At 70.6% G+C, this 52,980-nt stretch carries 52 protein-coding genes and 1 pseudogene; 31 read left to right on the top strand and 22 right to left on the bottom strand.

What is annotated here, in order from left to right; all coding sequences use genetic code 11:
* Positions 1-33 precede the first annotated feature (33 nt).
* Both ACZ6TV_RS52475 and ACZ6TV_RS52470 read left to right on the top strand, forming a co-directional pair.
* A complete protein-coding gene (locus ACZ6TV_RS52475) occupies positions 34-720 on the top strand; it encodes a nucleotidyl transferase AbiEii/AbiGii toxin family protein (protein WP_465308779.1) in 687 nt (228 codons plus the stop codon).
* A 421-nt stretch (positions 721-1,141) separates the two neighbouring features.
* Positions 1,142-1,660 (top strand): DUF4240 domain-containing protein, encoded by a 519-nt coding sequence (locus ACZ6TV_RS52470; protein ID WP_465308774.1) that lies wholly within the window; start codon positions 1,142-1,144, stop codon positions 1,658-1,660.
* 367 nt (positions 1,661-2,027) lie between these two features.
* Here ACZ6TV_RS52470 and ACZ6TV_RS52465 read toward each other — a convergent pair whose 3' ends face one another.
* The 3 genes from ACZ6TV_RS52465 to ACZ6TV_RS52455 all read right to left on the bottom strand — a co-directional run bounded on the left by ACZ6TV_RS52465 (position 2,028) and on the right by ACZ6TV_RS52455 (position 6,663).
* The gene (locus tag ACZ6TV_RS52465) at positions 2,028-4,742 is read right to left on the bottom strand and encodes an AfsR/SARP family transcriptional regulator (RefSeq protein WP_465308772.1); all 2,715 of its coding nucleotides are present in this window, start codon (positions 4,740-4,742) and stop codon (positions 2,028-2,030) included.
* A gap of 124 nt (positions 4,743-4,866) precedes the next feature.
* Complete coding sequence (locus ACZ6TV_RS52460) at positions 4,867-6,495, bottom strand: glycosyltransferase family 4 protein (protein WP_465308770.1); 1,629 nt, start codon at positions 6,493-6,495, stop codon at positions 4,867-4,869.
* Between the two features lie 3 nt (positions 6,496-6,498).
* Positions 6,499-6,663 (bottom strand): hypothetical protein, encoded by a 165-nt coding sequence (locus tag ACZ6TV_RS52455; protein WP_465308768.1) that lies wholly within the window; start codon positions 6,661-6,663, stop codon positions 6,499-6,501.
* A gap of 95 nt (positions 6,664-6,758) precedes the next feature.
* Here ACZ6TV_RS52455 and ACZ6TV_RS52450 point away from each other — a divergent pair, with 95 nt between their 5' ends.
* The 6 genes from ACZ6TV_RS52450 (at position 6,759) to ACZ6TV_RS52425 (ending at position 14,570) form a co-directional block, all read left to right on the top strand.
* Complete coding sequence (locus ACZ6TV_RS52450) at positions 6,759-7,277, top strand: SigE family RNA polymerase sigma factor (RefSeq protein ID WP_465308766.1); 519 nt, start codon at positions 6,759-6,761, stop codon at positions 7,275-7,277.
* A gap of 20 nt (positions 7,278-7,297) precedes the next feature.
* Complete coding sequence (locus ACZ6TV_RS52445; RefSeq protein ID WP_465308764.1) at positions 7,298-8,464, top strand: hypothetical protein; 1,167 nt, start codon at positions 7,298-7,300, stop codon at positions 8,462-8,464.
* 100 nt (positions 8,465-8,564) lie between these two features.
* The gene (locus ACZ6TV_RS52440) at positions 8,565-10,337 is read left to right on the top strand and encodes a proline--tRNA ligase (protein ID WP_465308762.1); all 1,773 of its coding nucleotides are present in this window, start codon (positions 8,565-8,567) and stop codon (positions 10,335-10,337) included.
* A gap of 171 nt (positions 10,338-10,508) precedes the next feature.
* Entirely contained in the window at positions 10,509-11,129 is a 621-nt protein-coding gene (locus ACZ6TV_RS52435) for a septal ring lytic transglycosylase RlpA family protein (protein ID WP_465308760.1), read from the top strand.
* A 66-nt stretch (positions 11,130-11,195) separates the two neighbouring features.
* Complete coding sequence (locus ACZ6TV_RS52430) at positions 11,196-12,305, top strand: PP2C family protein-serine/threonine phosphatase (protein ID WP_465308758.1); 1,110 nt, start codon at positions 11,196-11,198, stop codon at positions 12,303-12,305.
* Between the two features lie 417 nt (positions 12,306-12,722).
* On the top strand, positions 12,723-14,570 hold the full coding sequence (locus ACZ6TV_RS52425; RefSeq protein WP_465308756.1) for an acyl-CoA dehydrogenase: 1,848 nt from the start codon (positions 12,723-12,725) through the stop codon (positions 14,568-14,570).
* Between the two features lie 60 nt (positions 14,571-14,630).
* Here the strand turns inward: ACZ6TV_RS52425 and ACZ6TV_RS52420 are convergent, their stop codons facing one another.
* The gene (locus ACZ6TV_RS52420) at positions 14,631-15,107 is read right to left on the bottom strand and encodes a SixA phosphatase family protein (protein ID WP_465308754.1); all 477 of its coding nucleotides are present in this window, start codon (positions 15,105-15,107) and stop codon (positions 14,631-14,633) included.
* Positions 15,108-15,195: 88 nt separating this feature from the next.
* On the opposite strand from ACZ6TV_RS52420, the gene ACZ6TV_RS52415 reads away from it, so the two are divergent.
* Positions 15,196-15,465, top strand: a complete 270-nt coding sequence (locus ACZ6TV_RS52415; protein ID WP_465308752.1) for a DUF6458 family protein — start codon at positions 15,196-15,198, stop codon at positions 15,463-15,465.
* Positions 15,466-15,485: 20 nt separating this feature from the next.
* On the opposite strand, the gene trhA is transcribed toward ACZ6TV_RS52415, so the two are convergent.
* Complete coding sequence (gene trhA / locus ACZ6TV_RS52410; protein WP_465308778.1) at positions 15,486-16,112, bottom strand: PAQR family membrane homeostasis protein TrhA; 627 nt, start codon at positions 16,110-16,112, stop codon at positions 15,486-15,488.
* Positions 16,113-16,234: 122 nt separating this feature from the next.
* Between trhA and ACZ6TV_RS52405 the strand changes: the two genes are divergently transcribed.
* The 3 genes from ACZ6TV_RS52405 (at position 16,235) to ACZ6TV_RS52395 (ending at position 18,776) form a co-directional block, all read left to right on the top strand.
* Positions 16,235-16,828: a 5-oxoprolinase subunit B family protein gene (locus tag ACZ6TV_RS52405; protein WP_465308750.1), complete on the top strand. Its 594-nt coding sequence runs from the start codon at positions 16,235-16,237 to the stop codon at positions 16,826-16,828.
* The gene (locus tag ACZ6TV_RS52400; protein ID WP_465308748.1) at positions 16,825-17,679 is read left to right on the top strand and encodes a 5-oxoprolinase subunit C family protein; all 855 of its coding nucleotides are present in this window, start codon (positions 16,825-16,827) and stop codon (positions 17,677-17,679) included. Before ACZ6TV_RS52405 ends, ACZ6TV_RS52400 begins: the two co-directional genes overlap by 4 nt.
* Before the next feature lie 95 nt (positions 17,680-17,774).
* Complete coding sequence (locus ACZ6TV_RS52395) at positions 17,775-18,776, top strand: LamB/YcsF family protein (RefSeq protein ID WP_465308746.1); 1,002 nt, start codon at positions 17,775-17,777, stop codon at positions 18,774-18,776.
* A 1,352-nt stretch (positions 18,777-20,128) separates the two neighbouring features.
* Here the strand turns inward: ACZ6TV_RS52395 and ACZ6TV_RS52390 are convergent.
* The 6 genes from ACZ6TV_RS52390 to pdhA all read right to left on the bottom strand — a co-directional run bounded on the left by ACZ6TV_RS52390 (position 20,129) and on the right by pdhA (position 28,138).
* Complete coding sequence (locus tag ACZ6TV_RS52390; protein WP_465308744.1) at positions 20,129-21,967, bottom strand: NHL domain-containing thioredoxin family protein; 1,839 nt, start codon at positions 21,965-21,967, stop codon at positions 20,129-20,131.
* 63 nt (positions 21,968-22,030) lie between these two features.
* Positions 22,031-23,389 carry an LppU/SCO3897 family protein gene (locus tag ACZ6TV_RS52385; protein WP_465308742.1) on the bottom strand — a complete coding sequence of 453 codons (1,359 nt, stop codon included), beginning with the start codon at positions 23,387-23,389 and terminating at the stop codon, positions 22,031-22,033.
* Between the two features lie 845 nt (positions 23,390-24,234).
* A complete protein-coding gene (locus ACZ6TV_RS52380; RefSeq protein ID WP_465308740.1) occupies positions 24,235-24,369 on the bottom strand; it encodes a hypothetical protein in 135 nt (44 codons plus the stop codon).
* 204 nt (positions 24,370-24,573) lie between these two features.
* A complete protein-coding gene (locus tag ACZ6TV_RS52375; RefSeq protein ID WP_465308738.1) occupies positions 24,574-26,016 on the bottom strand; it encodes a dihydrolipoamide acetyltransferase family protein in 1,443 nt (480 codons plus the stop codon).
* 11 nt (positions 26,017-26,027) lie between these two features.
* Positions 26,028-27,008: an alpha-ketoacid dehydrogenase subunit beta gene (locus ACZ6TV_RS52370; RefSeq protein WP_465308776.1), complete on the bottom strand. Its 981-nt coding sequence runs from the start codon at positions 27,006-27,008 to the stop codon at positions 26,028-26,030.
* Positions 27,005-28,138 (bottom strand): pyruvate dehydrogenase (acetyl-transferring) E1 component subunit alpha, encoded by a 1,134-nt coding sequence (gene pdhA, locus ACZ6TV_RS52365; RefSeq protein ID WP_465308736.1) that lies wholly within the window; start codon positions 28,136-28,138, stop codon positions 27,005-27,007. The genes ACZ6TV_RS52370 and pdhA overlap by 4 nt, the downstream gene beginning before the upstream one ends.
* Before the next feature lie 351 nt (positions 28,139-28,489).
* On the opposite strand from pdhA, the gene ACZ6TV_RS52360 reads away from it, so the two are divergent.
* Positions 28,490-29,074 (top strand): hypothetical protein, encoded by a 585-nt coding sequence (locus ACZ6TV_RS52360; protein ID WP_465308734.1) that lies wholly within the window; start codon positions 28,490-28,492, stop codon positions 29,072-29,074.
* A 49-nt stretch (positions 29,075-29,123) separates the two neighbouring features.
* Here ACZ6TV_RS52360 and ACZ6TV_RS52355 read toward each other — a convergent pair whose 3' ends face one another.
* Both ACZ6TV_RS52355 and ACZ6TV_RS52350 read right to left on the bottom strand, forming a co-directional pair.
* Entirely contained in the window at positions 29,124-29,303 is a 180-nt protein-coding gene (locus tag ACZ6TV_RS52355) for a hypothetical protein (RefSeq protein WP_465308732.1), read from the bottom strand.
* Complete coding sequence (locus tag ACZ6TV_RS52350) at positions 29,303-29,560, bottom strand: hypothetical protein (RefSeq protein ID WP_465308730.1); 258 nt, start codon at positions 29,558-29,560, stop codon at positions 29,303-29,305. Before ACZ6TV_RS52350 ends, ACZ6TV_RS52355 begins: the two co-directional genes overlap by 1 nt.
* Positions 29,561-29,737: 177 nt before the next feature.
* Here ACZ6TV_RS52350 and ACZ6TV_RS52345 point away from each other — a divergent pair, with 177 nt between their 5' ends.
* The 4 genes from ACZ6TV_RS52345 to ACZ6TV_RS52330 all read left to right on the top strand — a co-directional run bounded on the left by ACZ6TV_RS52345 (position 29,738) and on the right by ACZ6TV_RS52330 (position 32,739).
* Positions 29,738-30,592, top strand: coding sequence for a helix-turn-helix domain-containing protein (locus ACZ6TV_RS52345; protein ID WP_465308728.1), 855 nt, complete (start codon positions 29,738-29,740; stop codon positions 30,590-30,592).
* A gap of 18 nt (positions 30,593-30,610) precedes the next feature.
* Positions 30,611-30,811 (top strand): DUF397 domain-containing protein, encoded by a 201-nt coding sequence (locus ACZ6TV_RS52340; RefSeq protein ID WP_354785459.1) that lies wholly within the window; start codon positions 30,611-30,613, stop codon positions 30,809-30,811.
* Between the two features lie 260 nt (positions 30,812-31,071).
* Positions 31,072-31,599 (top strand): GNAT family N-acetyltransferase, encoded by a 528-nt coding sequence (locus ACZ6TV_RS52335; protein ID WP_465308725.1) that lies wholly within the window; start codon positions 31,072-31,074, stop codon positions 31,597-31,599.
* Positions 31,600-31,701: 102 nt separating this feature from the next.
* The gene (locus ACZ6TV_RS52330) at positions 31,702-32,739 is read left to right on the top strand and encodes a DUF4192 domain-containing protein (RefSeq protein ID WP_465308723.1); all 1,038 of its coding nucleotides are present in this window, start codon (positions 31,702-31,704) and stop codon (positions 32,737-32,739) included.
* On the opposite strand, the pseudogene fdhD reads toward ACZ6TV_RS52330, so the two are convergent.
* Positions 32,711-33,487 (bottom strand): annotated as a pseudogene (fdhD, locus tag ACZ6TV_RS52325) (formate dehydrogenase accessory sulfurtransferase FdhD); the annotation flags it as partial. The gene ACZ6TV_RS52330 and the pseudogene fdhD overlap by 29 nt on opposite strands.
* A gap of 589 nt (positions 33,488-34,076) precedes the next feature.
* Between fdhD and mobA the strand changes: the two are divergent.
* From mobA to ACZ6TV_RS52310, 3 genes are all read left to right on the top strand, one after another.
* Positions 34,077-34,682 carry a molybdenum cofactor guanylyltransferase gene (mobA, locus tag ACZ6TV_RS52320; RefSeq protein WP_465308721.1) on the top strand — a complete coding sequence of 202 codons (606 nt, stop codon included), beginning with the start codon at positions 34,077-34,079 and terminating at the stop codon, positions 34,680-34,682.
* Complete coding sequence (locus ACZ6TV_RS52315; protein ID WP_465308719.1) at positions 34,679-34,924, top strand: DUF6457 domain-containing protein; 246 nt, start codon at positions 34,679-34,681, stop codon at positions 34,922-34,924. Before mobA ends, ACZ6TV_RS52315 begins: the two co-directional genes overlap by 4 nt.
* A 66-nt stretch (positions 34,925-34,990) precedes the next feature.
* On the top strand, positions 34,991-36,055 hold the full coding sequence (locus tag ACZ6TV_RS52310; protein ID WP_465308717.1) for a T3SS (YopN, CesT) and YbjN peptide-binding chaperone 1: 1,065 nt from the start codon (positions 34,991-34,993) through the stop codon (positions 36,053-36,055).
* Between the two features lie 12 nt (positions 36,056-36,067).
* Here ACZ6TV_RS52310 and ACZ6TV_RS52305 read toward each other — a convergent pair whose 3' ends face one another.
* Positions 36,068-36,481 (bottom strand): DUF6232 family protein, encoded by a 414-nt coding sequence (locus ACZ6TV_RS52305; protein ID WP_465308715.1) that lies wholly within the window; start codon positions 36,479-36,481, stop codon positions 36,068-36,070.
* A gap of 255 nt (positions 36,482-36,736) precedes the next feature.
* On the opposite strand from ACZ6TV_RS52305, the gene ACZ6TV_RS52300 reads away from it, so the two are divergent.
* Both ACZ6TV_RS52300 and ACZ6TV_RS52295 read left to right on the top strand, forming a co-directional pair.
* Positions 36,737-37,594 carry a helix-turn-helix domain-containing protein gene (locus tag ACZ6TV_RS52300; protein ID WP_465308713.1) on the top strand — a complete coding sequence of 286 codons (858 nt, stop codon included), beginning with the start codon at positions 36,737-36,739 and terminating at the stop codon, positions 37,592-37,594.
* Between the two features lie 34 nt (positions 37,595-37,628).
* A complete protein-coding gene (locus ACZ6TV_RS52295) occupies positions 37,629-37,808 on the top strand; it encodes a DUF397 domain-containing protein (RefSeq protein WP_465308711.1) in 180 nt (59 codons plus the stop codon).
* 36 nt (positions 37,809-37,844) lie between these two features.
* On the opposite strand, the gene ACZ6TV_RS52290 is transcribed toward ACZ6TV_RS52295, so the two are convergent.
* Both ACZ6TV_RS52290 and ACZ6TV_RS52285 read right to left on the bottom strand, forming a co-directional pair.
* On the bottom strand, positions 37,845-39,635 hold the full coding sequence (locus ACZ6TV_RS52290; RefSeq protein WP_465308709.1) for a beta-propeller domain-containing protein: 1,791 nt from the start codon (positions 39,633-39,635) through the stop codon (positions 37,845-37,847).
* 98 nt (positions 39,636-39,733) lie between these two features.
* On the bottom strand, positions 39,734-40,222 hold the full coding sequence (locus tag ACZ6TV_RS52285; protein WP_465308707.1) for an Lrp/AsnC family transcriptional regulator: 489 nt from the start codon (positions 40,220-40,222) through the stop codon (positions 39,734-39,736).
* Between the two features lie 68 nt (positions 40,223-40,290).
* Here ACZ6TV_RS52285 and ddaH point away from each other — a divergent pair, with 68 nt between their 5' ends.
* Positions 40,291-41,121, top strand: a complete 831-nt coding sequence (ddaH, locus tag ACZ6TV_RS52280; protein WP_465308705.1) for a dimethylargininase — start codon at positions 40,291-40,293, stop codon at positions 41,119-41,121.
* On the opposite strand, the gene ACZ6TV_RS52275 is transcribed toward ddaH, so the two are convergent.
* The 5 genes from ACZ6TV_RS52275 to ACZ6TV_RS52255 form a co-directional block, all read right to left on the bottom strand.
* Positions 41,118-41,573 carry a hypothetical protein gene (locus ACZ6TV_RS52275; RefSeq protein WP_465308703.1) on the bottom strand — a complete coding sequence of 152 codons (456 nt, stop codon included), beginning with the start codon at positions 41,571-41,573 and terminating at the stop codon, positions 41,118-41,120. The two genes, ddaH and ACZ6TV_RS52275, sit on opposite strands and share 4 nt — an antisense overlap.
* Before the next feature lie 102 nt (positions 41,574-41,675).
* On the bottom strand, positions 41,676-43,037 hold the full coding sequence (locus ACZ6TV_RS52270) for a sensor histidine kinase (RefSeq protein WP_465308701.1): 1,362 nt from the start codon (positions 43,035-43,037) through the stop codon (positions 41,676-41,678).
* Entirely contained in the window at positions 43,012-43,695 is a 684-nt protein-coding gene (locus ACZ6TV_RS52265) for a response regulator transcription factor (protein ID WP_465308699.1), read from the bottom strand. The genes ACZ6TV_RS52270 and ACZ6TV_RS52265 overlap by 26 nt, the downstream gene beginning before the upstream one ends.
* 143 nt (positions 43,696-43,838) lie before the next feature.
* Positions 43,839-44,330: a hypothetical protein gene (locus ACZ6TV_RS52260; RefSeq protein ID WP_465308697.1), complete on the bottom strand. Its 492-nt coding sequence runs from the start codon at positions 44,328-44,330 to the stop codon at positions 43,839-43,841.
* Between the two features lie 146 nt (positions 44,331-44,476).
* Positions 44,477-45,046: a hypothetical protein gene (locus ACZ6TV_RS52255; RefSeq protein ID WP_465308695.1), complete on the bottom strand. Its 570-nt coding sequence runs from the start codon at positions 45,044-45,046 to the stop codon at positions 44,477-44,479.
* Positions 45,047-45,179: 133 nt separating this feature from the next.
* On the opposite strand from ACZ6TV_RS52255, the gene ACZ6TV_RS52250 reads away from it, so the two are divergent.
* From ACZ6TV_RS52250 to ACZ6TV_RS52215, 8 genes are all read left to right on the top strand, one after another.
* Positions 45,180-46,238: an efflux RND transporter periplasmic adaptor subunit gene (locus ACZ6TV_RS52250; RefSeq protein ID WP_465308693.1), complete on the top strand. Its 1,059-nt coding sequence runs from the start codon at positions 45,180-45,182 to the stop codon at positions 46,236-46,238.
* Between the two features lie 11 nt (positions 46,239-46,249).
* The gene (locus ACZ6TV_RS52245; protein ID WP_465308691.1) at positions 46,250-46,972 is read left to right on the top strand and encodes a response regulator transcription factor; all 723 of its coding nucleotides are present in this window, start codon (positions 46,250-46,252) and stop codon (positions 46,970-46,972) included.
* Positions 46,969-48,561, top strand: a complete 1,593-nt coding sequence (locus tag ACZ6TV_RS52240) for a sensor histidine kinase (RefSeq protein ID WP_465308690.1) — start codon at positions 46,969-46,971, stop codon at positions 48,559-48,561. The genes ACZ6TV_RS52245 and ACZ6TV_RS52240 overlap by 4 nt, the downstream gene beginning before the upstream one ends.
* Before the next feature lie 36 nt (positions 48,562-48,597).
* Positions 48,598-49,797 (top strand): efflux RND transporter periplasmic adaptor subunit, encoded by a 1,200-nt coding sequence (locus ACZ6TV_RS52235; protein WP_465308688.1) that lies wholly within the window; start codon positions 48,598-48,600, stop codon positions 49,795-49,797.
* Between the two features lie 14 nt (positions 49,798-49,811).
* Complete coding sequence (locus tag ACZ6TV_RS52230; protein ID WP_465308686.1) at positions 49,812-50,498, top strand: ABC transporter ATP-binding protein; 687 nt, start codon at positions 49,812-49,814, stop codon at positions 50,496-50,498.
* Positions 50,495-51,697 carry an ABC transporter permease gene (locus ACZ6TV_RS52225; RefSeq protein WP_465308684.1) on the top strand — a complete coding sequence of 401 codons (1,203 nt, stop codon included), beginning with the start codon at positions 50,495-50,497 and terminating at the stop codon, positions 51,695-51,697. Before ACZ6TV_RS52230 ends, ACZ6TV_RS52225 begins: the two co-directional genes overlap by 4 nt.
* Positions 51,698-51,808: 111 nt before the next feature.
* Positions 51,809-52,411: a hypothetical protein gene (locus tag ACZ6TV_RS52220; protein ID WP_465308682.1), complete on the top strand. Its 603-nt coding sequence runs from the start codon at positions 51,809-51,811 to the stop codon at positions 52,409-52,411.
* A 14-nt stretch (positions 52,412-52,425) separates the two neighbouring features.
* Positions 52,426-52,890 (top strand): PH domain-containing protein, encoded by a 465-nt coding sequence (locus ACZ6TV_RS52215; protein ID WP_465308680.1) that lies wholly within the window; start codon positions 52,426-52,428, stop codon positions 52,888-52,890.
* Positions 52,891-52,980 lie beyond the last annotated feature (90 nt).

The raw sequence follows: 52,980 nt of genomic DNA, 5'->3' as shown, positions 1-52,980 counted from the left end.
TCCTCAAGGACAACCGCGCCAACCACAACTGACCTGCCCTGGAGGGGTCAAAATTCCCGAACCCAAAAGGGGTCAAATTTCAAAAATCGGCGACAACCGCATGGGTTTGCGTTGGCCGGCGGTCACGCCGTTGCCGCCCACGGCATCCTGCAGCGTCCGAGCGAGGACGTCGATCTCTTTGCTGACTGGCAACAGCGAGCCGATTTTCCTGCCGCAGTTGAAGTCGTTATCGCTGCTTACGTGGTGGCTGGCTACGATGTGGAGATCGACCACCGTACGGAGACCTTTGCCCGGCTTTATCTCACGGACCCGACGGAGCGAAGCGAACACCATCGCGTTGAGCTGGTCGCAAACTGGCGCTTACAGCCGCCGGTGCAGATGGACATCGGGCCGGTATTGCATGCAGACGACGTCATGGCTGGCAAGGTGGATGCCCTGTATAACCGCGCTGCCGCGCGGGACTTTCTGGACATCGACGCTGCGATCGGCGCGGGCCGTTACACGCTGGAGCGCTTGTGCCAGCTCGCAGAGGCGATTGACGCGGGGTTCGACCGTTCGATGTTCGAGCAGATGCTGCGGTCTATCCGACGTTTTGACGACGAGGAATTCGCTGAATACGGCGTCAGTTCGGAGCAGGTCGCGGCGCTGCGCCTCCGGGTCGACGAGTGGCGCGCCCAACTGGTCGCCAGCAACGATTCCGGGCCATTAGCAGGCCATTAGCCCGGGCGAAAGCTGGCCGCTCCAGGCCGCTTGCCGCATGTGTGACCTGCATGTGCGCGCGTCTGGTGAGGGTGACTTGTACGGTTCCCAAGCTGGCAGTGAGGGTTCGATTCCCTTCACCCGCTCGGACCTGGGGACCCTCTGTTCGTGGAAATGCGCGAACCGGGGGTCCTTCGCCATTCCAGCCTGGGGTCCAAGCCCCAGACCCATGATCTGTGGTGCTCGCCGTCGGGGTTGCTGCGCACCACGTACCTTCACTCGCCGCCGGCTGACGCTTCGGCTTCGGCGAGCCGCTGGCTGAGCCCAGCGTGCCATGAGCGGCTTTGCGTGACTGTCAGCTGTCGGCGTTGGCCTCGCTCTCTATGGTTATCCGTCTGTGCCGTGCCACAGACTCCTCACGGACACCGATCGGAGAAGGTTCATGACTACAGCCGAGGACCGTTGGTGGGAGTTCGTTGACCGCGCCCGCCGAGACGCAGGCGGCGAGCGGCCGGCAGCGCGGGCTGCGCTATTGGTCGACTGGTTGTCGCGGCTTGAGGTGGACGAGCTCGTCGCGTTCGACAGGTTCTTTCTGGAGCGGGTCAACCAGGCGTACCGCACCGATCTATGGGAGGTCGCCTACCTCATGAACGACGGCTGTTCTGATGATGGGTTCGACTATTTTCTGGGCTGGCTCATCAGTGAGGGCAAGCAGCGCTTTGTCGCCGGGCTGGCCGACCCGCGGGCGGCCGCGGACGGTGTCGACCCCGGTGACGGGCCGTTCGAGTGTGAGGGAATGTGGGGGGTCGCGTCCCGGGCATTCGTGGCGAAGACCGGCGAGAACGACGAGACGTACTACCAGCAGCATGCTCCGATGGTGCTGCGAAGCGACATCGGTGAACCGTTCGACGAGGACACCGTGGAGGACCGCTATCCCGAGGTGGCGGCGCGCTTCTCCTGAGCTTCAACCCATGAAACCGACCGTTGGATCGTCTCGGTGTGGCGAGACGCGTTCGGGCCATTAGCGTGCCATCGGCCCGACGGTCAGGCTGTCCTGATGCGACTCAGGCGGCAGCGTCGCGGTGGGGTTTGAAGGTGATGTCGAGTGCTGCTGCGAGTCTGGCAAGTAGGGGCACGGTGGGCGTGGCGCCGCCCGATTCGCTCTTCCGTTGTGTTTCATTGCCATTTTCGCTCGAATATTTCGAGTCTGCGGTGCGAGCCAGTAGCTGACGCGGACGGCCGACCTGTCGAGGCGGAACCGCAGCTCACGTCTGGATGCCTCAGGTGGCGACGTATCAGTGAGCGCTACCTAGTAAAGGGCAGAGGCGTCATCTGCTGAGTTTGGCGCGGACCTCGGCGGCGTCGGGGTGGTCGAGGTCGGCGAAGATTTCCAGGGAGCGGCGCCATGTGTCGCGGGCGGCTTTCGCGTCGCCTGCGGCCTGTTGGGTGTCGCCGAGGTGGTGCAGGGTGTCGGCCTCGAAGCCGCGGTCGCCGGTTTCCCTGAACAGCTCCAGGGCCCGTTCGAAGCAGGCCATGGCCTCCGTGTGTTCGCCGAGGTGGTGGTGGGCGAAGCCGAGGCTGTCCCACGTTTCCGCCTCGCCCTGGCGGTTGTCGAGTTCCTGGTGCAGGGCGAGTGCCTGGCGGCAGCTTGCCACCGCTTCACGGTGGTTGCCGAGTTGGGCGTGCAGCCAGCCCATCGCGTTGAGGGCGTTCGCCTCGCCGCTGCGGCTGCCGGCGGTGTGGAACAGGGTGCGGGCCTGGGCCGCCTGCCGGAAGCCTTCGTCGTGCCGGCCCTGGTGGACGGCGATCTCGGCGAGGCCCATGTGACCCTGCGCCTGCCGGCCGGGGTCGCCGAGTTCCTCGTACAACGCCAGGGCCTGGGTCGAATGCGCGTGGGCGTCGTCGGTACGGCTGAGTTTGAGGTAGGCGAGGGCGAGGAGGCGGTGCAGGTGTGCGGCGCCCTGGCGGTCGGCGGCGCGTTCGGCGGCGGCGAGGCCGAGCAGCGACGTGTGCAGCCATTCCCGCCACAGGCCCTGCCGGTCGAGGAACGTCGCCAGTGACCATGCCAGCTGCCAGGTGTGCGTGTCGAAGCCGAGCCGCGCGGCCTGGTCGACCGCGGCGAGCAGCACGGACCGCTCCGCGATGAACCAACCGAGGGCCTGCCCAGAGTCCATCAAGGGCAAAGCCAAGGACGGGGACAGGTCCAGGGTCTCCCGGTGCGGGCTCATCAGTCGCGCACCTGCGTAGGCGGTGTGCAGGTAGTGGTCCAGCATCCGCTCCTGCACGGCCCGCCGGTCCGCGGGCGGGTCGACCGCTTCGGCCAGTTCGCCGGCATACGCGCGGAGCAGGTCGTGGAAGGTGTACCGGCCGGCGACGGGCGAGGTCAGCAGGTGCGCCCGGGTGAGCTCGAGCAGCAGCTCCTCCACGTCACCCGAGTCGACGACATCGATGGCCGCCGCGGTGAAGTCGGGGCCCGGGTGCAGGCCGAGCAGCCGGAACAGCCGGGCCGCCGACGGGCTCAGCGCCGCGTAGGACCAGGACAGCACCGCCCGCGCGTTGACGTCCTGCTCGGCGCCGGTGAACGCGTCGAGCTGCCGTGCCGCGCCCCGTAGCGACGCCGCGATCTCGGCGAGACCGGAGGCGACGGCGGCGCGGGCCGCGACGATCGCCAGGGCCAGGGGGAGCCCGGCGCACGCCTCGACGATCTCGTCGGCCGCGGCGGGTTCGGCCGCGACCCGGGCCGCGCCGAGCCTGGCGACCAGGAGCTGCCGGGCGGCGGCGCCGGGCAGCAGGTCCAGCGGCAGCGGCTCGGCGCCCTCCGCGGTGTGCAGGCCGGACAGCTCGTTGCGGCTGGTCACCAGCACCAGGCTGCCGCCGGCGCCGGGCAGCAGCGGACGGACCTGTTCGGAGTCGCGGGCGTTGTCGAGCACGACCAGCATGCGGCGGCCGGCGAGCCGGCTGCGGAAGAGCGCGACCTGCGCGTCGAAGCCCGCCGGCACCCGCTGCGGCGGCACGTCGAGCGCGTCGAGGAACCCGCGGACGGCCTCGGCCGGGTCGGTCGGGGGTGCGGCACGGTCGAAGCCGCGCAGGTTCACGTACAGCTGACCGTCCGGGAACTGCTCGGCGACCTGATGCGCCCAGTGCACGACGAGCGTGGTCTTGCCCACACCCGCGGTGCCGGCGACGGTGCAGATCACGGTCTGCCGTCCGGTCTGCGCGACGAGCGCGTCGAGGCGGGCGAGCTCGTCGCCGCGGCCGACGAACCCGCGTACGGCCGGCGGCAGCTGCGCGGGCACCAGCCGCGGCGCGGTGGCCGGCGGCTGGCCCCGCAGCACCGCCAGGTGCAGGCTTTGGAGCTCGGGGCCGGGATCGAGGCCGAACTCGTCCGCCAGTCGCTGTTGATGCCGCCGGTACGCCGCGAGCGCCTCGATGCTGCGTCCGGTGGCGTGCAGCGCGCGCATCGACAGGCCGAGAAGCCCTTCCCGGGTGGGGTGCGCGGCGGTCAGCCGGGTCAGTTCGGGCAGCGCCTCGGTGTGCCGGCCGACGGCGATCTCGCAGGCCAGCCACTCCTCGGTCACGACCAGCCGCAGCTCGTCGAGGTCGCCGACGAGCCGGGGTCGCAACCACGGCGACACGGTGTCGTCGAGCGCGTCGCCGCGCCACAGTGCGAGGGCGTCCCGCAGCAGCGTGCCGCGTTCCGCCGGGTCCGTCACGCCGCGGGCCGCCGCGACCATCGCGCTGAAGCGCCGGGCGTCGATCTCGTCGTCGTCGACGTCGATCTGGTACGAGGTGCCGGTGCTGCTCAACGTCACCACCGGGTCCCGCAGGGCGCCCCGGACGCGGGAGACATGACTGTGCAGCTGCTGACGGGCGGTCGGCACCGGTTCGCCGTCCCACAACAGGTACACCAGCCGCTCCACGGGAACGGGGGCGTGGTTGTGCAGCAGGAGCACCGCGAGAAGGCACCGCTCGCGGCGGCGGCGAAGCACGACCGGGCCGTCGGACGAGTCGATCGTCAACGGACCCAGCAGCCGGAACCTCACAGCGGCAAACCGTAGCCGGTCGTCGGGGCGGGTCCGGCGCGGGCGTGTCAAGCGTGGCGCAAGCGACTGCCTCCATATTCGTGATGGTCAACGGCGACCGACGGGGACGTGCGGTGGTCGGCGGTCAAGGGCCGGCCACCGTACGCGGTGCGGCACCGGCGAGCAGCCGCTCCCGGATGAGCGCGTCCGGCGCCTCGAACCATTCGTCGGAGTGTGTGGCCGGGCCAAGGGTCTCGACGGCGGTGACGTACGCCGCACCGTCGACCTCCTCCCCGCTGCTCAGGCCGGCCAGCGCCCGCAGGTAGTGGAAGTCGCTGTTGCCCGGGTAGGTCTCGACCCCGGACGCGGCGACCGGGGCCGCCTGCTCGCCGAGGCCGAGTTCCAGCAGCGTGAGGACGATCCACCGGCTCACCGACGGGCGGATCGTGTGGTCGCCGCCCCGGTACACGGCGAGGAACCCCTCCAGCGCGGCGTCGGGGCGGCCCTCGGCGAGGTCCCGCAGCGCGGCCGAATGCGGCAGCCCCTGCGGCGGGGCGTCGGTGTGGGTTGGCAGGTAGGCGCGGGCGACGCCGGTGCCACCTGAGCGACGCCCGACGATCCGCCACCGTACGGCCCGGTGCCCCTTGACGGCGGGGAACGCCACCGGCACGGCGATGGCACCGGCGGACGTCGCCGCGGCCCGCTCCCTGAGCCGGAGCTCGAAGGACGCTTCGGGAAGGTGCAGGCCGGCAAGGTCGAATCGCCAGTCGCCGGACTGCGGAGGCGCCCAGGCGGCGCGGGTCGCCCGGTAGGCGCTCTCGATCCGGGTGATGATCGTGTCCCAGGAGTAGCCGGCCGCGGTCCGCAGGCCGCCGTCACGCAGCCGCGCCGCCAGCCGCGGCTCGTCGAGGACCCGCCGCACCTGGGTGAGCAGCCCGCCGGCGTCGCGGACGGCGGCGAGCAGCACGTTGTCGCCGTCGCGCGCGTACTCACCGACGCCGGTGTTGCTCGTCGACACGACCGGGGTGCCCGACGCCATCGCCTCCAGGCACGGCAGCGAGAACGACTCGTAGTGCGAGCAGCACATGTAGACGGTGGCGTTTCTGTACAGCTCGCCGAGCAGCTTCTGTTCGGGGGCGACGACGACCCGGCAGCGCGGCTCCAGCGGCTCCAGCGGCGGCTTCGGCGTGACCCAGACGAGCTCCAGCTCGGGCCGCTCAGCGCTGAGCACCGCCCAGACCTGCCGCATCTCGGCCATGCCTTTGAAGTCCTTGCCGTCCCACCCGACGAACAACACGTACGGCGTCCCGCCGGAGGGGCCCGGCCCGGTGGGGCGAAACACCGACGGGTCGATCGCGTTGCCGACGACCTTCGCCGCGACGCCGTACCGGTCGCGGATCACGTCGGCGACCGTGCCGCTCACGGTGAGCGTCAGGTCGGCGGCCTCGAGATGCCGGGCCACGATCGCGTGCGTCGGCGGCTCGATCTCCTCGAACAGATGGAAGTAGCCCTGCTCGAAGTGCGCGACCGGGGCGATGCCCAGGGCTCGGGCGGCCATGATCTGGTCCCAGTAGCCCGCGACGATCATGTCGCACGCCGGCACCGCCTCCGCGAGCTCCACACCGAAGGGCACCCGCACGAACGGCGCTCGCAGGTCGTACCAACGCGGCGGCTGATAATGGCTGAGCACCGTCACCTCGTGCCCGCGCCCGAGGAGCCGGTTCGCGTGCTCGAACAGGACCCGCGCCCCGCCGCCGACGTCGGTGCGGGGCATGAGTTAGCACAGCCGCATCGGGCCGGCGCCGGCGCTTTTGGGCTTGTTGCGGCGCTCCCGGCGGCTCGGCCGCGGCGCGAGGTCCGGCATGTCGCGCCTGGTCACGAACTCGGCGTTGCGAGCGGCAGCGATCGCCGCGGACAGGTCGGGCCGCAGCGGAGAGCTCACATCCGCCCATCGGCCACGGGCCTGACCGCCTGAGGAATTCGCCTCGGCAAACGTGCAGCAGATCGGTGGAGGCAGGTCTCTACATGGGGGAGGCGATGCGAGTGAGCGACACGGCCGATGAGGCGTTCGTGCAGTTCGTGCGGATGCGCGGGGCGAGCTTGATGCGGTATGGGTTCCTGCTCAGCGGCAATGAGGCCGACGCGGCGGACCTGCTGCAGGAGGCGCTCATCGGGCTGCGCGCGAAGTGGGCGAAGATCCGCAGGCAGGAGGCCGTCGAGGCCTATGTGCGGCGGTCCATGGCCCGGCAGTACATCAGGATCTGGCGCAGACGGAAGCGGGAGCAGCTGGTCGAGGTGCCACCCGATCGCGCCGCGCCCGACGACCCGTTCGCGCGGGTTGAGGCCGACGACACGCTGTGGGTGGCGCTGCGGGACCTCGGCCGGCGCCAGCGGGCGGTGCTGGTGCTGCGTTACTACGAGGACCTCGACGACGACGAGATCGCGGTGCTGCTCGGCATCGCGAAGAGCACGGTGCGCAGCCAGGCGGCGCGCGGGTTGGAGACGCTGCGGGCGCGGCTGGACGCGCACCGCCCGGCCGAGGTCAGGAGCCGATGATGGTGGAAGAGCAGCTCAGGATGACGTTGGAGCGGGCCGCGACCGACGGGCCGCCGCCCCCGCTCGACCTGCTGGAGCGGGTGGAGGTCGGGCACCGCCGCCGGCGGCGGACCCGGCAGGCGGGCTGGAGCGCTCTCGCCGGTGTCGCGGCGCTCGCGGTCGCCGGCGCCGCGGTGCTGCTACCCCGGCCCACGACGGACCCCGTGGTGACCGCGACCCCGACCCCGACCCCACCGCCGGCGGCGAAGGAGCCGGCCGCGAAGGACGCGCCACGGGCCGATCTGGTGTGGCCGCAGGCGGTGATCGAGATCCCGGCGAAGTTCGGCGCGGGGTCCAACGAGCCGATCACGATGCTCGACGAGCATCGGATGCTGCTGGCGATCCGGGTCAGCGACGACAAGGTGGTGTCGCTCGCGGTGTATGACACCCGCAGCAACACGGAGAAGGTCCTCACCGACCTGCCGGACCCGCCGGGGGTGCGCGGCTACTGGCCCGGTGAGTTCACCGCCGGCGACGGGTTGATCGTCTGGACGGCGTATGCCTTCGGCAAGGACGGCTCGCAGACGACCGAGTATTGGACGATGCGCGACGACGGCACCGACAAGCAGCGATCCACGCGGCCGGGCGTCGGCGAGCGGCTCATCATCGTCGACGGCACGCTGTATGGGTCGAATCTGAATCGGGAGGGCATCGTGCGGATGCCGGTCGCCGGCGGCGCACCGCAGGAGATCCCCGACTCGGAGGGCTTCGAGATCACGAGGTGGCCGTGGGCGGTCTCCGCCGCGGCGACGGGCACCGACGATCCGGTGGCGTGGAATCTGCTCACGGGCGAGCGGCGCACCCCGAAGCAGCGCGCGCAGCCGACGCGCTGGTGGACGGCCGCGGACCAGGACGTGTGGCTCGGGCTCGACCACAACGGACTCACGTTCGCCCAGGCCACGGACGGCTCGTGGCAGGTGACCACCAGTTCGTTCGACGCGAGGGGCATCACCGGCGGCCGGTTCGTCGTCGGCAACGTCAAAGACCGGCTGCATCCGAACGATCCGAAACCGCGGGCGATCTGGGACCTGCGCACCGGACTCGTCGGGACATTCGACGGTGACTCCTTCCGCCAGCAGGTGGCCCGCCCGCTGGCGTGGGCGACCGACGGCGACCGGCTGAGGGTGATCGACCCGGCAAAGATCTAGGTCTGGTGGCGTGGCTGCCGGAGAAAACCCGATAGTCACGCACCGGAGTCATACGGGTATCGTCGCCGAAGGCCTGTTTGAGAAGTAAGGCGGAAACCCGATGGTGCTGAAGATGTCCACGCTGTTCCTACGGACGCTCCGTGAGGATCCCGCGGATGCCGAGGTGACTAGCCACCGGCTGCTCGTGCGCGCCGGCTATGTCCGCCGCGTCGCCCCGGGCATCTTCACGCTGCTGCCGATGGGTCTCCGCCTGCTGCGCAACGTCGAGCGGATCATCCGCGACGAGATGGACGCCATCGGCGGGCAGGAGCTGACCTTCCCCGCGCTGCTGCCCCGCGAGCCCTATGAGGCGACCGGCCGCTGGACCGAGTATGGCGCGAATCTCTTCCGCCTGAAGGACCGCCGCGGCAACGACTACCTCCTCGGCCCCACCCACGAGGAGATGTTCACGCTCGCCGTGAAGGACTTCTACTCCTCCTACAAGGACCTGCCGCTCACGCTGTACCAGGTCCAGACGAAGTACCGCGACGAGGCGCGTCCCCGGGCCGGCATCCTGCGCGGCCGCGAGTTCGTGATGAAGGACTCCTACTCCTTCGACGTCGACGACGAGGGCCTGAGCGCCGCCTACCAGCGGCACCGGGTGGCGTATGGCAAGATCTTCGACCGGTTCGGCCTGGACTACGTCATCTGCTCGGCGACGAGCGGCGCGATGGGCGGCAGCGCGTCGGAGGAGTTCCTCGCGGTGTGCGACATCGGCGAGGACACGTTCGTCCGCTGCACGAACGGCGACTACGCCGCCAACGTCGAGGCGGTCACCACGCCCGCGCCCGAGGCGGTCGCGATCGAGGGCCAGCCCGCCGCCCAGGTCGTCGACACCCCGGAGACGCCCACGATCGAGACGCTCGTCGACCTGTTCAACGCGCGCGACGACCTGCGCCGCGACGACCGCGCCTGGACGGCCGGCGACACGCTGAAGAACGTCATGCTGATGCTGACGCTGCCCGACGGCAAGCGCGAGCCCCTCGCCGTCGGCGTCCCCGGCGACCGCGAGGTCGACCTGCGCCGGCTCGAGGCCCAGGTCGCGCCCGCCGAGGTCGCCCCCATGTCGGAGGCGGAGTTCCAGCAGCATCCCGCGCTGGTCAAGGGCTACATCGGTCCCGGCGTCCTCGGTGAGAAGGCATCGTCGGGCATCCGGTATCTCGTCGACCCCCGGGTGGTGGACGGCACCAGCTGGATCACCGGTGCCGACCAGCCCGGCAAGCACGTGATGCACCTCGTCGCCGGACGGGACTTCACCCCCGACGGCACCGTCGAGGCGGTCCGCATCCAGGACGGCGACCGCTGCCCCGTCGACGGTGGCGCCCTCGCCCTGGAGCGCGGCATCGAGATCGGCCACATCTTCCAGCTCGGCCGCAAGTACGCGAAGGCGCTCGGCCTGACCGTGCTCGACCAGAACGGCAAGGCCGTCACGGTCACCATGGGCTCCTACGGCGTCGGCGTGTCCCGCGCCATCGCGGTCATCGCCGAGCAGACCGCCGATGACCGCGGCCTGTGCTGGCCCCGCGAGCTCGCGCCCGCGGACGTGCACGTGGTCGCCGCCGGCAAGACCGAGGAGATCAAGGCCGGCGCCGCCCAGCTCGCCGACGCGCTCGCCGCGACCGGCCTGGAGGTGCTGCTCGACGACCGCAAGGACGTCTCGCCCGGGGTGAAGTTCAACGACTCGGAGCTGCTCGGCGTCCCGACGATCGTCGTGGTCGGCAAGCGGCTGGCCGACGGCATGGTGGAGATCCGCGACCGCAAGACCGGCGAGAAAGAGGAGATCCCGGTCGAAGGCGCTGCGGAGCGTATCGCCGGGATCATTCGCGCAGCGTGACAAAGCGGTGACAGCGCTGGGAGGGTCGGCCGTTCGGCTCCTTGTCGGATCAGCCGTTCGGCCGGACCTATCCCGTCAAATCCCCGCACGTAAGGCACTTCGGTTTGACTGGCGCCAGGGAGAGACCGATACGTTCGGTCACGGCCTTGCTGTCGACGAAGGGTGCTGACGTTGTCCGGCCGACACATCGCAATGAGCCGACGTCACCTCGTTCCATTGATCGCCGGCACCGTCGTGGTGGTCGCCCTGATCGGCGGCGCAGTCGCGACCGTCAATATGGGTTCCGATGACGCGAAGCAGACCTCGGCGAGCGACCTGATCGACGGCAGCCGCAGCGCCGACACCCGCGCGGACCGCGGCGACCGGCCGTCCCCCTCGGACTCGGCCGAGCCGTCGGCGTCCCCGTCCGCATCGCCGCAGGTCAGCAAGTCGCCCGAGGCGACCAAGACGCCGACGAAGAAGCCGTCGACATCGACGACGAGCAAGGCGCCGGCGCCGACCACCGTGACGAGCACCGGCACCTGCAAGGCGTCCTACTACGCCACCGGGTCGCGCACCGCCAACGGCGAGAGCTACAACCCGGACGGGATCACCGCCGCGCACAAGACGCTGCCGTTCAACACGAAGGTCAAGGTCACCAACACGGCCAATGGCAAATCGGTCGTCGTGCGGATCAACGACCGCGGGCCGTTCGTCGCCGGGCGCTGCCTCGACCTGTCCCGCGGCGCGTTCGTCACGATCGCTTCGGTGAGTGCCGGTGTGATCAACGCCCGGTATGAGGTACTCAAGTAACCGAGAGACCGGCCGTTTGTTTGAGCGGTTCAGCGGCCGGTTGGTGGCATGCTGTCGATCGGACCTATGAAACGACCGTTGCTTCCCGAAGCCCGCGCCGGAGTCGGCGCGGCCTTCGTGCTGCTCTGCCTGGTCTTTGCCGCTGAGGTCGCCGACGGCGTCGACGCCAACTACGTCGGCCTGCTCGCCGCCGCGCCGTTCCTCGCCGCCGCGTTCGCGTCCTGGCCCGAGGTCCTCGCCGTCGGCAGCGCCTCCACGGTGCTCGCGGTCGTGTTCTGCAGCATCGAGCTCATGCACACCCGGGAGCGGACCCTGGTGATGCTGCTCAACCTCGGCGCGGTCATCCTCGCCGCCGGCATCGCCTCCGCCGTCGGCGCCATCAGGCAGCGGCAGATCGCCCGCTACGCCGAGCTGTCCAAGCTCGCCTCCGTAGCGCAGCAGGCCGTCCTGCGCCCACTGGGGCCGCAGCTGGGACCGCTGACGATCGCCGCCCGCTACATCTCGGCCAGCGCGGCCGCGGACATCGGCGGCGACCTGTACGAGGCGCTCGACACCCCGTACGGCGTCCGCATGATCATCGGTGACGTGCGCGGCAAGGGCCTCGACGCGGTCCGGCTCGCCAGCATCGTCCTCGGCTCCTACCGGCACGTGGCCTTCGAGCGGGCGGACCTGCGGGCGATCGTCGCCGACCTCGACCGGGCCGTGGCGCGCTCCGTGGGCGACGAGGACTTCGTCACCGCGGCACTGATCGAGGAGCGCGGCGGCACCCTCACGATCGTCAACTGCGGGCACCCGGCGCCGCTGCTGCTGCGCCGCGGGCAGGTCATCCCGCTCGACCCGCCGTCCAACGCGCCGCCGCTGGGCTTCATGCCGGTGGTCAAGCCGCGCGTCGAGCGCCTGGAGCCGGGCGACCGGCTGCTGTTCTTCACCGACGGCCTGGCGGAGGCGCGGCGCGACGGGCAGTTCTTCCCGACGGCGGAGCGGGCGCAGCGGCTGCTGGGGCACGGCACCGTCGGCGACGGGCTGGCCTCGCTGGAGAGCGCGCTGCTGGAGTGGGTGCGCGGCCGCCTCGACGACGACATCGCGCTGGTCCTGGTCGAATACCAGGGTGTCAAAGCTCCGGCGACGGTCCCCAGCTGGGAGATCGGCGGCGCCGGAGCGACAGCCGTCGGCTGACTAGTCCGTCACGACCCGGGGGCGTGGGACGAAGCGCCGCATCGGGGCCCGGTGCCGGCCCGTGTAGAAGCGTGGGTACTTGGGTGCGAACAGGGAGCCCATCATCCTGACGATCATCGCGCTGCCCTCCCGTTGACTGCGAGTAACCGCTCAACGATCACGTCACCCGCGGGTGACGGCGTGTCGTGCGCACGTCACCCCCTTTCGCTACTCATCTGCCACCCTCCGCTACTCATGGATCACCCTGACCTGCCGAGATAGGTGACACCTCGACTCAGGAGGGTGTGACCGCTGTCACCCGCCGGTGCGGGTTGCCGGAGGTTACTCGCAAGTAATAAGATTCCTGTTACCGACTGGTAACCTCGGTCGTCCATGCTCGATCTACAAAAGCGACCCAGAGACGGGGGCCACTCCGCGATGAGCCATTACAAGAGCAACCTGCGGGACCTCGAGTTCAACCTCTTCGAGGTCTTCGGCGTCGACAAGGTCCTGGGCCAGGGTCCCTATGGCGACATCGATGTCGACACCGCCCGCAGCATCCTCGCTGAGGTCGACCGGCTCGCCCGCGAAGACCTCGCCGCCAGCTACACCGACGCCGACCGCAACCCGCCCGTCTACGACCCCGCGACCTACTCGGTGAAGATGCCCGAGTCGTTCCGCAAGTCGTATGAGGCGTTCATGGCTTCCGAGTTCTGGCGCCTCGACCTGCCGGCCGAGCTCGACGGCACCGCCGCGCCGCGCGCCCTGTGGTGGTCGCTCGCCGAGATGGTGCTGGGCTCCAACGCCCCCATCTGGATGTATGCGTCCGGCCCCTCCTTCGCCAACACGCTGCGCGTCGAGGGCACCGAGGAGCAGAAGCGCTGGGCGAAGATCCTCGTCGACCGGCAGTGGGGCTCCACCATGGTGCTCACCGAGCCCGACGCCGGCTCCGACGTCGGCGCCGGCCGCACCAAGGCGATCCCGCAGCCCGACGGCACCTGGCACATCGAGGGCGTCAAGCGCTTCATCACCAGCGCCGAGCACGACCTGTCGGAGAACATCGTCCACTACGTCCTGGCCCGCCCGGTCGACACGCCCGGCGCCGGCGGCCCCGGCACGAAGGGCCTCTCGCTCTTCGTCGTGCCGAAGTTCCACTTCGACGGCGAGACCGGTGAGCTCAAGGACCGCAACGGCGCCTTCGTCACCAACGTCGAGCACAAGATGGGCCTCAAGGTCTCCACGACCTGCGAGGTCACCTTCGGCGGGCACGGCGTCCCGGCCAAGGGCTGGCTGCTCGGTGACGTGCACGAGGGCATCCGCCAGATGTTCCTCATCATCGAATACGCGCGGATGATGGTCGGCACGAAGGCCATCGCCACCCTGTCCACCGGCTACCTCAACGCGCTGGACTACGCCAAGAGCCGCGTCCAGGGCGCCGACCTCGCCAGCACCGACAAGGCCGCGCCGCGCGTCACGATCACCCACCACCCCGACGTGCGCCGGTCGCTGCTGCTGCAGAAGTCCTACGCGGAAGGCCTGCGCGCGCTGGTCCTCTACACCGCGTCCTGGCAGGACAAGGTCGCCCTGGCCGAGGCTGCCGGCGACGAGAAGGCGGCGAAGATCGCGAAGCGGGTCAATGACCTGCTGCTGCCCCTGGTCAAGGGCGTCGGCTCCGAGCGGGCGTATGAGCTGCTCGGCCACGAGTCGCTGCAGACCTTCGGCGGCTCGGGCTTCCTGCAGGACTACCCGCTCGAGCAATACATCCGCGACTCGAAGATCGACACCCTCTACGAGGGCACAACCGCGATCCAGAGCCTCGACCTCGTCTTCCGCAAGATCGTGAAGGACCAGGGCAAGGCGCTGCTCACCGTCGCCGCCGAGATCCAGCAGTTCCTGGAAGCCGAGGGCGGCAACGGCCAGCTCAAGGTCGAGCGGGTCGCGCTGGGCAAGGCGCTCGCCGAGGTGCAGACCATGCTGGGCATCTTCACCGGCTGGCTCGGCGAGGCCCAGGCCGGCGACCCGCAGGCGCTGTACAAGGTCGGCCTCAACAGCCGCCGCTTCCTGCTCGCCCTCGGTGACGTCGTCGTTGGCTGGCTGCTGCAGCGGCAGGCCGAGGTCGCGCTGAAGGCGCTGGCCGGCGAGACCACGGAGACCGCCTTCTACGAGGGCAAGGTCGCCGCGGCGAAGTTCTTCGCCCGTGAGGTCCTGCCGCGGATCGGCTCGGACCGCCGCATCATCGAGGCCACCACCCTCGACGCGATGGACCTCTCCGAGGACGCGTTCTAGAGTTCGCCGGCAAACAGAAGAGCTGGCGGGAGGGCAATGGCGCCCTCCCGCTTTTCTGTTTCAGCCACGGGCCGTGTGGTGCGCCTTCAGCGGTGCGGCCTCCAGGTCGCGCCACTCGCCCGGGATCGTGTGGACCGCGATCCCGCTGGTGGCCAGGCCCTCGTCCGGCAGCGCGTCGGGAGCGAGCTGGTCCGACAGCAGCGACAGCGTCGGGTTGTGGCCGATCAGCAGCAGCGTCGCCACGTCCGGCGAGCCCTGCAGCAGGTCGAGCGTGTCGTGCGCGGGTCCCAGGTACACCCGGTGCTCGAAGACGACGGGGATGTCCCCGAGCTTGAGCCCCTCCAGGGTCTCCCGGGTGCGCACCGCGGTCGAGCACACGATCAGGTCGGGCAGGAGGCCCTGCTCGCGCAGCCAGTCGCCGGCCGCGACGGCGTCCCGGCGGCCGCGCGGGCTCAGCGGTCGTTCGAGGTCGGTGGGATACGGGTCCGGGTCGACGGACTTCGCGTGCCGGAGCAGTATCAGCGTGCGGTCAGCCATGTGCTCAAGCGTGCCCGATTGAGCGGCGTCGTAGGTGGGTAACCCGGTCATACAGACGGTTACCTACCCAACGCCCTGGAGGCCCTCGATGGGTATCGGCGGCAGCATCCTTCTCATCGTCGTCGGCGCGATCATGACATTCGGCCTGGACGACACAGATCTCGGGCCGTTCAATCTGGACACGATCGGCTGGATCTTCCAGCTGGCGGGCCTTTTCGGACTGCTCCTGACGCTCTACTTCTGGAACACCCGCCGGCGCACCACCGTGGTGCGGCAGGTCCCGCCGCCGCCCCCGACCGGCGGCACCGTGATCCCGCCGTCCGCGGACGAGGTCATCGAGCAGCGCCGCAACTACTGACGTCAGGATCCTGTCGCCATCTACTTCGCATACAACGCGAAGTAGATGGCGATGTGGTGCAGGATCGCCGCGACCAGCGTGCACGCGTGGAAGAACTCGTGATGGCCGAACACCGTCGGCCACGGGTTGGGCCGGCGCAGCGCGTAGAAGACCGCGCCGATCGTGTAGAACGCGCCGCCCACGATCGTCAGCACCAACGCGGTCACGCCGCCCGAGTGCAGGATGTCCGGCAGGACCACGACGGCGACCCAGCCCAGCGCGATGTACAGCGGCGCCGACAGCCACCGCGGCGCGTTCGGCCAGATCAGCTTCATGCCGACGCCGAGCAGCGCCCCGCCCCAGACCACCGCCAGGATCACGTCGCCGGTGTGCCCCGACAGCAGCAGGACGCTGAACGGCGTATACGTGCCCGCGATGAACACGAAGATCATCGAGTGGTCGAGGCGGCGCATCAGCTTGTAGCCCTTGGGTGACCAGACCCGGCGGTGATACAGCGCGCTCGTGCCGAACAGTGCGCACACCGTGAGGCTGTACACCAGACAACTCACGAACGGCGACCAGCCCGGACGAGCGGCGGCCAGCGAACACAGCACGATGCCGCAGATGATCGCGACGCCGAACGCATAGGTGTGCAGCCAACCGCGCATCCTGGGTTTGCCGAGGTCGACCGGGCGCAGGCGGGTCTCGGTGTTCACTGTCACGCCCTCCAGGTTACGGTACCGTAGGTTACTGGCAAGTATAGAAGCGGCGACCAACTATGGTGTCGGTCATGGAGATCCGCCCTGTCGGGAGATCTGCCCTGTTGATCGAGGTCGACGATCCGCTCGCATGGTTCGCCGCGCTGGACGCCGAGCGGGTCGCCGGGCGCCTCGCGGTCACCGATATCGTCCCCGGTGCGCGGACCGTCCTGCTCGACGGGGTGTCCTCGGCCGCCGCCGTCGCCGCGACGCTGCGCTCCTGGCCCCCGCCGCCCCGCACCTCGCAGGCCGCGGCCACGATCAACATCCCGGTCACGTTCGACGGCCCGGACCTCGCGACGGTGGCCAGGTGCGCCGGCCTTTCGGTGGCCGCCTTGATCGCGGCCCTGACCGAGACCACGTTCACCGTCGCGTTCGGCGGGTTCGCGCCCGGGTTCGCGTATCTCAGCGGCCTACCGTGGTCGGTGCCGCGGCTCGACAACCCACGCCCCCGGGTCCCCGCCGGGTCGGTGGCGCTCGCCGCTGAGTTCGCCGGCATCTATCCGACCGCGTCCCCCGGCGGCTGGCAGCTCGTCGGCCGCACCGACACCGTCCTGTTCGGCATCGACCGCGACCCGCCCGCCCTGCTGACCCCCGGGCTCTCCGTGCGGTTCGTCGCACCATGAGAACGCTCGCCGTGGACGTCGCCGGCCCGCTGACCACCGTGCAGGACCTGGGCCGGCCCGGGTTCGCGCACCTCGGCGTCCCACGCTCCGGCGCCCTCGACCAGCCCGCACTGCTCCTCGGCAACCGCCTCGTCGGCAACCCACCCTCCAGCGCCGCCCTGGAGATCACGCTCGGCCCGTTCACCGCGACGACGTCCTTCGCCGGCACCCTCGCCCTCACCGGCGCCGCCGCCCCGCTGCGCGTCGGAGGCCGCCCCGCACCGCTCAACGCCCCCGTCGCCTTCCGCCCCGGCGACCGCATCGAGATCGGCCGCGCCGTCGCGGGGCTGCGCGGATATCTGGCGGTCTCAGGAGGTTTTTGCGCGGCGTCGGTACTGGGTAGCCGCTCCACCGACACCCTTTCGGCGCTCGGTCCTGCGGTCGTGCGGCCGACCGCCTCCCTCGCTGTCGGCCCACCCGCCGACGAACCATCCACTGTGGACGTGGCCCCACGCCCCGCCCTCGGCGGCCCGATCTCGCTCGGCCTCTCCTGGGGCCCACGCGACGACTACTTCACCGCGCCGACTGCGTTGCTGACCAGCACGTACACCATCGGCAACGACAGCAACCGGGTCGGCGCGCGGCTCACCGGCCCCACCCTCACCCGCGCCCACCACCGCGAACTCCCGAGCGAAGGCATCGTCCTCGGCGCCGTGCAGGTCCCGGCCTCCGGCCAGCCGCTCGTCTTCCTCGCCGACCACCCCACCACCGGCGGCTACCCGGTCGTCGCCATCGTCGACCCCGCGGACCTGCCGCTCCTCGCCCAGGCCCGCCCTGGCGACACCGTCCGATTCCGCGGCCCCTGTTCCTAGCCCCGGGTTTCTGGCTCCGGGTTTCTGGTTCCGGGTTTCTGGTCCCGGGTTTCTAGCCCCCGGGCTTCTAGCCCCAGGCGATACCGTTCGTTTCCGTGGACCTCAACAGTGACCTCGGCGAAGGCTTCGGCGTCTGGACGCTGGGCGACGACGACGCCCTCCTGGAACTCGTCACCAGCGCCAACGTGGCCTGCGGCTTCCACGCCGGCGACCCCACCACGATGCGCCGGGTCTGCACCCGCGCCCTCGCCCTCGGCGTCCGCATCGGCGCCCAGGTCGGCTACCACGACCTGGCCGGGTTCGGCCGCCGCCGCATCGACGTGGACCCCCAGACCCTGACCGACGAGCTCCGCTACCAGATCGGCGCCCTGTCAGCCTTCGCCCCGATCTCCTACATCAAGCCGCACGGCGCCCTCTACAACACCGCCGCCGTCGACCCAGCCCACGCCTCCGCCGTGGTAGCCGCCGCCCTCGCCGCCGGCCCTTTGACGAGCGCCAACGGCTTCGCCGCCCACCTTGCCAGTCTCGACGGCGTCGCCGTCACCGCAGGTCCAGCCCGCGCCGGCACCGAGACCCCTGCTGGCATCGATAGTGTTGGCCTCGTCCCCAGAGCCGACGGCGTTGGAGCCTCAGCAAGCGTCGGCACCGGGAGCGTCTGGGGCACTGAGGACGTCCGGTTCACCGCGGGCGTTGGGAGTGCCGTGGACGTTGGCGATGCGAGAGCCGTTGCGGGAGTTGGCGACGCGAGGGGCGGTCTTCCGGTGCTGTGCCAGCCAGGTTCGGTGCTGGCCCGCCTCGCGGCCGAAGCCGGTCTCCGAGTCGTCGGCGAGGGCTTCGTCGACCGCGGCTACCTCCCAGACGGCCGCCTCGTCCCCCGCGGCACCGACGGCGCGATACTGACCGACATCGCCACCGTCGCCGAACGCGCCGTCCGCATGGCCCGGGACGGCGAGGTCGTCGCGATCGACGGCTCGGTGCTGCGCTTGCCGTTCGAATCCTTGTGCGTCCACGGCGACACCCCAGGCGCGGTCACCATGGCCGCCGCAGTCCGCACCGCCCTCATCGCCGCAGGCCTCCCGCCGACCCCCTTCGCCTGACCGACAACCCCACCCGTGGCCGGCCCGCATCGCCACAAGTCCCCCATGATCCGGAAGACCTTGTGCACCCATAGCAACACAAACTCTTCCGGATCATGAGTTGCCCGGGGCCGCGCATTGGCAAGGACGACGGCGGCAGGCGGACCAGGCACCATCGCCGGGCGCGCGAGCCGGGGCGTGCCAGCACCGCGGGCAACCCCGCGAAGAAGGCGGCTCCGACCGGGCCGCGCGTGAGATGCGGACCGCCGCCGGCTCCGAACAGGCACATGAGCTGCTCAGCGCAGGCCGCCGCCTTACCAGCGCAGCCGTGATCCGGAAGACCTTGTGCACTCAGGGCTGCACAAAGTCTTCCGGATCATGAGCGGTTCAGGCCGCGCAGCCTCAGGGCGACGGCGGTGGTCGCAGGCGGACCGGGCAGCATCGGTGGGAGCTGCGCGAGGCGTGGGACGTCGTGTGCGAGACGCCCAGCGCCGCGTGCGACATGCGCGCCGCTGCCTTGCAGTTGCGGCAGTGATCCGGAAGACCTTGTGCACCTTGGACTGCGCAAAGTCTTCCGGATCATGGGTTTGTTCGGGCCGCGCAGTGTCAACGCGATGGCGGTGGTGGCAGGCGGGCCGAGCAGTATCGGCGGGCGCCGCGCGTGAGATGCGGAGCGCGGCTGGCTACGTGCGGGCAGATGAGCTGCTCGGCGCGGGCCGCCTCCTTGCCGGCGTAGCCGTGATCCGGAAGACCTTGTGCACCCTGGACTGCACAAAGTCTTCCGGATCATGAGTTTGTTTGGGCCGCTCAGCCTCAGGCGCGATGGCGGTGGTGGCAGGCGGGCCGAGCAGTATCGGCGGGCGCCGCGCGAGATGCCGGGGAGCTGTGCGCGAGATGCCGGGGCGCTGTGCGTGACCTGCGCAGCGCTGTGCGCGACATGCGCAGCGGCACACGCGAGATGTGCGGCGGGAGGTGCGGGGCGTCGCGTGGGAGATTCGCGGTGTGAGATGCGGGCGCCGTGCGCGACCTGCGCAGTGCCGTGCGCGAGATGTGCGGCGAGGTGCGGGGGGCGTCGCGTGGGAGATTCACGGTGTGAGATGCGGACGCCGTGCGCGACCTGCGCAGCGCCGTGCGCGAGATGTGCGGCGCGAGATGCACGGCGTCGAGCGGGAGATGTGCGGCGCGGGATGCGCGGCGGCGTGGGCGAGATGCGGACTGCCGGCTTAGCGGTGCGGTGGTGATCCGGAAGACCTTGTGTGCTCAGGGCTGCACAAAGTCTTCCGGATCATGGTGAGCGGCGGCATGCTGCTGGGCACCCTCAGGGCTGGGTGTGGTGGGGAAGTCGGATGCGGAGTGCTGGGGGTCAGAGGGCGTCAGGCGTCCAGGCCTCGCAGGACCAAGGGGAGGCGCTCGGCGCCGTCCTTTGTCACGCGGATCGGGACGCCCCAGTCCTGGCGGGTGAGGTGGCAGGCGGGGAACTCCGCGTCGATGTCGCACGTTGCGGCCTGGGCGACGACCTGCAGGACCCCCTCGGCGACGTCAGGGGAGAGGACCAGGCGGCGGCGCAAGGACTGGGTCACGCCGGCGCCTTCCAGGAGCAGCTCCGGTGGTGAGGCTGACACCTCCAGGCGGGTCGACGGGCCGAACGACTCGTCGAGCTTCTGGCCCGGGGCCGGCTCGAAGATCAGGTCGAGCTCGACCTCGCCGGGGGCGAGCATGGTCGAGGGGCGTTCGGTGCGGTGGCGGACGCCGGCGACGTCGATGCCCGCCGCGGTCAGGGTGCCCGGGGCGAGGCGGACGAGGCGGTGGGCGCCCGACTCGACGACCACGATGTCGCCGGTCGCGCTCAGCACCAGATCGCTCGGCTCCTTCAGGCCCTCGGCGACCGTGGTGACGGTGTCGCCGGCGATGCTGCGGATGGCGCCGTTGTATGTGTCTGCGACCAGCACGCTGCCGTCGGCGAGGGCGAGCACGCCGAGCGGGTGCTGCAGCAGCGCCTGTGCGGCGGGGCCGTCGACGTGCCCGAAGTCGAACAGGCCCTGACCGGTGACCGTGTGCATCTGGCCGCCTTCGACATACCGCACGGCGCTGGACTCGCTGTCGGCGATCCACAGCTTCGTGCCGTCGGGGGACGGGGACAGGCCGGACGGCTGTGCCATCCACACCTCGTGCAGGGGGCCGTCGCGGAGCGCCTCGACGGTGGTGCCCGCATAGACGCCGGCGGTGCGCTGCACGGGGTTGAACCACCACAGCTGGTGGATGCCCGCCATCGCGATCACGACCTTGTCGTCGAACCACGCCACGTCCCACGGTGACGACAGGTCGACGGCGAGGGAGTCGTGGGCGTCGAAGTCGACGCTGCCGCGCCACTGGCGGCCGCTGCCGGCGACGGTGGTGACCTCGCCCGTGGCCAGCTTCAGTCCGCGCAGCAGGTGATTGACGGTGTCGGCGATGACGACGTCATAGCCCGCGATGTCGGCCACGTGCGGGGGCAGCAGGCACAACCCGCTCGGCTCGGAGAACTCGGGCTCCGTGCCGTCCTTGCGGCCCCGCTGACCCGTGCCGATCCGGCGGACCAGGGTCTCGTTGTCGGCGTCGAGCTCCACGAGGGACTGGTGCGTCGAGTCGGAAACCAGGAAGTGCCCGTCGGCGAGTGCCAGCGCCTTGCCGGGGAACCGCAGCACCGTCTGCTCCGTGCTGGGCGCGGCGTGCGGTGCCGAGCCCCGGCGCAGGGTGCCCCGCGCGTCGTGGACGCGGACGAGCTCCTCGACCAGCCGGGCCAGCCCCTCGGCGTGACCTTCGCCGGCCATCGTCGCCACGACGTAACCCTCGGGGTCGATGACGGTCAGTGTGGGCCAGGCCTTCGACGCATACTGCTGCCACATGTCCATCTCGGGGTCGTCCAGCACGGGGTGGTCGACCCCGTATCTCTCGACGGCCGCCGCGAGCGCTGCCGCGTCCTTCTCGTGCTCGAACTTCGGTGAGTGCACGCCGATGGTCACCAGCACGTCGGCGAAGCGCTCCTCGAGAGGGCGCAGCTCATCCAGCACGTGCAGGCAGTTGATGCAGCAGAAGGTCCAGAAATCGAGCACGACGATTTTTCCCCGCAGATCGGACAGGGTGAGTCCGTCTGTGTTGAGCCATCCGCGGCCCCGCAGTTCGGGAGCGCGGACGCGGGCCTTGAGCAGTGGCGACTGCGCCGGGTCGGTCATGCTCCAAGTTTGCCCGAACACCCCGGTCCGATGCTGGACCAGGGCGCTCGCGTCACGATCTGTCTACTTCGCGGATGCGGGGCGTAGGCAGAGGACCTCGTCCTTCTGCCCCTTGTGCTGCAGCACGACGTACGGCTGGCTGGCGTCCGAGCAGCTCTCCGGCTTCTCCACCTTCTGCACGATGGTGAACGCGTCCTTGTCCGAGCAGCTGGCCTTCTTCGCCGAGTCGCCGTCCTGCTTGACGCACGAGTTGACCGCGAAACTGGTGCTGTCGGCGTTGTTCAGCGCCACCACGATTCCGGTGCCGGCGACCGCGAGCAGGAACACGACCACGACCACGACGAGGCCGAGCACGAGTCCTCGCTTGCTCTTCGTTGCCGGCGGCGGCGTCGGTACTGCCGGATCCCCGCCCACCGGCTGCGCTGCCTGCGGCGGCGGTGGGTCACCGGGCATGGTGACGAGGTCGCTGTAGTGCGGTCCGGCCGGCGCGGTCGGCACCGAGGCCTGGTAAACGCCGGTCGCCGGGGGAGGGGCGGCCTGGTAGATGCCGGTCGCTGGCGGTGCCGACGTCGGAGGCGTGCCCGCGGGCGGGACCGAAACCTGGGCCCGGGCAGCGTACGCCGCCGGCGGGATCTTGCCGAGGTTCGGCGGCGCGGGCACCGCTCCGGCGGACTCGTCACCGGCGCCGTAGGACGCGGGCGGCGCGGAGGTCGGCGAACCATACGTGGCCGGCGGTGCCGACGACGGAGCACCGTACGTCGCGGGCGGTGCGGAGGTCGGCGAGCCGTAGGCGGCGGGCGGTGCGGAGGTCGGCGTGCCGGCCTGATTGCCATACGTGGCAGGCGGGGCGGACGTCGGCGGGGCTGCGACGGGCGGCGCGCCATACGCGGCCGCGGCGGCAGGGGTCGGCGTGCCGTACGTGGCCGGCGGCGCCGACGACGGAGCACCGTACGTCGCGGGCGGAGCGGACGACGGAGCGCCATAGGTCGCGGGCGGAGCGGACGACGGAGCACCGTAAGTCGCGGGCGGCGCCGACGACGGAGCACCGTAAGTCGCAGGCGGTGCGGAAGTCGGCGAGCCGTAGGCGGCGGGCGGTGCGGAGGTCGGCGGGGTGGCGGCGCCGGGGACCTGGGCGGTGCCGTACGACGACGGCTGGCCCGGGGACTGCGGCGTGCCGGACGTCGGCGGCTGGATGGCGCCCGGGACCTGAGCGCTGCCGGAGACCTGGGCGGTGCCGTAGGTCCGGGCGCTGCCGGAGACCGGGGCGGCGGAGACGGGGGCGTTGCCTTGCTGCGCGCCGGGCACCTGGGCGGAGCCCGCCGGCCCGCCTGACGCGGGGCCGCCGGCGACCGGGTGGCCGGGGACCTGGGCGTAGCCGCCGGACGGGCCGCCGGCCACCTGGGCGGAACCGGCCGCAGGCACCTGCGCACCGCCGGAAGCACCACCAAAAGCCGGACCGGAAGCACCACCGGAAACCGGACCGGAAGCACCACCGAAAGCCGGACCGGAAGCAGCACCGGAAACCGGACCGGAAGCATCGCCGGAAACCGGACCGGAAGCATCGCCGGAAACCGGACCGGAAGCAGCGGCAGGAGCAGTAGGGGCGGCAGGAGCAGTAGGGGCGGCGGTGGCCGAGGGGCCGAACGACGGGCCGGAGGCCGGGCTGCTCAGCGCGGTTCCAGCCGGTGCGCCCGGAGCCTGAACATCGGCCGGCGGCGGCGGAGTGTCAGAGGACTGCGAAGCAGGCGTGAAACCGGGGAAGCTGCCCGCCGGCCCCGGCGGCACGGGCGGCGGCACGCGGGCAGGCAGCGGGCTGACCGGCGGCGCGAACGGACCGGCCGGCGGGAACGGACCGGGCCGGGCCGGCTGCTCATCGTCTTCGGCGGTGTCACCCGAAGGTGCGGCGGGAGATCCATACGTGGCCGGCACTGGAGGCGCGGCCGGGGAGGTCGGCTGGACGGGAGGCCTGGACGGCATCGGGACCGACGCGGTGGCTCGCACGGTGCCGGCCGCCGGTGGCGTGCCGGGCGGGGGTGAGCTCGGCGCGCTCGCCGCACTCTCGTCCGCTTCGGACGGGTGGGGCTGGTCGGACGTCATCGTGCCTCCTGTGGGTCAGACCCTTGCGACCGTAGTCGACCCGAACCGTACATGGCAGAGCGGAGGGCCCAGGTTCGCACGAGCGGCGCTCCCAGGATAGGTGAACAAACAGAAGCCGCCCCGGTCCGGGGAGGGTCGGACCGGGGCGGCAGGAGTGCGGCGCAACAGGCTCAACTTCTGCTGAGCATGGCGTGGAGTTCGTCGCGCAGGGCGCTGGACGGGTTCTTGGCGATGGCGCGCTCGATCGCTTCGAGACGGCGGGCGGCGCTGCGGCGGGCGCGGTAACGCTCCATGAAGGTGCTCACGGCTGGCTCCTCGGGATGTAAGGACGGAACTTGGCTTGCATCCATTACACGCCCGGCGGAAGATCCTTAGCCAGCGAATAGCAGGTGATGCGGCGCACGTACCGACGATTCGTAGGCACACTGGCTGCGTAAATGCCCAGTTCGTCGGCCATATGACAGTGGCCCGGCGCTCAGCGCCGGGCCACCTGCCGTGAATTGGACTGCTCAGCTCCAGGCCAGGAGCGATCCCTCGGGGTCTTCGAGGAAGGCGCCGACGTCGCGCAGGAACTTCGAGCCCAGCTCGCCGTCGATGATCCGGTGGTCGAACGACAGGCCGAGCGTCGTCACCTGCCGGATCTTGATCTTGCCCTTGTGGACCCAGGGGGTGTCGCGGATGGCGCCGAACACCAGGATCGCCGACTCGCCCGGGGGCAGGATCGGGGTGCCGGTGTCGATACCGAACACGCCGACGCTCGTGATCGTGAACGTGCCGCCGCTCATCGCCGCCGGGGACGTCTTGCCCTCGCGGGCGGTGCCGACCAGGGCGTTGAGCGCGTCGGCGAGCTCCCGTGTGGTGAGCGCGTCAGCGTCCTTGACGTTGGGCACGATCAGGCCACGCTCCGTCGCCGCGGCGATGCCGAGGTTGACGTAGTGCTTGACCACGATCTCGGCGGGTCCGCCGGACGAAGGGCCCTGCCACGACGAGTTGACCATCGGGTGGCGCTTGAGCGCGACCAGGGCCGCCTTGGCGACCATGAGCAGCGGCGACACCCGGACGTCGCGCCAGTCGCGCTTGGCCTTCAGCCGCTCGAGGGCCTTCATCGACCGGGTGACGTCGACCGTCAGGAACTCGGTGACGTGCGGCGCGGTGAACGCGCTGGCCACCATGTTCTCGGCGGTCAGCTTCCGCACGCCCTTGACGGGGATTCGCTCCTCGCGACCGACCCGGGGGGCCGCCGTGACGGCCTGAGCGGGCGCGGCCGGAGCGGACGAGACGGACATGACGTCGTCCCGCGTGATCGAACCGTTCGGGCCCGTGCCGGAGATGCCGGCCAGGTCGATCCCCAGGTCCCTCGCCAGCTTGCGAACGGGCGGCTTGGCGAGCACCGGGCCCGCGGTCCGGCCCACCGGCTCGGACTCGACCGTAGCCACCGGATCCTGCGTCGGGGCCACACGCTCCGCCTCGACCGTCGGCGACGCTACGTGCGGGGCGGCGGGCGCAGGCTGTACACCTGCTGCGGCGGCTCGAGGACGGCGCTTCGCGGCACCGGTCTTCGGGCCATAGCCCACGAGCACCGCGGTGCGGCCGCCAGGCGCGGGACCGCCGATCATCCCGGGCTCGACCGGCTGGTCACCGGCGATCTCGACGGCCGCCAGCGACGCCGCGGAGGGCGCCGGGGCCGGCTCGACCGGCGCGCCACCGGGGTCGGTGTCGATCGCGATGATCGGGGCGCCGACCTCGACGGTCGTGCCCTCGGGGTGGAAGATCTTGGCGACCTGGCCGGCCCACTTGGCGGGGATCTCGACCGCGGCCTTGGCGGTCTCGACCTCGACGATCGGCTGGTTGAGCTCGATCGTGTCGCCGACGTTGACCAGCCACTTCAGGATTTCGCCCTCGGTGAGGCCTTCGCCAAGATCGGGAAGGTTGAACTCTTTGACCCGTGTCACTGCGCGTCCCCCTAGAACCCGAACGAGCGGTCGACGGCGTCGAGCACCCGGTCGAGGTCGGGCAGATACTCCTCCTCGACGCGGGCCGCCGGGTAGGGCGTGTCGAAGCCGGTGACGCGCAGGACCGGGGCCTCGAGGGAGTAGAAGCACTCCTCGGTGATCCGGGCCGAGATCTCCGACCCGAGGCCCAGATTGCCGGGCGCCTCGTGCACGACGATCGCGCGGCCGGTGCGCCGCACCGACTCGTACACCGGGCGCATGTCCAGCGGCGAGAGCGTGCGCAGGTCGATGACCTCGAGCTGGCGCCCGTCCTCGGCGGCGGCGGTCGCGGCGTCCAAAGCGGTGCGGACCATCGGGCCGTAGGCGAGCAGGGTGGCGTCGGTGCCGGGACGCACGACCCGCGAGACGTGCAGCGGTGCGCTCGCCGTGTCGACGTTGACCGGGCCCTTCTCCCAGTAGCGACGCTTGGGCTCCATGAAGATGATCGGGTCGTCGGACTCGATCGACTGCTGGATCATCCAGTACGCGTCGTCGGGGTTGGAGCAGGAGACGACCTTGAGGCCGGCCGTGTGCGCGAAGTAGGCCTCGGGCGACTCGGAGTGGTGCTCGACCGCGCCGATACCGCCACCGAACGGGATCCGGATGACGATGGGCAGGCTGACCTTGCCCTGGGAGCGGTAGTGCATCTTCGCGACCTGCGACACGATCTGGTCATAGGCCGGGTAGACGAACCCGTCGAACTGGATCTCGCACACCGGCCGGTAGCCACGGATCGCGAGGCCTACGGCGGTGCCGATGATGCCCGACTCCGCCAGCGGCGTGTCGATGACGCGCTCGTCGCCGAAGTCCTTCTGCAGGCCGTCGGTGATGCGGAAGACGCCGCCGAGCTTGCCGACGTCCTCGCCCATGATGAGGACCTTCGGATCGCGCTCCATCGCCCGGCGCAGGCCGGTGTTGAGCGCCTTACCGATCGTCAGGGTCTCGGCCATCAGTGCCCACTCCCCTCGAACGACGACAGGTACTTGTCGAACTGCTCCCGCTGCTGGTCGAGCTCCGGCGAGCCGTGCGGGTAGACGTGGTCGAACAGTGTCCGCGGATCCGGGTCGGGCATGTTGAGGACGCGCTCGCGCAGGTCGGCCGCGGCGACCCGGGCCTCCTCGTCGACCGCGGCGAAGAAGTCGTCGCCCGCGATGCCCTGCTTGGCCAGGAAGGCCCGCAGCCGGGTGATCGGGTCCTTCGCCTGCCACGCCTCGACCTCGCTGGCGATGCGGTAACGGGTCGGATCGTCCGACGTCGTGTGCGCGCCCATCCGGTACGTGTACGCCTCGATCAGCGACGGGCCCTGGCCGTGCCGGGCGTCGTCGAGCGCCTTGCGGGTGACCGCGTAGCAGGCGAGGACGTCGTTGCCGTCGACCCGCAGGCCGGGGAAGCCGAAGCCGCTGGCCCGGTGATACAGGGGGACGCGCGTCTGCCGCTCGAGCGGCTCGGAGATCGCGTACTGGTTGTTCTGGCAGAAGAACACCATCGGGGCGTTGAAGACCGAGGCCCAGATGAACGCCTCGTTGACGTCGCCCTGGCTGGTCGCCCCGTCGCCGAAGTACGCGATGACGGCCTCGCCGTCGTCGGAGCCGACCTTGCCGTCCTTGGTGATGCCCATCGCGTATCCGGTCGCGTGCAGGGTCTGCGCGCCGATGACGATCGTGTACATGCCGAAGTTGAACTCGTTCGGGTCCCAGGCGCCCTGGTCGACGCCGCGGAACAGCGTCAGCGGAGCGATCGGGTCGACGCCGCGGGTATACAGCACACCGTGCTCGCGGTAGGTCGGGAACGCCATGTCCTGCTTGCGCAGCGCCCGGCCCGAGCCGACCTGCGCGGCCTCCTGACCCAGCAGGCTCGCCCAGATGCCCAGCTCACCCTGGCGCTGCAGGGCGGTCGCCTCGGCGTCGAGCTTCCGGACCACGACCAGGTCGTGGTAGAGCGAGCGGTATTCCTCATCGGTGAAGTCGACCGTGTAGTCGGGGTGTTCGACCCGGTCTCCCTCAGGGGTGAGCAGCTGCACGAACGCGGGTTCAGGCGCGGCCCGTGTTCCTGACGTTCGGGCCTTTGCTTCGCCCTTCGCCATCCGTTTCTCCCTGTCGTCTCTCGCGTCGGCAGCGGGGGTGACCGTGCCGCGCAGCGGGGGTGGCTGCTACGCGGCTGCCCTGTTGAGGCCGGCGCGTCGCGGTGGGTGTGACTGGATCACGCCCGGGAGCCGGCCCTGAGGCTCAGTCGCAGGGTATGCGGACGATTCAGCCCCGTTGCCGGTGTGTGTCCAGCATCGCAGAAGCCGTGTCGATCGACACCATGGAGTCCGGCTTCACTAGGGGTTGAAGGTCGAAAAATCCCTCCAGACCGGGCAGATCCTCGCCCGGCGTGCGGCAGTTGTCCTTATGAGCTTCGTACTGCCTTCCCCCGCACACTGGAGCGCACCGAGTTGGAATCCGACGTCCGCACGCACCGCATACTCTCGCCGAACCGGCGCCCGCTGCTCATCTCCGCCCTGCTCGTGGCCCTGACCTCGGTGCCGACCCTCATCGTGGTCGCCGCCGGCAGCGCCTCGCTGGACATCGCGCCGTCCGTCCGCCCGCCGATCGTCGCCGAGCCACGCCCCGGCCCGCTCGTGCTCGCGCCGACGCCCAGCAGTGGGCTGCACAGCACGGACCTGCCGTCGCTCGCGGCGGAGCCGACCGCGCCGCTGCCCCCGGTGACCGCCTCGAAGCCGCGCGCGAGCGTGCGTGCCCCGGGTGGTTCCCGTGGTGGATTCTCCGTCGGTACCGGTGGCAAGAAGCCCGGCACGGTGCCGGTCGTGACGGCACCGGCTCCACCGCCGCCAGTGCCCGAGGAGGAGACGCCGCCGGCCACTACGCCTCCGCCGCCCGCTCGGGATCCGATCCAGAACAAGGCGTGGCCGGGCTGGGACGGCAAGCTCAAGGGCAAGAAGGAAGCGGTGAAGCTGCACCGTCGTCAACTGCCCCGAACGGGGTCGGCCGATCAGGCGGATCCGGCGGACTGCGTCTAGCGCTGGGTGATTTTGTGCCTGCTGGGCAGCGGCGCTTTGCGCGTGCTGGTCAGCGGCTGGCGCGGGTGTTGGAGTTGCGGGTCACCACTGCCCAGGCGGTCGAGAAGGGCTTGCAGGGCCAGTGCGCGCAGCCGGCCGAGCAGCGGGTGACCTGCTGGACCCGCAGCGGCTGGTGCCGTGCCACGAGGCGGCGTGCGTCGGTCACGGCGTGGTCGTAGATGACGGCCATCAGAACCCCTGCGCCGCTGGTGCGGTCCATAGGATCCGGGCAGGGTAGAGCTGCTGAGCGGTCGCGAGCGCGGCCTCCGCGGACTGGAAGACGGCGATCTCGGACTTCCCATTGCCCAGGCGCCACGTGAGCACGGCCTGGTCCGGCAGCTCATGACCCCAGGCGACGACTTGAGGATGGTCGTCGTCGAAGGGATCGGCGACAATTCCGAACAGCCGCGGAGCGCCCTCGAGCAGGATCACGTCGTCTTCGATCACGACGGATCTCCCTCCGGCAGAGGAACCATCTCTGACCGCCTCAGAATGCATGTGCAGGTTTCCCCCGGCAATACGTTCCGTCAAAGTTGAGTAGAGCAACCCAATCGCTCACTGACGGACATGCTTGCGCGACAACCCGGTAACGGACACACTCGTCTTGAGTAATGGAGGTGAGTGGTGTCGCACGCGCAAAGCCCCACGTTCCCCCGCTTCCAGTTGGGCAAACAGCTCCGGCGGCTGCGTGAGCAGGCGAAGCTCACCACCGAGGACGTCGGCCTGCAGCTTGACTGCTCGCCCAGCACGATCAGCCGCATGGAAGGCGGGAAGGTCGGCATCCGCCGCAGCACCCTCGAGCAGTTGCTCAAGATTTACGACGTTGATGATCGCGATCTCACGGAGACATTGATCGCGCTCGCGAAGGAAGGCAAGACGCGGGGGTGGTTCGCCCGCTTTGGTGACCTGCCGAGCCATTACTCCCGGTATATCGGACTCGAGTCCAACGCGATCGAGATGCGGGACTACGAGGCGCTGGTCGTGCCGGGCATGCTGCAGACCGAGGAGTACACCCGGGCGCTGCTCGCCGCCGCGTCTCCCTCGGGCGAGTCGGAGGACGCCGTCCAGGCGCACGTCAGCGCCCGTCGTGAGCGGCAGGAGCTGCTCACCCGGGCCGGAAATCCATTGCAGTTCATCGCGGTCCTCGACGAGAGCGTCATCAGGCGCCTCATCGGCGGGCCTGACGTCATGCGGTCGCAGCTCAAGCACCTGGCCGACATGGGCCGGGCGAGGAACGTGACGGTCCAGATCCTTCCGTTCAGCGGTGGGGCCTATGCCGGCATGGCTGGATCTTTCGCGATCCTCAAGTTCCAAGGTGCACCAAGTGTCGTGTATGCCGAAGCCATGGCAGGGGACATCTACCAGGAAGCCGGGGATGTCCAGCGGTATCACGACGTGTTCGAAAGCCTGCGAGCCGCCGCGCTCAGCCCATTCGAGTCGGTCAGGTTGATCGAGTCCGCGATAGCTGAGTCGGCCTGACAACGAAGGAGTGCGCAGATGGCTGCGCTGAACGAGGGGTGGCACAAGCCCACCCGAAGCGGTAACAACGGACAGTGTGTCGAAGCGCGGTTCGTCGACGGCGTCGTCGAGGTCCGCAACTCCAACGCCCCGGACGCGGGGTCGGTGCGCTTCACCCGCGCCGAATGGGAGACCTTCATCGCCGCGGTCGACACCGACGGTGAATTCCGCCTGCCGTAGGTCCGCCTCACCACCAGGCTGAGCAAACAGCGAAGGGACCGCCCCGACCGGCGGTCCCTTCGTCGTAGCTGCGAGCCGATTCGATGTTATCGCTAACCGGCCTGATCCATAACCTTCTGGTCGCGATCCGCGTGATGCTACAAAAGGCGTGAAACGGTCAGGGGACAGTCGGCCGGGGTGCAATACCGCGATGTGGGTGTCGCGGAGGCACGCACCGGAGTAAGCATGGATGCATGGTGACTGTTCGCGCAGATCAAGGCGTGGGTGGCAGTGTCGCGACGCTGCAGCCGACGATCCGGGCGTACCGACCGACGGACCATCGAGAGTGCCGCCAGCTGTGGGCCGAACTGACCGAGGAACACCACCACCTCTACCCGGCCACCCCGCCGGTGGGCGGTGAGCCGGGTGCCGCGTTCGAGGAGTACCTCACCCGGCTGGACCTGTCCGGGATGTGGGTCGCCGAGGTCCTCGGGGTCGGGGTGGTCGGCATGGTCGGCCTCATCCTCGACGGCCGCGGCGGGCAGGTCGAGCCGCTGGTCGTGGCGGCGGCCCGGCGCGGGGAAGGCATCGGGCGGGCGCTGCTGTCGCACGTCGCCGACCAGGCGCGGCGGCGGGGCCTCGGGCAGCTGAGCATCTCGCCGGCGGCCCGCAACCTCGACGCCATCCGGTGCCTGCACGCGGCGGGATACGACGCCCTGGCCAGGGTCACGCTCGCCATCGACCTGCACCCGGACGGGCAGGACTGGCGGGACGGGATCGACCTGCAGGACCAGCGCTTCCGGTATTAGGTCTGTCAACTGGTTCTTGGTGGCTGTGGATCGAATCGGACGTTGTCCACAGCCGAAAACCGCTAGTTCCAGCACGTGGCGGCGACCGCCAGGCTCGGGTGCATGACGACCGTGTCCTCCACCCTCGCGCAGCCCCGGCTGCGGCTGCGCACGCCCGCCGACATCCTCGCCGGCACGCCTTACCTCTTCGGGTTCCATCCGGCCGACAGTCTCGTCGCCCTCGGCGTGCGCGACAGGCGGCTGTGCTTCCACATGCGCGACGACCTGCCCGACCCCGAAGACGACATCGAGACCCGCGCCGAGAGCTATGGCGCCATGTTCGGGCGCCAGCACGTCGACCACGTCGTCCTCGTCGGCTATGGGCCGCCCGAGCGCGTCGAGGCCGTCATCTATGCGACCACCTTGGCGATGCGCCGGCGCGGCATCGTCGTGCGCGAGATGCTCTGGGCGCACGAAGGGCGCTATCGGTCGTTCATCTGCGAGTCGCCGCACTGCTGCCCGGCGGAGGGCCAGCCCTATGACGTGTCCGCGTCGGCGGTCGCGGCGACCGCCACACTGATCGGCATGGTCGCGCTGCCCGACCGCGCCACCCTCGTCGACAGTCTCGCCGCCCCGACCGGCCCGGCCCTGGACACGGCCGAGCGCGCGACCCGGCACGCCCAGGCCCGCCTCGCCCGCTCCGCCGGCGCACCGGCAGACGGCGAGGCCGCCCTCGACGCGGCGCTCCGACGCACGCGGGCCGGCGACCGCCTCACCGACGACGAGGTCGCCTGGGTCACCCTCCTCATCCACAACCTGGCGCTGCGCGACGAGGCGTGGATGCGCATCGACCGGGACCTCGACACCGCCCTCGAGGTCCACGAGCGGCTGTGGACCGACGTGCTGCGCCGCTGCGTGCCCGCCTTCGCCGCGCCCGCCGCGATGCTCGTCGCCTATGCGGCCTGGCGCTCCGGCAACGGAGTCCGCTCCCGCATCGCGCTGGACCGGGCCTTCGACGCCGACCCCGGCTATCGCGCCGCCAAGCTCATGGCCGAGATCCTGGACCGGGGCCTGTCGCCGCAGTCGCTCCCGCCGATCGTGCGACGGGACCGGCGGCCTGCTCCAGCCCGGCGACGCGTTGTGCGCCGCAGTAAACGTTGAAGGTCTGCCCACGCAGGAAGCCGATGAGCGTCAGCCCGGCCTCCGTGGCGAGATCCACGGCGAGCGTGCTCGGCGCCGACACCGCCGCGAGCACCGGGATGCCGGCCATCCACGCCTTCTGGGCCAGCTCGAAGCTGGCCCGGCCGCTCACCATCAGCACGTGGCCGGCGAGCGGGAGCCTTCCCTGCCGCGCCGCCCACCCGACGACCTTGTCCACCGCGTTGTGCCGCCCCACGTCTTCCCGGAGGCAGACCAGCGTCCCGTTCGCGTCGAAGAGTCCGGCCGCGTGCAGGCCACCCGTCGTCCTGAAGGCTCGCTGCCCCTCCCGCAGCGTGTCCGGCAGCGCGGCCAGCACGGTCGGCTCGACCGTGACCGGGTCCGCGGTCACGTCGAACCGGGACCGGGTGCGCACCGCGTCGATGCTCGCTTTCCCGCACACGCCACACGAGGAGGTGGTGTAGAAGTTCCTGGCCGGATCGACCTCCGGTGCCGGCACCCCGGCGGCGAGGACCACGTCCACGACGTTGTACGTGTTGGGTTCCTGATCCCCGGCACACAGCTGCGCCGTCCGGACGTCGTCGATCACCCGGATGACGCCCTCGGTCATGAGGAAGCCGATGGCCAGGTCGAGGTCGTCTCCGGGCGTGCGCATGGTGACCGCCAGCGGTGGCCTGGGCGTGCCGCCCGTCCCGACCCTGATCTCGAGCGGCTCCTCCGCCACCAGCGTGTCCGGCCCGACCTTGACCACGACGCCGGCCTGCGCCGCGGCAGGGTGGTCGCGCTGCGCTTCGCGTGTGCCTGCCCGGCGGTCGTGAGCGTGGCGTGCGGGGTCCGCTTCGCGCTGGGTTTCGCCGGGGTGCGCCGCGTGGTCCTGGGCGTGGTGTGGCGGGTGGTCCTCGCGGTGGCTGCTGCCTTGGCCTGCGGAGTCCTTCGCGCCCTCGGGCCCGGCCCGGCCAGCAGTGTGCTCGTTGACGACGTGCTCGGCTTGGCCGGCGGTGTGCTCGTTGCCGTCGGCAGCGCCTTCTTGGTGCTCGCGGTCGTGTTCTGCGGTGTGCCCGTTGCCGTTGCCGGCGGTCTGTGCAGGGCGGTGCTCGGCGGCCCGCACGATCGTGACACCAGGAGGAAGGCTTGTCACCTGGCTCGTACGCCGGTCCGTGCTCCGGTCCTCCGTGCAGGCTTCGTCCCGGTCCGCGCTCTGGCTGAAGGGCGCACCTTGAGTCGTCGGGTTGAGGGTGACCCGGGCGATCGTGCGCCGTTGCGTGACGCGTCCCATGGGTGAGCCTCCGGGGAGCGGGGAGTGGTTCCGGTCGTTGCCTGGTCGACGGTACGTTCTGGACATGGGTGCAGCCACCGCATGGCCTGAACTCGCGGCCGTGATCCTCGCCGGGGGTGGCGGCACGCGGGTCGGGGGCAGGGACAAGCCGGCGCTGCTCGTCGGCGGGGTGGCGATGCTCGACACGGTGCTCGCGGCGGTCGCCGGGGCGGGGCTGCGGATCGTGGTCGGGCCGCCCAGGGACGGGCTGCCCGAAGGGGTGCGCACTGTCAGGGAGAGCCCGGCAGGGGCAGGGCCGGCGGCCGCCACCGCGGTTGGGCTCGCGCTGGTTCCACACGAAGGTCCGGAGCTGGTCGGCGTGTTCGCGGCGGATCTGCCGCACCTGACCCCCGCAGCCGTGAAGGTGCTCATCGCCGCGACAAGAGATGACGTGGACGGGGCGGTGTTCGTCGACGGGCGGGGGAAGCGGCAGCTGCTGTGCGGGGTGTGGCGCGCCGGAGCGTTGCGGGGCGCGGTCGAGCGGCTCGGAAAGGCCGAAGGGAAGTCGATGCGAGCGGTGTTCGAGAGGCTGACCGTGGTCGAGGTCGGGTGGGACAGGCAGGGGCCGGCGCCGTACTACGACTGCGACACCGACGAAGACCTGCGCCGGGCAGAAGGAGCAAGCGCATGAGCGGGGACACGGCGGTGCGGGACCTCAGGGCCTGGGTGGTGCGCGCCTGTGCGGAGCTCGGGTTGGAGCCGCTGGAGGCAGGGGAGCAGGACGCGATCCTCGACCTCGCGCGGGACGTGGCGCACAACGTCGCCAGGCCGGGAGCGCCCGTGACGGCGTTCCTGCTCGGCGTTGCCGTCGGGCGGGGCGCCGACCTGCACGAAACGCGGGCGCGACTGGCGGCGCTGACGAAAATCGCCTGAAGGGCCCAGAGGGCACAAGGAGTGCATCGTCTGGATAGGGTGAGCCCGGGGGGATTGGAGGCGGTCATGGCGGATGATCAGGACTACGAGGCAGCGCTGTTCGACGACGAGGACCCGATCGGCGGGGACCTCAAGGAGAAGGTTGCCGAGGCCTGGCGCGACTTCGCGCGCCACCTGGTCGACGCGCTGCGGCAGCTCGCCCCGGGCACCACGCTCGATCTGACCCTCGACCCGACGGCGTCGGGCACCGGGGACGCCATCTATTCGGTGCAGGTGACCGGCGAGGACGGCGACATGCTCGCCGCGACCGCGGTCGGCAACGCCGATCTGCCCACGGCCTACCGGTTGGGCCGGACCGTGATCGCGCAGACGGTGGCGCTGGGGTGGTCGCCACCGGGGGTGGTGCCCGGTTCGGGTGAGGCGTTCGGGATCCGGGTGCCGAAGAGCGACGCCGTGCAGCTCAGCCGGCTCATCATGCGGACCTTGCGCGACATCTATGGCACGCCGCATCCCGCGTTCCTCACCTATCTCGCCCACGACGCGCAGGGCCTGGTGGCGGCGCTGCCGTCGCTCGGGGTGGCGCGGTCGCTCGCGTCGATCGTCGAGACCGACGGTGACGGGCCGGTGGCCGTGGTGCGGGCCAAGCACACCCAGGCCGGCGACGAGCAGGACGACCTGCCGCTGCACGACAAGGTGATCACGGTCGTCGCCCGGCTGATGAAGACGACGCCGGAAGAGCTGACGATCGACCCCGACGGGGACATCGGCATCCGGTCCGGGTCGGCGATGGTGTTCGTCCGGGTGCGGGACAACCCGCCGCTCGTGGACGTGTTCTCGCCGATCCTGACCGAGATCGAGCCCACCGAGCGGCTCTACGTGAAGCTGTCCGAGCTCACCAACCGGATGCCGATCGGCCGCCTGTATTGCACCAACGACACGGTGTGGGCGTCGGTGCCCGTGTTCGGCCGGGACTTCCAGGCGACCCACCTGATGCTCGCCGTGCAGGTGATGACCGGGCTCGCGGACGAGCTCGACGACCGCCTGCAGGGCGAGTTCGGCGGGAAGCGCTTCTTCGGTGAGAATGACGCCCCCAAGCAGGTCGAGGGCGAGCGCACGGGGATGTATCTCTGAGCCGGCAGGACGCTAGAGACCACACGAGCGGCGCAGGGCCCGGGACACCCGGCCGAAGAGGTCGACGTCCCGGGTGCGCAGCAGGGTGACCTGCGTGCCGCGGTAGTCGGCGAGCAGCATGTGCTGCCGGGGCCAGCGGCGCGCGTAGACGAGTCCCACGATCCAGGTGATCAGCAACGCCGACAGGGCGACCAGGATGACAGGGACCGAGCCGGTCGTCGCCGCCACGCCGAGGACTACGGCGTTGGCGATCCCGACCGCGATGCAGGCCCGGACCCCAGGGTGCAGGGCGCTGGTGCCGTGCGTCGGACGCGTCAGTTCAGCGATCTCGTAGCGGTTGCTGCCGGTGGCGAAGATCCGGTCGGTCACCAGGATCCCGTGCTGGTTGAAGTGGATGACAGGCCGCTGAGGTGCGTAGGAACTCATGGGATGCGCTCCTTGCTGCTGTGTCGGCGTCCGGATCGCGGACGCTGACGCGACGAAAAAGGAGGCGGCAACCGGCCACGGTGACGGCCGCCGTCCAGGAGAAGCTCTAGCGTCGCCGTCGCCGGGTGAGGCGGATCATGCAGTCTCACCGGTAAGCTTCTGTCTCTATTGCGCATCAAGTGGCTCGGAGATGCAAGTGCAACTCCGTGCCGAAAGTTCTCAGTATTTGTGCGTCGATGCGGTACGGTGTGCACGATGTCGTCGAAGCCGAGCCCGACTCTGCTCCGTCGCCAGCTCGGGGCAGAGCTGCGACGGTTGCGGGAGGCTGCCCGGAAGACGGCCGCCGAGGTTGCCGGCGAGCTCAAGTGGTCCGAATCCAAGGTCAGCCGGATCGAGACCGCCAACAGCAGCGTCCGCAACCCGGACCTGGCGAAGCTGTTCGACCTCTACAAGACCTCTGATGCCGATCGAAGCCGGCTCACCGCTCTCGCCGCCCAGTCCCGCCAGCGGGCGTGGTGGGAAGCGTATGGTGAGGCATTGCTCGGCGCCTATGAGACGTATATCGGGTTCGAATCCGAGGCGTCCGACGTCTTCATTTATGACGCGGTCATTCTCAACGGTTTGTTGCAGACCGTGGAATACGCCGGGGCGATCATCAATTCGGTGTCCGCCGGGGAGCGGCCCGATGTGGTGAATCAGCGGGTCAGCGTCCGGATGGCACGGCAGGCGGTCCTGACCCGGGATCCGCCGCCGAGGATCTGGGCAGTGCTCGACGAGGCCGTCCTCAAACGGCCCGTCGGCGGCACCAGCGTCATGAAACGGCAGCTCATGAGGCTGCTGGAGATCGCCGACAGACCGACGGTGACGCTGCAGATGGTGCCGTTCGAGGCTGGTGCGCACCGCGGGATCGACGGTGTGTTCACCATTCTCGAGTTCGCCGGCGCGACGGAGCAGTCGATCGTCTATTGCGACGGTATGACCGGTGGGGTGTTCCGCACCCGGCCGGAGGAGGTCCGGCGCTACCTGATGGCGTTCGAATCGTTGCGGACGGTGGCACTGAGTCACGCCGAAACACTCGAATACATTCAGCGGGCCATTCGCGAATACGAGTAGCCCGGGCATTTCCGCGAAGGGACAACGAACGATCATGAGCACTGTGTGGCGGAAGAGCACGCGTAGCGGGGCCAGTGGCTGCGTCGAGGTGCTGCTCGACCCCAGGGCCGTCGGCATCCGCGACTCGAAGGACGCGAACAGCCCCGAGATCTTCGTCGAGGCGGCCGCGTGGCGTGCGTTCGTGCAGCACGTCGTCGCCTCGCCGACCAAGTAAGCCGAGCAAGTAAAGGTATAGAACCGAAAAATCGTCCTATAGCGCGATCCAGGCCTGTTCGGCCAGGGTTGCCGCGTCGGTCGCCTTCAGGCCCTGGTCAGACAGGGTCCAGAGGGTGCCGCCGACGATCAGCGAACGACGGATCATCGTGTAGCGACCGGGGTGGGTGATCGCACCCGCCTCGGTGATCGCCGTGTCGCCCACCTTCAGCACCAGCACGCTCGGCTGCCGGTCGGTCCAGACCGGCACCGCGAGCAGCCCAAGCGGCTGCCAGAACAGAAACGCGTGGGGATCGTATTCGGCCTCCGAGCTGCCGCCCTTGCGCTGGTGCTGGGCCACCCGCGAAGGATGCGCCGGGTCCCGCACGTCGAACAACGACACCTGCAGCCCCTGCACGCGGCCCTGCGCGTTGGCGTCCTGCCCCAGACCCAGCAGCCGCCCGTCGCCGGCCGGGTGGAGATACGCGGAATACCCCGGAATCTTCAGCTCCCCGACGACCTTCGGTGCCGAAGGATCGCGCAGGTCGAGCGTGTACAGCGGGTCGGTCTGCCGGAACGTGACCACGTAACCGGCCGTGCCGATGAAGCGCACCGAGTAGATCCGCTCACCCTTCCCGAGGCCGTCGACCTTCCCGACCTGGGTCAGCCGGCCACCGTTCAGCCGGAGCACGTAGACCGCCGACGATGTCGTGTTGTCCAGCGAGTTGGTGGTCGCGATGCGCAGATGACCGTCCCACTCGGACATCGAATACTGGTTGAGCAGCCAGCCCGGCACCTCACCCGACGCCACGAAGCGCGGCTTTCCCGCGCCGCTGATGTCGAATCTGAAGACCTGCGTCACGGGAGCGGGAGGGGACGCGGTCTTTCTGACCGACATGACCCGCCAGCGCTGGTCGTTGGCGATGTACAGGCTGGGCCCGTTGGCATACACCGTGTCGCCGTCGGCCACGACCGACACCGGGTCGCCACCGCCGAGCGCCGCCCCGGCCAGGTCGAACGTCAGCACCGTGAGCATCGACGTCGCCGAGTAGGTGGCGGGCCGGCTCACCGCGCCGCAGTCGACGCGACCCTCGGTGCGCTTGCCGGCGGCATCCGTCGCGGTCCACCGCGGCAGCCATGCGTCGACGGGCGCGGCGTTGACCGCCGACCGGTTCGCCGCGATCCGCGCCTCGTCGCTGTCGAACTTCGACGCGTCGGGGAAGGCCACCTGCGGACGGGACGCCACGACGACCCGGGCGGTGCCGCCGACCTGCCGGGCGTCGAGCAGGCCGCCCTCGATCGTGAAGCGGCCGACCACCTTCGGCGCGCCCGCGAGGTCGACGAGCGTCATCTGCGCGCCCGCGACGCCTGGCTTCCCGTCGAAGTCGGACTTGTAGTCGTAGCCCAGCACGAGGGCGCGGTCGCCGGCCAGCAGCAGCTCGGTGACGTTGACGGCGCGCTTGCCGTTGGCGTCGTCGGCGCTGCCGAGCTCGAGCGACCCCGAGACGGCGCGGGTCGCCACGTCGACGACCTTGAGAGACCCGTGCGCGAGCGTCACGATCCGCTTGCCGTCGGTCTTCACGAGATCGGGCTCGTCGACCCCGGCCTCATGGTTGTTGGTGCCCGAATACTCCTGCCCGGCCGCCGGCGCCGCGCCCTTGTTGAGCATGCTGGTGTCGCCCTGCATCCCCGCGCGGCTGTCCGCGACCGCGCCGCCGCGCCACATGCCGCCCATGGCGGCGAAGCCCCACGGCCCGACCGCGGCCGCCGCGGCGCCCCGCAGCGACTGCAGCAGCTCCTCGCACGAGTCGAAGGCGACCAGCTTGAATGCCGGCGCCGGCCCGGGCACCGCCGGCGACGACGCGGGCCGAGGTGATCCGCCACCAGTACAACCGGCGACAACGAAACACAACGCACTCAACGCGGCGACCGAGCGTCTCATGCGTGCTAGGACGTGGCGGGTGTCGATCCGGTTCCCGGCCCGGTGACGACTTTCGGCGCGAGCCGCTCGACCAGCCTGGACAGGACGATCATGCTGCGGGTCGACGTCACGAAGGGCTCGGCGCGCAGCCGCTCGAGCGCCTCCTCGAGGCCCGCCATGTCGACGGCCCGCAGGTGCACGAGGGCGTCGGCCTCACCGGAGATCGTGTAGGCGCCGACGACCGCCGAGTGCCGCTTCGCGGCGTCCCGCAGCTGCTGCGGCGAGGTGCGCCCGGTGCAGAACAGCTCGACGAACGCCTCGGTCGTCCAGCCCAGCGCGTCGGGGTCGACGAGCGCCGTATAGCCCCGGATCACTCCCGTCGATCGAAGGCGGTCGACGCGTCGCTTGACGGCCGGTGCGGACAGCGCCACCTGGGATCCGATGTCGGCATACGATGAGCGGGCGTCTTCTTGGAGCAACGCAATGATCTGCTGGTCGATCGGGTCGAGGCGCAACGTTTCCCTCCTCGAAAGCAAGTTTTTTAGCTGTTTTGTACAACCCAGCAAATCTACCGTTTGATCTCGTGACCCACGTCGAGCGGCTGCCGCGAGAGCGCACCTACCTGATGTCACCACCTGAGCACTTCGTGGTGGAATACGCGATCAACCCGTGGATGGACGTGTCCACGCCGGTCGACACCGAGCTCGCCCTGAAGCAGTGGGAGGGCCTGCGCGAGACCCTCGTCCGGCTCGGCCACCAGGTGCACGTGCTGCCACCGGAGATCGGCCTGCCGGACATGGTCTACGCGGCCAACGGCGCGTTCAGCGTCGACGGCGTCGTCTACGGCGCGCGGTTCAAATACCCGCAGCGCATCGCCGAGGCGGTCGCGCACCGGCGGTTCTACGACAACCACGGCTGGAAGTTCGTCGCGCCCGCGGAGACCAACGAGGGCGAGGGCGACTTCGCCTACCTGCCCGACGCCCTCGGCGGCGGCGTGATCCTCGCCGGGCACGGCTTCCGGACCGAGGCGAGCGCGCACTCAGAGGCGCAGGAGGCGCTCGGCCGGCCGGTGATCTCGCTGCGCCTGGTCGACCCCCGCTTCTACCACCTGGACGTGGCGCTGGCGTCGCTGGACGACCGCACGATCGTCTACTACCCGGGCGCGTTCTCCGCCGCGTCGCAGCGGGTGCTCGCGCAGCTCTTCCCGGACGCGGTCGTCGCCGACGAGGAGGACGCGCTGTCCTTCGGGCTCAACCTCGTCTCCGACGGCCGCCACGTGGTCCTCAACAGCGAAGCCACCGCCCTCGCGGCAAAGCTGCGCCAGGCCGGCTACGTGCCGGTCCCGGTGGAACTGACCGAACTCAAGAAGGGCGGTGGCAGCGTGAAGTGCTGTATCGCGGAGTTGCGGGTCTAAGACGGCGAGCCGGCTGGAGTACCGGCCGGCGAGCCAGCCGGAGCGCTGGGCATGGACTGCACCAGCACGACCTGCGCCGTGTAGGTCGTGTTGGGCGTCGCCGTCGCACCCGCCGTCGCGCCGTTCATCGTGATCGGGCCGCCGACCACCACTTCGGTGCCCGCCTGCAAGGCCTCGGGCTGCAGGCTCTCGCGCTTGTCGAACACCTTGACGTTCTTGTCCAGGGTCCACGTCTTCGTGTAGCCGTCCGCCGACTTGATCGTCAGCGACGTGTCCGTGGCGGCCGTCGCCGTGCCCTTCTGCATGGCGACCCGGACCGGGCCTTTCTTCGTCTGCACGATGCCTTCACCGTGCAGCACACTTGAGAGCATGTCGTGCTGGCTGGTCTGCTCCGACGGCGTGGGATCCGCCAGAGCGACCCCCGGCAGGGAGCCGATGACCAGCAGGATCACGGCGCTGACCAGCAGGCCTATCCGTGAGCGTCGCATCGGGGGAACCTCCTCGAACTGGGCTGACGGGTGCTCTACCTCCGATCACCCGGCCCAAACCGTGCGTCACAGCGGGATCGTCACCGTGAAGCGCGCTCCGCCCTCGGGGGCGTGACCGGCCTCGATGCCGCCGCCGAGCCGCCGCGACATCCGCGCCGCGAGCGCCAGTCCCAGCCCGCTGCCGACCTTCCGCTCGCCCTGGTACCGCCGCGACAGCGCCCCACGCTCGAACGCCACCGCCAGGTCGTCGTCGGTGAAGCCCGGCCCGCCGTCCCGGATCTCGATCGAGGCCGCGCCGGCCCGCCACACCAGCGCCAGCACGACCGGCGCCCCCGACGGCACGACCCGCAGCGCGTTCTCCAGCAGCCCGTCGACGATCTGCCGGATCCGGCCCGGATCGGTGCGCGTCGGCACCGGCATCGGCGGCAGCTCCGTGCGCAGCGGCAACCCGGCCGCCGCGAGCCGCCCGCCCCACGCCTCGGCCGTCGTCGCCACCAGCTGGGTCAGGTCCACGTCGACCACCTCGATCGGCAGGTCCGCGGCCTCCAGCCGGGCCAGCACCAGCAGGTCCGCGATCAACCGGTCCAGCCGCTCCGCCTCGTCGAGCACCGTCTGCCCGGCCCGCTGCGCCCCGTCAGGACCGACCACGCCGTCCGAGAGCGCCTCCGCGTAGCCACGGATCGTCGTCAGCGGGGTCCGCAGCTCGTGCGACACCGACAGCAGGAACTCCCGCTCCCGCCCCTCGCTCGTGGCCAGGGCCGCCGTCAGCGCGTTGACCGCGTGCGCCAGGTCCGCGACCTCGGTCGGGCCGCGGGCGTCGAGGGTGACGGTCCGGTCTCCGGCGCTGAGCCGGTTCGCCGCCGCCGCCACGGTACGGATGGGACGCGCGATCCTCCGTGCCAGCAGCACGCCGGCCAGCAGTCCAGCCGCCAGCCCGGCCAGCAGGGCGATCCACAACTGCCCCCACAGCCGGGCCAGCGTCCCCGACGGCGGCTCCTCGGTCAGCACGACCCCGTTGCCGGCGTTGCCGATCGGCCGGCCCACCAGCAGCTGGACCTTCTTGTCGACCATCGCCCGGCGGACCGGCACCTGGCGGCCGGCCCCGACCGTCTTGACCACCCCTTCGGGTAGCCCCTCCCGGTCCGGCTGACCGGCCCGGATCAGGTAGACCTCGATCCCGCGGGCCCGTAGCCGCTTGACGATCACCTGCTCGTCGGCGCTCTTGGCGGTGTTGAACCGGGGGCGCAGCAGCTCCGCGGTCAGCGTCGCCTCGTCGGCGAGCCGGGTCCGCGCCGACGTGTTCGCCTCCTTGATGGCCAGCGGCGCCCCGACGAGCGCGGTGACCAGCACCGAGATGATGGCGACCGCGCAGGTCACCAGCGCGCTGCGCCCGACGATGGACTTAAGCACCCGCGGTGTACCCGACACCCCGCACCGTCCTGAGCACGTTCGCCGCGTCGCCGAGCTTGCCGCGCACCTGCGCCACGTGCACGTCCACCGTCCGCGTCCCCGAGTGCGCGGCGTATCCCCACACCGAGCCGAGCAGCTCCTCCCTGGTGAACACCCGGCCGGGCCGGTTCATCAGGTGTGCCAGCAGCGCGAACTCCGTCGACGTCAGCACCACGAGCTCGCCGTCCACCCGGCACTCCCGGCGGGCCGGGTCGAGGGTCACCGGCCCGACGGTGCGGACCTGCTCGACGTCCGGCGGCCCCTGCGTGCGGCGCAGCACCGCCTTGACCCGTGACACCAGCTCCCGCGGGCTGAAGGGCTTGGTCACGTAGTCGTCGCCGCCGAGCTCCAGCCCCAGGATCCGGTCGACCTCGTCGTCCCGCGCGGTCAGGAACAGCACTGGCGTCCAGTCGCCGGCCTCCCGCAGCCGCCGGCAGATCTCGGTGCCGTCGAGGCCGGGCAACGCGATGTCGAGCACGCACGCGACCGGCCGCAGCTTCCGCGCCGCGGCCAGCCCGGCGGTGCCGTCGTGCTCGACGTGCACCCCGAAGCCTTCGCGCGCCAGATACATGCGCAGCAGGTCGGCGATCGGCCGCTCGTCCTCGACGACCAGCACCAGCCCCTTGCCCTGATCCACCGCCCCATTCTGCCGCTGTCACGGGCTCCGCGGTGTTCGGGTGATGTTTGGATCTGCGATCTATCGGATACAAGAATATCGATCGGTTCACCCTCGGTCGTGGCACGCCAGCGCAGGCGGCAGGGGGTGGACCGATTCCTTCGCTAGGCGAAGCGCAGCACCGCTCGGGCCAGCGCCGGGACCCGCTGGCTCGAAGCCGCCGCGACCACCCCGAACGGGGTGCGGAAGGCCTGCTTGAGGGCCTCGTCGAGGCGCCACATCTCGACCTTGTCCGGCAGCCGGACCCACACGTTCTCGCGGACGCCGTCGATGGCGGTCACGCCGAGCTGGATGCCGGCGCGGCCGGGCTCCGGGGTCCACGTGACGTCGGCGAGCTGGTGCAGGTCGGCGTTGAGGTGCAGCGACACCCGGCGCAGCAGCGGCGACTCGGTGGTGATCACGAGCCGGTTGCGGGTCAGCATCAGCACGCTGCGGCGGGTGGCGCGGGACGTGCAGCGGGCGACGACGGCGACCGAATCGCGGTCGCCCGCGCAGCCGCGCAGCACCTGCACGTGGCGGCGGATGGTTGCGGGGGACAGCTTCGCCAGTGCCGTGGCCGGCAGGAAGGTGCACGAGAAGGTGTCCAGCGTCTCCATACCGAAGGCAACGAGGGTTCGCGCTCAGCGACACGCGTCGGCGATCCGATTTGGCGCCGATCTTGCGGGCGTAGTGCCGGGACGCTCCCACAGTGTCCCTTTTGCCACCACCACGACCGCAAGACCGGCGCACACCCTGTCCGGTGTTACGAGGTGGACGGGCGAGGGCTGGGCTTGAGGGGCGCGCAGGCGGTCACGGCGGCGGCGACCTTCGCGTCGGCGGTGTCGAGCTGGTCCACCGGGCCGCTGACGGTGACGCCGTGCTCGGTCAGGCAGTTGCGGTACGCGGCGTCGCGGCCGCCACCCCCGCCGTTGCCGTTGCCGCCGCCGGGACCGCCGTCGGGGAACGCGGTCGGGCGCAGTGACGCGCACGCCTTCTGCGCCTTCTCCCAGGTCTGCTGGTCGACGCCGTCGGGCGCCGCCGTACCGAAGAAGCCGCCACCGCCACCGCGGAAGCCACCGCTGCCGGACGGGCGCGGCTGCCCCGACGGGAACGCGGTCGGGCGACCGGAGGGGTTGCCGGACGGCCGGGCGGTGGGGCGGCCCGAGCCGTTCATCTGCGGCAGGTTGACGCCGTTTTCGCGCAGGCACGACGCATAGTCGGTGCCGCCAGAGGCGACCGTCGCCGGCGCCGCGGCGTCCGACGATCCGCAGGCTGTGGCGAAGACCGCCACCGCGGCGAACGCGAGGGCGGCGCCACCGATCCGCTTGTTCATCACTCGCGCCATGCAACGACCCGAACCTCGACGCCCCGTGGGCTGGACCTCAAAATTCGGTAATAACGCCTTCCCAGCCAACTTTGAGGTCCGGTCGAGCTGACGGGGAGCCGGGACCGGTCCACTTGCAGGCATGAAGGTCTGGTGGCTGGCCGGAGGGGCCGCCGTGCTCGCGGTCGCGGTTGTCGTGGGTGTCATGTTGACGGGCGGCGAGCAGGCCGCGCCGGCGAAGGCGAGCACGACGAAGGTGACCCGAGGACCGGTCTCGACGACGGTCTCGGCGTCGGGGACCGTGCAGGCACAGCAGAGCCGCACGCTCGGGTTCTCCAGCAGCGGCACACTGACCGAGCTCAACGTCAAGCCCGGCGACGAGGTCGCCGCAGGCGTGGTCCTGGCCCGCATCGACGCGACCTCCGCGCAGGAGTCGGTGGACGCCGCGCAGGAGAGCGTCGACAGCGCCGAGGACGCCCTCGACCGCGCCGAGACCGCGCAGGCGAGCGCGACCAGCACCCCGTCGGCGTCCGCGTCGGCGAGCCGGGCACCCGGGGGCGGCCAGCAGCAGGGCGCCGGCGGTGGCAACTCCGTGCAGAACGCTTCCGACAACCTCCTCTCCGCGCAGCAGCGGCTGAACAACGCCAAGCTCACCCTGACCCAGGCCAACGCCAAACTCGCCGGCACCGTGATCACCGCTCCGGTGGCCGGGAAGATCCTCGCGGTGAACGGCACGGTCGGCTCCAACGCCGGCTCGAGCGTCATCACGCTCGCCGGCACCGGCGACGTCGTGGTCAAGGCGCAGTTCACCGAGGCGGAGGTGGCGCACCTGAAGCTCGACCAGGTCGCGCGGATCACGCTGCCGGACAACGCGAGCGCCAAGTACGAGGGCAAGGTCATCCAGATCGACCCGGCGGGCACCGTGTCCAACCGGCTGGTGCGCTACGCGGCGCTGATCGCCTTCGACAAGGTGCCGGACACGCTGCTGTACGGCCAGAGCGCTACTGTCGCAGTGGTCACCGCATCCGCGGACGGCGTGCTGTCGGTGCCCTCCACCGCTGTGCACGACGGCAAAGTCGTGGTGAGGGTCAACGGGCGGGACGAGGCGCGCGCCGTCGAGACGGGTCTGCGCGGCGACGTCAACACCGAGATCAAGAGCGGACTTGCCGAAGGCGACGAAATCCTGACAGCAGGCCAGTGACGATGGAGCCGATGACCGCACTACCGCCGAGCGGCCTGCCGCTGCCGAAGGTCCTCGTCGTGGACGACGAGGCGAGCATCCGTGCCCTGCTGTCGGCGACGCTGCGGCTCACGGGCTTCGACGTCAAGGTCGCCACGGGCGGGCGGGAGGCCCTCGCGGCCGCCGCGGACTTCGCCCCCGACCTGGTCGTGCTCGACGTGATGATGCCGGACCTGGACGGCTTCGAGGTGGCGCAGCGGCTGCGCGGCGGCAACCGGCCCGTGCCGGTGCTGTTCCTGACCGCCCGCGACTCGGTGGAGGACCGGATCTCGGGCCTGACGGTCGGCGCCGACGACTACGTGGCGAAGCCGTTCAGCCTGGAGGAGGTCGTGCTGCGGATCCGGGCGATCCTGCGGCGCAGCCTGGGCGATCAGCAGCAGCTCGTCGACGGCGGGGTGCTGCGCTACGCGGACCTGGAGATGGACGAGGACGCCCACGAGGTGCGCCGCGGCGGCCACCGGGTCGACCTGTCCCCGACCGAGTTCAACCTGCTGCGGTACCTGCTGACGAACGCCGGCCGGGTGGTCAGCAAGGCGCAGATTCTCGACCGCGTCTGGAACTACGACTTCGGCGGCGACGGGCGCATCGTCGAGTCGTACGTCTACTACCTGCGCCGCAAGGTCGACAAGTGGGACCCGCCGCTGATCCACACGGTCCGCGGGGTCGGCTACGCGCTGCGCCTACCGCAAAAATGAGACCCTGGCGGCAGTGGACGGTCCGGACCAGGATCGTCGTCTCCGTGGTGGCCCTGGCCGGGGTCGCGCTCATCGCCGCGAACGCGATCGGGGTCGGGCTGCTCAACTGGTATCTGATGCAGCGCATCGACGACCAGCTGGAGCATTCGGCGCGCCCGCCCGCGTTCGCCGGCCGGAACCCGAACGCGGGCGCCAGCCCCGGCGTCAGTCCCAGCCCCAATCCCAGCGCTCCGTACGCGGGCACCCGCCGGGACCGGTTCAACGGCGAGTTCTTCCCCGGGCCGCTGTATCAGATCTACCGCTTCGACAGCGCCGGCAAGCTCAAGGAGCCGCAGACCGTCGTGCTGGACCCGGCGCTCTTCGGCGACATCCGGCAGCGGTCCGAGGACCCGAAGCCGTTCACGGTCACCAGCCCGACCGGCGAGGACTGGCGGGTCATCGTGTTCCCGCTGCCCGCCCAGATGGGCACCGGCTACGGCGCGAACGCGGTCTCCCTGGTCGAGATCCAGGAGACCCGCGACCGGATGCTGCAGTATTCGCTGCTGGTGAGCCTGATCGTGCTCGGGTTCGCCGGGTTCGCGACCGCGTCGCTGGTCCGGGTCGGCCTGAGCCCACTCACCCGCATGGAGGAGACGGCGGTCGAGATCGCGGACGGCAACCTGTCGAGCCGGATCGTCGACGCCGACCCGCACACCGAGTCGGGGCGGCTCGGCATCGCGCTCAACACGATGCTGACCCGGATCGAGGAGGCCGTCGACGACAGCGCCGAGTCGGAGCGCAGGCTGCGCCAGTTCCTCGCCGACGCCGCGCACGAGCTGAGGACGCCGCTGACCTCGGTGCAGGGTTTCGCCGAGTTGTACCGGCGCGGCGGTGCCCCGCCCGGACCCGCGCTCGACGAGGCGATGGAGTGCATCGAGGCCGAGGTGAGCAGGATGCGGCTGCTCGTCAACGACCTGCTGACCCTGGCCCGGATGGACGAGGAGCGGGCGCTGCAGCTGCACCCCGTCGACCTGCTCGCCGTCGCCGCCGACTCCGTCAGGGACGCCCACGTGCGGGTACCGACGCGATTCGTGCAACTGTCGGCGCTGGACGACCGGTCGGTGACCTTCGAGCCGGTGACCGTGGAGGGCGACGAGGCACGCATCCGGCAGGTCGTCGCCAACCTGGTCAGCAACGCCCTGCAGCACACGCCCGAGGACACTCGGGTGGTCGTGCGGGTCGGTCGGGCCACCCCCGGCGGGCCGCCGCCGACCGCCGCGATCGGGGCTCCGCTGGAAGGGCCGCTCGCCGCGATCGAGGTCAGCGACACCGGGCCCGGCATGAAGCAGGACGACGCCGCCCGCGTGTTCGAGCGCCTGTACCGCGCGGAAGGCTCCCGCTCGCGCCGGCACGGCGGCGCCGGTCTCGGCCTGGCCATCGTCGCGGCGATCGTGCAGGCACACGGCGGGCGGGTCGAGCTGTGGACGGCACCCGGCGAGGGCGCGCGCTTCCGCGTGCTGCTCCCGGCGTTGGACGAGCCCGATTTCAGCGAGGACTTTTCCGACGAAGCCGAGGAAACCAGATTCCGAGGTAACTCCGAGGGAAGCTGAGGGTCGCTCCGAGCGGCACGCTCCACGATTCCCCTCATGCGTTTGTCGCTGCCGTCTCTGCCACGGCTCAACTCCGTGGGCCTGATCAACGCCGCGCTCGCGGTCGCCGCGGTCGGCGGTGGGCTCTGGGCCTACCAGATCGTGTCCGGTCCGGCCGAGGCGCAGGCCTCGCAGACCAGCACCCGGACCCGGGTCGTCGCGGCGACGCAGGGCACGGTGTCGCAGACGGTGTCGGCGTCCGGATCGGTGGCCAGCTCCGCGACCGCCAACGCCAACTTCGCCGCCTCGGGCACCGTCACCGAGGTCGACGTGAAGGTCGGCGACGTGGTCACCAAGGGCCAGGTCCTCGCCAAGATCGACCCGACGGCCGCGAACGCGTCGCTGAACACGGCCAAGGCCAACCTGACCGCGGCGAAGGCGGCGCTCACGCGGGCGGAGAACAACAGCGCCGACGACGCCACGATCGCGTCCGCCGAGGCCCAGGTCGCCACCGCGCAGGCCAGCGTCACCTCGGCGCAGACGACGGTCAACGGCACGGTCCTGACCGCCCCGATCGCCGGCACCGTCACGGCCGTCAACGGCGCGGTCGGATCCTCGTCCGGCTCGTCCGGGTCGTCGTCGTCCGGCGGTACCGGAGCGACCGGATCCAGCAGCAGCGGCTCTTCGGGCTTCATCCAGCTCGCCGACCTCACCAAGCTGCAGATCAACGCCAGCTTCGCCGAGGCCGACGCGACCAAGCTCAAGGCCGGGCAGACCGCTGAGATCAGCTGGAGCGCGCTGAGCGGCACCCGCGCGACCGGCAAGGTCAGCTCGATCTCGCCGACCGCCACGACCAGCAACAACGTCAACTCCTACGCGGTGGTCATCGGGCTGGACACGCTGCCCGAGGGGGTGCGGCTCGGGCAGAGCACCACCGCGGTCGTGACGATCGCCGAGGCGCAGAACGCGGTGCGCATCCCGACCGCGGCCCTGCGCACGGCCGGCGGCCAGCGCACGGTCGAGGTGCAGGTCAACGGTCAGGTGGAGACCAGGACCGTCGAGGTCGGCATCACCGGCGGCTCGTTCGTGGAGATCAAGTCCGGCCTCACCGCCGGCGAGCAGGTCGTGATCACCACGACCACGACGAACTCCACGACCGGCACCACCAACCAGTTCCCCGGCGGCGGCGGTGGCAACTTCCCCGGCGGCGGAGGCGGCTTCCCCGGCGGTGGCGGCGGCGCCCGCCCGGGCAACTGATGGGAGCGCCAGCCATGCACCCGGTACTGGACGTGCAGAGGGTCAAGAAGATCTACGGGCAGGGCGAGACCGAGGTCCAGGCCCTGCGCGGGGTGTCGCTCACCGTCGAGCGCGGCGACTACGTGGCGATCATGGGCTCGTCGGGATCCGGCAAGTCGACGCTGATGAACATCCTCGGCTGCCTCGACATCCCGACGACCGGCAAGTACCTCCTCGACGGCGTCGACGTGAGCCGGCTCAACGACCGGCAGCTCGCGCTCGTGCGCAACCGGCGGATCGGCTTCGTGTTCCAGGCGTTCAACCTCATCGCGCGGACGACGGCGCTCGCCAACGTCGAGCTGCCGCTCGCCTACGCGGGGGTCAAGGGCGCCGAGCGCCGCCGCCGGGCCAACCTCGCGCTCGCCATGGTCGGTCTCGCCGATCGTGCCGACCACGAGCCCAACCAGCTCTCCGGCGGCCAGCAGCAGCGGGTCGCGGTCGCCAGGGCGCTGGTCACCGCGCCGGCGCTCGTCCTCGCCGACGAGCCGACCGGCAACCTCGACACGCAGTCCACCAACGACGTCCTGGCCGTCTTCGACCGGCTCAGCGCGTCGGGACGGACGATCGTGCTGATCACCCATGAGCCGGACGTCGCCGAGCGGGCGAAGCGACTGATCCGGCTCGTCGACGGACACATCGTCCAGGATGAGCGGCTGAAATGAACGTCGTCTTCGCCCTGCGGGCGATCACCGCCAACAAACTCCGCTCCGGCCTCACCGTGCTGGGCATCCTCATCGGCGTCGCCGCGGTCATCCTGCTCGTCGCGGTCGGCAACGGCTCCGCGCAGGCGGTCCAGAAACAGATCGAGGCGCTGGGCACCAACACGCTGACGGTCACCGCCGGCGGTGGCGGCGGCGCCCGCGGCGCGGCCTCGACGACGAGCACCGCCCTCAACATGGACCTCGTGCCGGCCCTTGAGGACAAGACCGAGGCGCCGCACGTGCGCAGCGTCTCGCCGGTCGTCACCGGCTCCCAGTCGGCCACCTACGAGGGCACCGACCACACGATCGCGCAGTTCGTCGGCACGTACCCGGGCTGGGTCGCGGCCTCGAACTTCAAGGTCGACAAGGGTGCGCTCTTCACCGCCGAGGACGTCAAGGACTCCCGCAAGGTCGTCGTGATCGGCAAGACCGTCGCCGAGGAGCTCTTCGGCACCGTCGACCCGCTGTCGAAGCAGGTCACCGTCGCCGGCAAGCTCTTCACCGTCGTCGGGGTGCTCGGCGACAAGGGCGGCACGGGCTTCACCGACCCGAACGACGTCGCGATCGCGCCAGTCAGCGCGGTGCAGGAGTCGCTGACCGGCTACGGCTCGCTGAACCAGCTGCTGATCCAGGCCACCTCGCCGGAGGACGTCACCGACGCGCAGAGCGAGGTGACCGCGATCCTCAACGCCAAGCTCAACATCACCGGGTCGAGCACCAGCGCGTACCGCATCCAGAACGCCTCGCAGCTGCTGGAGACCCGGGCGAACACCGCGGAGACCTTCACCCTGCTGCTCGGCGCCGTCGCCGGGATCAGCCTGCTGGTCGGCGGGATCGGCATCACCAACATCATGATGGTCACCGTCACCGAGCGGACCCGGGAGATCGGCATCCGCAAGGCGCTCGGCGCGCCGAAGCGCACGATCCTGACCCAGTTCCTGGTCGAGGCGACCGTGCTCAGCCTGATAGGCGGGCTGCTGGGCGTCGCCGCCGCGGTGATCGGCAGCCGCTTCACCATCGTCAGCATCCAGCCCGTCATCGTGCCCAGCTCGGTCTTCCTGGCGCTCGGGTTCTCGGTCGCGATCGGGCTGTTCTTCGGCAGCTACCCGGCCAGCCGGGCGGCGGGCCTGCGCCCGATCGAAGCGCTGCGGTATGAGTAGGCACTTTTTGGACGGGCCCGCCCGCGCGGGCCGGTCCGGGTTGCGGTGCCTGACCCCCCGCGGGCACCGCAACCCGGTCCACCCCGCACGGCAGTCGACGAGGAGATTCCTGTGAGCCACGCCTTTCGCCGGCCGAACGCGTCCACCTCGATCGACGAGGTCGACAATTCGGACACGGAGATCCTTGAACCGGTGCTCTTCGACGAGTCGGACGACCTTCTCGCGCAGCCGCTCGACGACGACCTGAACGAGCGGATCACCAAGGCGGCGCCCCGCCGGCTGGCCAACCGCGCCACGTTCGTCCTGGCCGGGCTGGCGCTGCTGGTCGCGGGCTTCGTCGGCGGCGCGCAGGTGCAGAAGAGCTACGGGACCGCGCCGGCCGCGACCGGCGGGCCCGGCGGCGGCGCCAACCCGGCCGCCCTGGCCAGCCAGTTCGCGGGCCGCGGCGGGTTCAACAACGGAGGCCAGGCCGGCACCGGGGCGCAGACCGGGACCCGCGGCGGCGGGATCACGGGCACCGTCAAGCTCGTCGACGGCACGACCGTCTATGTGGAGACCGCCGACGGCCAGACGCTGATCGTGAAGACCAGCGGGACGACCACCGTCTCGACGCCCGGCGCGCTGAAGGACCTCACCGCCGGCTCCAGCGTGACGATCGTCGGCCAGAACGCCGACGGTACGGTCACCGCCACCTCGATCACGAAGACGAAATAGCGCATGCTGGTCGCATGGACATCCGCAGCGGCGCCTTCTCCGCCTCGACACCGCAGCCGGCCGGGACCGGCACCGACCTGCGGTGGCGGGTGTCGAAGGGGTTCACGGCGCTGAAAGGCTGTGCGGCGATCGGCCTGCTGCTCGCGGGCTTCTTCGCCGCCGGCGACCGCCGGGCGCTCGCCGCCGCGCTGATCGCCGCGGCCATCCTCGGCGTCTATGCGTTGCGTGACGTCGTCGCGCCCGTCCGGCTCGCCGCGGACCTCGACGGGATCACCGTCGTCAGCGGCTACGCGGGGCGCCGCCGGCTCGACTGGGCGCAGGTGGAGCGGATGCGGGTCGACGCCCGCTCCCGCGGCGGCATGCGCAGCGAGCTGCTCGAAATCGACGCGGGCGAGCATTTGTTCCTGCTCAGCCGGTACGACCTCAACGCGCACCCCGCCGACGTCTACGAAGAGCTGCTGCGGCTGCGCGGCTTCTAGTACGGCAGCCGCCGTTCGGGATCATGGCTGAAGCTCGGCGCTGAGTCGTCGTGCGTAGTGGGAGCGGCGGGCTCGGGCTTGGTGGCGGCG

It is taken from the genome of Dactylosporangium sp. NPDC051087, assembly GCF_055586325.1.
The sequence above is the reverse complement of the archived record's forward strand: the minus strand, read 5'-3'. Positions and strand labels throughout refer to the sequence as shown.

Coding starts and splice junctions, on each gene's coding strand:
- ACZ6TV_RS52470 (WP_465308774.1), top strand. CDS start 1,142: ATGACTACAGCCGAGGACCGTTGGTGGGAGTTCGTTGACCGCGCCCGC.
- ACZ6TV_RS52460 (WP_465308770.1), bottom strand. CDS start 6,495: ATGCCCCGCACCGACGTCGGCGGCGGGGCGCGGGTCCTGTTCGAGCAC.
- ACZ6TV_RS52450 (WP_465308766.1), top strand. CDS start 6,759: ATGCGAGTGAGCGACACGGCCGATGAGGCGTTCGTGCAGTTCGTGCGG.
- ACZ6TV_RS52445 (WP_465308764.1), top strand. CDS start 7,298: ATGACGTTGGAGCGGGCCGCGACCGACGGGCCGCCGCCCCCGCTCGAC.
- ACZ6TV_RS52440 (WP_465308762.1), top strand. CDS start 8,565: ATGGTGCTGAAGATGTCCACGCTGTTCCTACGGACGCTCCGTGAGGAT.
- ACZ6TV_RS52430 (WP_465308758.1), top strand. CDS start 11,196: ATGAAACGACCGTTGCTTCCCGAAGCCCGCGCCGGAGTCGGCGCGGCC.
- ACZ6TV_RS52425 (WP_465308756.1), top strand. CDS start 12,723: ATGAGCCATTACAAGAGCAACCTGCGGGACCTCGAGTTCAACCTCTTC.
- ACZ6TV_RS52420 (WP_465308754.1), bottom strand. CDS start 15,107: ATGGCTGACCGCACGCTGATACTGCTCCGGCACGCGAAGTCCGTCGAC.
- ACZ6TV_RS52415 (WP_465308752.1), top strand. CDS start 15,196: ATGGGTATCGGCGGCAGCATCCTTCTCATCGTCGTCGGCGCGATCATG.
- trhA (WP_465308778.1), bottom strand. CDS start 16,112: ATGCGCGGTTGGCTGCACACCTATGCGTTCGGCGTCGCGATCATCTGC.
- ACZ6TV_RS52405 (WP_465308750.1), top strand. CDS start 16,235: ATGGAGATCCGCCCTGTCGGGAGATCTGCCCTGTTGATCGAGGTCGAC.
- ACZ6TV_RS52400 (WP_465308748.1), top strand. CDS start 16,825: ATGAGAACGCTCGCCGTGGACGTCGCCGGCCCGCTGACCACCGTGCAG.
- ACZ6TV_RS52390 (WP_465308744.1), bottom strand. CDS start 21,967: ATGACCGACCCGGCGCAGTCGCCACTGCTCAAGGCCCGCGTCCGCGCT.
- pdhA (WP_465308736.1), bottom strand. CDS start 28,138: ATGGCGAAGGGCGAAGCAAAGGCCCGAACGTCAGGAACACGGGCCGCG.
- ACZ6TV_RS52355 (WP_465308732.1), bottom strand. CDS start 29,303: ATGGCCGTCATCTACGACCACGCCGTGACCGACGCACGCCGCCTCGTG.
- ACZ6TV_RS52340 (WP_354785459.1), top strand. CDS start 30,611: ATGGCTGCGCTGAACGAGGGGTGGCACAAGCCCACCCGAAGCGGTAAC.
- ACZ6TV_RS52330 (WP_465308723.1), top strand. CDS start 31,702: ATGACGACCGTGTCCTCCACCCTCGCGCAGCCCCGGCTGCGGCTGCGC.
- mobA (WP_465308721.1), top strand. CDS start 34,077: ATGGGTGCAGCCACCGCATGGCCTGAACTCGCGGCCGTGATCCTCGCC.
- ACZ6TV_RS52315 (WP_465308719.1), top strand. CDS start 34,679: ATGAGCGGGGACACGGCGGTGCGGGACCTCAGGGCCTGGGTGGTGCGC.
- ACZ6TV_RS52310 (WP_465308717.1), top strand. CDS start 34,991: ATGGCGGATGATCAGGACTACGAGGCAGCGCTGTTCGACGACGAGGAC.
- ACZ6TV_RS52305 (WP_465308715.1), bottom strand. CDS start 36,481: ATGAGTTCCTACGCACCTCAGCGGCCTGTCATCCACTTCAACCAGCAC.
- ACZ6TV_RS52300 (WP_465308713.1), top strand. CDS start 36,737: ATGTCGTCGAAGCCGAGCCCGACTCTGCTCCGTCGCCAGCTCGGGGCA.
- ACZ6TV_RS52295 (WP_465308711.1), top strand. CDS start 37,629: ATGAGCACTGTGTGGCGGAAGAGCACGCGTAGCGGGGCCAGTGGCTGC.
- ACZ6TV_RS52260 (WP_465308697.1), bottom strand. CDS start 44,330: ATGGAGACGCTGGACACCTTCTCGTGCACCTTCCTGCCGGCCACGGCA.
- ACZ6TV_RS52255 (WP_465308695.1), bottom strand. CDS start 45,046: ATGAACAAGCGGATCGGTGGCGCCGCCCTCGCGTTCGCCGCGGTGGCG.
- ACZ6TV_RS52250 (WP_465308693.1), top strand. CDS start 45,180: ATGAAGGTCTGGTGGCTGGCCGGAGGGGCCGCCGTGCTCGCGGTCGCG.
- ACZ6TV_RS52245 (WP_465308691.1), top strand. CDS start 46,250: ATGACCGCACTACCGCCGAGCGGCCTGCCGCTGCCGAAGGTCCTCGTC.
- ACZ6TV_RS52240 (WP_465308690.1), top strand. CDS start 46,969: ATGAGACCCTGGCGGCAGTGGACGGTCCGGACCAGGATCGTCGTCTCC.
- ACZ6TV_RS52235 (WP_465308688.1), top strand. CDS start 48,598: ATGCGTTTGTCGCTGCCGTCTCTGCCACGGCTCAACTCCGTGGGCCTG.
- ACZ6TV_RS52230 (WP_465308686.1), top strand. CDS start 49,812: ATGCACCCGGTACTGGACGTGCAGAGGGTCAAGAAGATCTACGGGCAG.
- ACZ6TV_RS52225 (WP_465308684.1), top strand. CDS start 50,495: ATGAACGTCGTCTTCGCCCTGCGGGCGATCACCGCCAACAAACTCCGC.
- ACZ6TV_RS52215 (WP_465308680.1), top strand. CDS start 52,426: ATGGACATCCGCAGCGGCGCCTTCTCCGCCTCGACACCGCAGCCGGCC.